Raw genomic sequence first — 57,141 nt, 5'->3', positions numbered from 1 at the left:
AGGATGATTCGGTACGACACGTTTACCGATGCCCGCGTCGCCGCCCGGCAGCCGAGCTACCTGCCCGGCGCCCTCGCCGTGACGACGACGACCCGGCCGTCGGGATCGGTCAACCTGTGCTCGCCCTCGGGCAGGTGCGGCTGGTACGGCACGGTCAACCCGAGCCGAAGCCGGCCGGTGCTCCGGTGCGGTTCGCCGGGATGGATCTCCAGCACGAGGCCGCCCTCCAGCTCGGCGGCGTAGTGCACGGGTCCAGGGCCGTGCTGCTCGCGCACCAGCTCCACGCCGAGCGACGCGTAGAAGTCGCGGCACTCGTCGACGCGTTCGCTGTAGATCACGAGGAGGCCCACCCTCACCGACACCATCTGCCCCATGATGCCGGGCACGCGGCGCGCCGGTCTGTACCTTCGAACACGCAAAAGGTGCGCGGCGACGCGGCCCTCACATGTGGACGCACTCCGACCTGCTGGCCGTCACGCTCCGTCATACGCAATCCTGCACAGATGCGTGCATTGCGGACTTCCGCGGCGATCCTGGTCGCCGCCCTCGTGCTCGTGGGCTGCTCCAACTCCGAGCACCCCTCGACGGCGCCCGCCACCGCGGCCGGCGTCCAGGTCCGTACGGCCGACGTCACCGCGCAGTTCTCCGCCTCCGACACCGCGGCGATCACCTACAAGCCCGATCTCGTCCCGGTCGGCGCGACGGCGACGGTGGCGTCGCGGTCGGGGGGCGGGTCCTCGACGGTCACGCTGACGGTGAACGGGCTGCTGCCCGACCATCACTACGGCGCGCACGCGCACGGCAAGCCCTGCGGCGCGGCACCCGCCGACTCCGGACCGCACTTCCAGAACCGGAAGGACCCGGTGTCCCCCAGCGTCGACCCGGCGTACGCCAACCCGCAGAACGAGGTCTGGCTCGACATCTCGACCGGCGGCTCGGGCGCGGCCTCGGCGACGTCGACGGTCGCGTGGGACTTCACCGACGCGGCGCACCCGGCCTCGGTGGTCATCCACGCCAACCACACCTCGACCGAGCCGGGGAAGGCAGGCACGGCGGGCGACCGGTTGGCCTGCGTCAACGTGAACTTCTGAGCGGAGGGACAATGGGCGGGTGAGTGTGCAGGACCTCGTCCGCCCGGACACCCGGGCACCGGCCCCCGCGCCGGTGCTGCCGCCGTTGCGCATCGGCCCGTACTCGGTCGACACCCCGGTCGTGCTGGCGCCGATGGCCGGGATCACCAACCCCGGCTTCCGGCGGCTGTGCCGTGAGCAGGGTGCCGGCTACTACGTGTGCGAGATGATCACCTCGCGCGGGCTGGTCGAGCGCAACCCGTTGACGCGCCGGATGATCGCCTTCGACGCCGACGAGCACCCGCGGTCGATGCAGCTCTACGGCGTCGACCCGGCGACGATCGGCGCGGCGGTGCGCATCGTCGCCGAGGAGGACCTGGCCGACCATCTGGACTTCAACTTCGGCTGCCCCGTCCCCAAGGTGACGCGCCGGGGCGGCGGCGCCGCACTGCCGTACAAGCGCAGGCTGTTCGAGCGGATCGTGCGCGCGGCCGTCGACAACGCGGGCGGCATTCCCGTGACGATCAAGATGCGGGTCGGGATCGACGACGAGCACCACACGTTCCTCGACGTCGCACGGATCGCGGCCGACTGCGGCGTCGCGGCGATCACCCTGCACGCGCGGACGGCCGCGCAGCGCTACTCGGGCACCGCCGACTGGTCGACGATCGCCCGGCTGCGCGACGCCATGCCCGCCGAGCTGCCCGTGCTCGGCAACGGCGACGTCTTCTCCGCCGCCGACGCGCTGGCGATGGTGGCGCGCACGGGCTGTGACGGCGTCGTCGTCGGGCGCGGGGTCCTGGGCAGACCGTGGCTCTTCGCCGACCTCGAGGCCGCGTTCGCCGGCCGGCCGCTGCCGACGCCGCCGCGCCTCGGACAGGTCGCCGCCACCCTGCGCAGGCACGCGGTGCTGCTCTGCGAGCACATGGGCGACCACAAGGGCATCCGCGACGTCCGCAAGCACATCGCCTGGTACCTCAAGGGATTCCCGGTCGGGCCGGAGGTCCGCAGGCGCCTCGGGATGGTCTCGAGCATCGACCAGCTCGACGAGCTGATCGCCCTGCTCGATCCCGACGAGGAGTTCCCGGCCGACGCCGATGGGCCCCGCGGGCGGCAGGGCTCTCCGGGCCGCGTCGTGCTCCCGGAACGCTGGCTCGACGACCCGGACGACCCGTCGGTGCCCTTCGGCGCCGAGTTGGAGCACTCCGGCGGGTGACCGCGTCGGACGACCGGCCGTGAGGCCGTCTCGCCCGGTCGTGTGGACTCGGGCGCGATCGGGGGGCAATGCATCAGGAACCTCAAGAGTCACACCCGTAACGACGAGACAATCGTTGACAGGGGGTGATCCGATGGGAGACGTGACGACCGCGGCAGCCATGTTGCGCGGCGGCCCGGACGTGTGGAACGACGCGGCCATCGGATCGCTCGCGCCCGCAGCCGCGGCCGTGCACGCCGCCCGGCACACCGCAGAGGCCGAGGCACTCGCCGCGCAGGGACTCTGGGAGCAGGCCTACACCCACCTGCGTGCCGCGGTCCGGCTGCACCACGTCGCGGGCAGTGCCACGACGGGCCCCGACGAGCTCGACCGGCTCCGCCGCGAGCACGCGGAGGCCCGCGAGCAGAGCCGGCGCGACAGCCTGACGGCGAGCTACAACCGGCGTTACCTCGACGAACGGCTCGCCGCCCTGCTCAGCGACCTCGCGGACCTCGGCGACGACACCGTCCGCACCGACGGCATCTGCGTCGCGCTCGCCGACATCGACCACTTCAAGCAGGTCAACGACACCTACGGCCACCTGCTGGGCGACCGGGTGCTGCAGCGGATGGTCGTCGAGCTCGACGCCGCGCTGCCCGAGGGCGCCTTCTGCGCGCGGTACGGCGGCGAGGAGTTCGCGCTCGTCCTGCCCGGCCGCGACCTCGCCGAGGCGGTGCGGCTGTGCGAGGCCGCGCGCGAGCGGATCGCGCGCCACCCGTGGCACGAGCTGCACCCCGACCTGACGGTGACGGTCAGCATCGGGGTCGCGCACTCCGACGGCCGTCCGACGGGCGTCGAGCGGCTGATCGGCGCGGCCGACGCCCACCTGTACACGGCCAAGCAGTCCGGTCGGAACGCCGTCGCCTACCGCGACGGGCGCACCGGCCGGGTGCGGCTCGCGGGCGGGGCGGGGCGTCGTCGTTCCATCCCGCAGCCGGTGCGCACGACCGGCTGACCGGCCGCACGATCACGATGTGATCACCACCCGGTAGGCGGTCGACGTCGGCCCGCTCCGTAGACTCCTGCGCACGCGGGGGCGGACGTTCGGCCGGGAAGGCCGGGTCCGCCCTCTCGCGTGTGTGTGGCCGAGGAGGTGCCGTGGCGAACGGGTCCGACCGTCCGCGGGACTCGTCGGCCCGGCGACGCCGTGGCCGCCCGGACGGCCGCCACTCCGCCGAACCGCCCGAGGAGTACTACGCCGGACGTCGCAGGGCCCACGACCGGGAGGCGGAGCCGGGGCCGCGCCACGGCGTTCCCGACGACCACCCGCCCGTCGAACCCGGCTCCGGCGACGGCCGGCCGGTCGAGCCGCCCGCACTGCCGACCGGGATCCTCCCCCGCCTCGTCCTCGAGCCCGAGGAGGAGGCGCCCACCGGCCTCGTCCCGCGGGTCCCCGCGCCCGCCCCGGCGCCCGGGCCCGACGCCGGGCCCCCGACCAGCGTGCTGCCACGCAGCACCCCCGAGCGCGACGACCCGGACGCACAGTCCGCCCGGTCCGGGCCGCGTCCACCGCAAGGGGGGCCCATGCCCGACGCCGGGCCGGTGCCACCCGCCCCGCCACGCCCGGCCGCGCCGCGCCCGCCCGTCCCTGACGACGGCGCGCCGCAGAACACCGCAGGCGGCGACGACCCCGCGGCCGGACCGGGCGGCGCCGACCGCCTCGAACCGCGCGTGGGGGCCACCCCGGCGCGGCCATCCGCCGCGCCCGTCCGCGCGGTGCCCGGCGGCGGCCCCGCCACCGAGCAGCTCGGCCGCGTCGGGACGCCGCGTGAGGTCGAACCATCGCCGCGGGACGCCGGGACGCCGCGGCGGCACTCGGAGGGCGACCCGGCCGCTGACGCCGGACGGCCGGAGAGCCCCGTCGTCGCGCACGCGTCGGGCGAGACCGTCGACGACCCCGTCGACCTCGCCTCCCCGGACGACGACCACGTCCGCCGCCGGCGCATCGACGAGGGCCTGACCCGCCTGACCGCGGCGCACGAGGACCCCGACGGGGACCCCCCGGAGCCCGTCGGGCCCGGAGCCACCCGGCCCCGCAGGCCTCGGCGGCCGCGTCCTCCCGGACCCGTACCCTCGGGCGGCCCCTTCGCCGCGGGGCTGAGCCGCAGGCAACGCGTCGTGCGCTGGGTGACGATCGCCGCGGTGCTCGTCGTCTTCCTCGCGCTGACCGTCGGCTGGACGTCGAAGCTGACGCTGGAGGGAGCCGTCCGGCAGGTCGCGGCGCTGGACCCGCAGTCGGGCGCGATCCTCGACGCGGCCGCCCAGAACGGGGCGCAGAACGTCCTCGTGCTCGGGGTCGACACGACCGGCGGTCCCGATCCCGGGTCGGACTCGATCGTCGTGGCGCACGTCCCGGCCGGTGGCGGCCCGCTGACCAGCGTGTCGTTCCCGCGCGACCTGGAGATCAACCGGCCGCCCTGCCAGCGGTGGGACCCGGGCACCGCGAGCTACCTCGATCAGACGGTGCCCGCCGAGGCACGCACGAAGATCGACACCGCCTTCCGGGTCGGTGGTCCGGCCTGCGCGGTGCGGACGGTGCAGCAGCTGTCGGGCCTGTCGATCACCGGGTTCGTGGCCGTCGACCTGCCGGGGCTCGGCGCGATGGCGACGGCGCTGGGCGGGGTGACCGTCTGCCTCGACCGGCCCGTCGTCGACAGCGTGCTGGGGACGGTGGCGCAATCGACCGGTCCGTCGACGGTCGACGGACCGACCGTCGACGGGCTCGTCCGCGCCCGGCACGTGCAGGGCGACCCGCCGTCGGACGAAGGGCTCGTCGACCGCCAGCAGCGGGTGCTGGCCGCGGCCCTCGACCGGGCGCTCTCGACGTCGCGGCTGCTGAACCCGTGGTCGTCGCACTCGTTCGGCGCGGTGCTGGCCCGCTCGACGACCGCCGACGGGATGGACGTCGACCAGATCCTCGCGACGGCGCGGGCACTGCGCGGCGACGCGTCCGATCCCGGGCAGTTCGTCACCGTCCCGACGACCGGCGAGATCAACACCCGCGGCAACTCCGTGCTGCGCGACCGCGACGCCACCGCGCTGTTCAAGGCGCTGCGCACCGGCGCTGCGATCCCGCCCGCGGCGCTCGCCCCGCCGAGCACGTCCGCGGTCCCCGCGCCGTCGGCGGTGACGGTCGATGTGCTGAACGCGTCGGAGCGCCCGGGCCTGGCCCAGGACGTCGCGTCGAAGCTGCGCGCGGTCATGTTCGGGATCGGCACCGTCGGCAACTCCCCGACCCCCGGCACGGCCACCGTCATCCGGTTCTCCCCGGACCGCGCGGCCGAGGCGCAGGTCGTGGCAGCGGCGGTGCCGTCGGCGCGTTCGGTCCCCGACGCGAGCGCGAGCGGGGTGCTGCAGCTCGTGCTGGGCGACTCGTTCGACGGGACGATCCGGGCGGTCGGGCAGCAGTCACCCGACGCGCCACCGCCCGGCCCGGCGCCGCCGAGCAACTGCACGTGAGCAGCGCGACGGCGTGACGTCGGCCTCAGGACCGCGACCGTTCACTCTGGATTCACTTCCAGGCGCGGCCACCGACTGCCGTTCGCCGTACGCTCCGTACCATGCGCGACCAGTACCAGGAGCAGCTCGACGGCCTCGCGAGCCGGCTGGCGGGCATGTGCGGCGAGGTGGCCGCGGCGCTCGACAAGGCCACGCGCGCCCTGCTCGACGCCGACCTCCGGCTCGCCGAGGAGGTCATCACCGAGGACGTCAACGTCGACACCATCCGGGCCGAGGCCGAGGAGCAGGCGTTCGCCCTGCTTGCCCTGCAGGCTCCCGTCGCCACCGACCTGCGGATCGTCGTCTCGGCGATCCACGGTGCCGGCGACATCGAGCGGATGGGCGACCTGGCACTGCACATCGCGCAGGCCGCGCGCCGCCGGCACCCGCAGCCCGTGCTGCCCGACGAGGTCGCGCCCTACTTCGCCGAGATGGGCCGCGTCGGCGTGCAGTTGGCGACGAAGGCCGCCGCCGTGATCCGCTCGCGTGACCTCGACGCCGCGGCCGAGCTCGAGACCGACGACGACGCGATGGACGACCTGCACCGGCACATGTTCACGGTGCTGATGGACCGGCACTGGAACCACGGTGTCGCCGCGGCCGTCGACGTCACGCTGCTCGCGCGGTTCTACGAGCGCTACGCCGACCACGCGGTCGCGGTCGCCCGCCGCATCGTCTACGTCGTGACCGGACAGATGCCGGGTCCGCTCACTGTTTGATCCACTGGCCTGCTGGGGACACCGGGGCATGTCGAGCAACGTGTACCGCGTGACCGAGATCGTCGGCAGCTCCACGACGAGTGTCGACGAAGCCATCAGGAACGGGGTGTCGCGCGCTGCCGAGACGCTGCGCAACCTCGACTGGTTCGAGGTGACCGAGATCCGCGGTCACCTCGCCGAGGGCGGTGTCGACCACTACCAGGTGGGGCTCAAGGTCGGCTTCCGGCTCGACGACTGACCGGCCCCGCCGCCGACGCCGCGGCGATTCCGGTCGTTCATTCGGTGTTCATCCGGTGCACGGTGTGCGGCGTTCTTCGGTTCCTAGCCTGGCCCGGTGCGTGATGCGCTGCGTCTGCAGCTGACCGACCTGACCGACCGGCTCGCGGAGACCGCCCACGACGTCGCACAGGCGATGGCGGACGCGACGACGTCGCTGGTCGACCGCAGGCTGCGACTGGCCGAACAGGTCATCGCGGGCGACGCGACGATCGACGCCCGCCGCGACGAGATCGAGCAGCGAGCCGTGGCCGTGCTGGCGCTGCACCAGCCGGTGACGACGGACCTGCGCCGCGCGGTCGCCGTCATCCACATCGCCGACGACATCGAGCGGATGGGTGACCTGGCACGGCACGTCGCCGAGGCGGCACGCCGCAGGCACCCCGCGCAGGCCGTGCCGGAGGAGTTCCGGCCCCTGCTCCGGCGCCTGGGGAGGACGGCGACGGACATGGCGCTCAAGGCCGCCGAGGTGCTGCGCACGGGCAACGTCCTGCTCGCCGCGGAGCTGGACGGCGACGACGACGAGATGGACCGGCTGCACGCCGAGGTGTTCACGGTCCTGATGGACCCGGGATGGCAGCACGGCGTCGAGGCCGCCGTGGACCTGACCCTGCTGGCCCGGTTCCTGGAGCGCTACGCCGACCACGCCGTCGCGATCGCGAAACGCATGATCCACGCGGTGGTCGGCGGCGGGCCCGATCCCCTCCCGATCTGACCCGCCGCCTCGCGGTCCCCGCGCCGACGGCGTCAGCCGAAGCGACCGGAGATGTAGTCCTCGGTGGCCTGCTGGGTGGGGTTGGAGAACATCTTCGGGGTGTCGTCGATCTCGACCAGCCGGCCCGGCTCGCCGGTGGCCCGCAGGTTGAAGAAGGCCGTCTGGTCGCTGACCCGCGCGGCCTGCTGCATGTTGTGCGTGACGATGACGATCGTGTACTCGGTCTTGAGCTCGGCGATCAGGTCCTCGATCGCGAGCGTCGAGATCGGGTCGAGCGCCGAGCAGGGCTCGTCCATGAGCAGCACGTCGGGCTGCACCGCGATCGCGCGGGCGATGCAGAGCCGCTGCTGCTGACCGCCGGAGAGGCCGCCGCCCGGCTTGGTGAGCCGGTCCTTGACCTCGTTCCACAGGTTCGCACCCCGCAGGGCACGCTCGGCGACCTCGTCGAGCTCCTTCCTGCTCTTGCGTCCCTGCAGCTTCAGCCCGGCGACCACGTTGTCCCGGATCGACATCGTCGGGAACGGGTTGGGCCGCTGGAAGACCATGCCGATCGTGCGGCGCACACCGACCGGGTCGACCGACGAGCCGTAGATGTTCTCGCCGTCGAGCAGGACCTCGCCCTCGACGCGCGCACCGGGGATGACCTCGTGCATCCGATTGAGCGTGCGCAGCACGGTCGACTTGCCGCAGCCCGACGGCCCGATGAACGCGGTCACGCTGCGCGGGGCGACGGACAGGGTGACGTTGTCCACGGCGTGGAACCTGCCGTAGAAGATGTTGACGTCCTTCAGGTCCAGGCGCTTGGCCACCGGGAGCTCTCTCTCACTTCGTCTTCGGGGCGGTGACCTTGGACAGGAAGGCCGCCAGCAGCTGGAAGAGGGTGATGATCAGGATCAGCGTGATCGCCGCGCCCCACAGCCGGTCGGCGCCGGCGTCGGTGGGGTTGGACCGCTCGACGGTCATCAGCAGCGGGAGCGACGCCATGTTGCCCTGGAAGATGTCGAAGTTGATGAACGGCGCGTACGCCACCAGGATCAGCACGGGCGCGGTCTCGCCCATGACGCGCGCGAGCGCCAGGACGATGCCGGTCAGCATGCCCGACAGCGCCGTCGGGATGACCACCTTGACGATCGTCTTCCACTTGGGGACGCCGAGCGCGTACGCCGCCTCCCGCAGGTCGTCCGGGACGATGCGCAGCATCTCCTCGGTCGACCTGACGACGACGGGCACCATCAGCAGCACCAGCGCGAGCGACACGGCGAACGCGCTGCGCGGCAGCCCGAAGATCGAGATCCACACCGCGTAGACGAACAGCGCCGCGACGATCGACGGGACGCCGGTGAGGATGTCGACCATGAACGTCGTGGCCCGGGCGAGCCTCGTGCCCGCGCCGTACTCGACGAGGTAGATCGCCACCATGATGCCGATCGGCGTCGCGAGCACGGCGCAGACCAGGCCCTGCAGCAGCGTCCCGACGATCGCGTGGTACGCGCCGCCGCCCTGCTGACGGGCCAGCAGGCCGTTGAGCGACTCGCTCCACCAGTGCCCGGTCAGTACGGGTGCCAGGCCCTTGCTGACGACGGTCCAGACCACCCACACCAGCGGCACCAGCGCGATGAGGAAGGCCAGCGTCATGAGGCCGGTGGCGAGCGCGTTGCGCGCTCTGCGACCGCCGCTGATGCCGACGAACGTCGGCTCGACGGCGGACTTGTCGAGATCGACCGAGGTACTCATGCCGCCGCCCCCGGAACAAGTGCGCCGGCGGGGCTCATGCCTTGGCTCCCGACCGGTTGATGACCCAGCGCGCGGCCGCGTTGACGAGGAACGTGAGCACGAACAGCACCAGGCCGGCCGCGATGAAGGCGCCCGCCGACAGGTTGTTGTTGAGCTCGGCGAACGACAGCGCGATCTTCGACGCGAAGGTCGCGCCGCCGTCGAACAGGCTGCCCGTGAAGATCCTGGGGGTGGCCGCGAGGATGATCGTCAGTGCGATCGTCTCGCCGAGCGCCCGGCCGAGGCCGAGCATCGACGCGCTGACGTAGCCGGCGCGGCCGAACGGCCACACCGTCATCCGAACGACCTCCCACTTCGTCGCACCCAGCGCCAGCGCCGCCTCGATGTGGGCGCGCGGCGTGCGGGCGAACACCTCGCGGCTGATCGCCGTGATGATCGGCAGGATCATCACCGCCAGCACGATGCCGGCGGTGAACACGGTGGCGCCCGCGATGCCGACGTTGCCCGGCGAGAACAGGAAGAACCAGCCGAGGTGGGTCTCCAGCCAGACCGCGAACGGCTGGATCGCCGGCGCGAGCACGAACAGGCCCCAGAGGCCGAAGATGATCGACGGCACCGCAGCGAGGAGGTCGACGAGGTAGCCGAACGGCCGCGCCACCCGGGCCGGCGCGTACTGGGTGAGGAACAGCGCGATGCCGAGGCCGAGCGGCATGGCGAGGACGAGAGCGAAGACCGACACCTCGACGGTGACGAGCAGCAGGTCGAGGATGCCGAAGCTGAGGTTGTTCGGGTCACCCGCCTCGAACTGCCTGCTGGTCAGGAAGTTCGCGTGGTTCTGCAGCAGCGGCGGGACGGCCTGGATCAGCAGGAACAGCCCGATCGCGCCGATCAGGGCGACGATGAACACACCCGAGCCCGTCGCGAGGAACCGGAAGATCCGGTCGCCGCGCTGGACGAATGTGGCGCCGATGGACCCCTGGTCGGGGGGCGGCGGTTCGGTGGCGGGGATGCCGGCCTCCGGGACTGCGGCGGAGACGGAACTGCCCCACCGGTCGGCGGGTTCGCCGATCCCGGTGGGGCCGCCCGTCACGGTCGGGTCGCTCACGATGTAGCAGCCTCCGTGATTCTGCCAGCGGTGTCCGACGTCAGGCGATTGCCTGGACGGCGGTCAGCAGCTTCTGCTGGAACTCCGCCGGGAGCGGGGCGTAGCCCGCGGCGGCGAGGTTGGCCTGGCCGTCGGTGGCCGCGACCGTGAGGAACGCCTTGACCGCGGTCGCGGTGGCGGCGTCGTAGCCCTTGGAGCAGACGATCTCGTAGGTCGCCAGGAACAGCGGGTAGGAGCCGGCGGGCGGGCCGGCGTAGGTCTTGGTCAGGTCGAGGACCAGGTCGTTGCCCTGGCCGGTGACGGTGACACCGGCGATCGCCTTGCCGACGGTCGCGTCGGTCAGCTCGACCGGCCCGGACCCGCTGTCGATCTTGGCCATGTCCAGCTTGTTGTCCTGCGCGAACGACAGCTCGACGTAGCCGATCGAGCCCTCGGTGCCGGCCAGCGCCTGCGCGACACCCGCCGAACCCTGCGCGCCCGAGCCGACGCCACCGTTGAACTTCTTGCCGTCGCCCTGGGTCCAGGCACCCTTCGAGGACGCCTTCAGGTACTTCTGGAAGTTGTCGGTGGTGCCCGAGTCGTCGGACCGGAAGACGACGTTGATCGGCTCGGCCGGCAGGGTCACGCCGCTGTTGAGCGCGGCGATGGCCGGGTCGTTCCACGTCTTGATCTGGCCGTTGAAGATCTTGGCGGCGACCTCGCCGGTCAGGGTCAGCGAGCTGACGCCGTTGACCTTGTAGCCGATGGCGACGGGCCCGAACACCATCGGCAGGTTCCAGGCCGGGTTGTTCTGGCAGCGCGCCGCGGCGGCCGTGGTCTCACCGTTCGTCGCGTTGAGCGCCGAGTCCGAGCCGCCGAAGTCGACGAGCCCGGCGTTGAACTGCTTCACGCCCGCGCCGGAGCCGGTGGGGTTGTAGGCGATCTTCGCGTTCGTGCACTTGGCCTGGTAGGCCTGGGCGAACACGTCCATCGCGTTCTTCTGCGCCGAGGAGCCCTCGGCGTTCAGGCTGGCCTTTCCGTTGCAGTCGACGGCGGGCGAGTTGGCCGACGACGAGCCGGCGGCGGCACCCGAGCCGCTGTTCGGGTCACTGCCGCACGCGGCCAGCAGGATCGCACCCGCCGCCGCCAGAGCGACCACGAGCCCGTGGCGCTGGAGCTTCACGAAAATCCTCCGCTTGAACTACGTCTGCACGGCTCGGGGTGGCCGTTCGCGGAGGACGGTAGGCAGGTCGGGTGGACAGCCACCCCCGATCAGATGAACGCGGAATGAACTCATCACCGGTAGTACGCGTCGCCGTCCCGCAGGTGGAACGTCGGGCAGCTCCGTGACCAGCGTCGATCATCACTCCGGACGGGTTGCGCCGGGGTGAACGATGATCAGCGGCGGTACATCACATGCTTGCGCCACAGGGTGAACCCGAGCTTCCGGTACACCGCGACGGCGGGCGCGTTGTCGCCCTCGACGTAGAGCATCACCGCATCGAGGCCCTTCTCGCGCAGGTGCTCCAGTCCCGCGATCGTCAACGCCCCGCCGAGGCCGCGGCCGTGCGCCGCGGGGTCGACACCGAGGACGTAGACCTCGCCGATCGCGGGTCCGGCCGGGCCCGCGGGATGGACCTTCGTCCAGTGGTAGCCGAGCAGCCGCCCGTCCTCGACCGCGAGCAGGAAGCCCGCCGGGTCGAACCACGCCTCCGCCTCGCGCTCGGCCACCTGCTCGTGGCCCCAGCCGCCCTGCTCGGGGTGCCAGTCGAACGCGGCGTTGTTCACCCGCAGGAACTCCGCCTCGTCGTGTGCGGGGTCGAACGCCCGCAGCGTCACCCCCTCGGGGAACGACGCCGGGGGCAGCGGCTCGGCCAGCTCGCGGCGCATCTGCCACAGCTCGCGCACCGCGTTCAGCCCGTGCGTCGCGGCGATCCGCTCGGCGCCGGGCTGCTCGCCGTGGGCCCAGACGTCGAACGTGCCGGTGGCGGCGGCGAGCGCGGCCTCGACCAGCGCGGTGCCGATGCCGCGCCTGCGGTACCCGGGATGCACGACGAGCTCGGCGGACGTGGCGTCGCCGCCGGAGGAGTCGAGCTGGGCGTAGCCGGAGATCGTGCCGTCGGCGCCCGTCGCGACGAGATGGGTGACCCCGGCACGCGCGTGCCGCAGGTTGACCATGACCTGCTCGGAGAGGGGCTCGATCCCGTCGGCCGCCGTCGCCGCGTCGGCGAGCGTGCGCACCGCCGCGACCTCGGCCTCGTCGAGCCGGTCCGATGTGGACAGCGTCGCGGCACCCGTCATGGTCCCGACCCTACGCGGCGGTACCGACGGACGCGCCGCACGAACGGCTCAGTCGCGCTCCGCCCCGACCTCGACGACCCGGTGGTCCTCCTCGTCGTCCTCGGACTGGTCGTCGACACCGGCGGGCACTCCCATCGCGCTGCGCGCGGGCCGGACGAACTTGTAGCCGACGTTGCGGACCGTGCCGATCATCTGCTCGTGCTCGCTGCCCAGCTTGGCGCGCAGCCGTCGCACATGGACGTCGACGGTGCGGGTGCCGCCGAAGAAGTCGTAGCCCCAGACCTCCTGCAGCAGCTGGGCCCGGGTGAACACCCGGCCCGCGTGCTGGGCGAGGTACTTGAGCAGCTCGAACTCCTTGTACGTCAGCTCGAGCAGCCGCCCGCGCAGCCGCGCCGAGTAGGTGGCCTCGTCGATCACCAGCTCGCCGAGGACCAGCGCCCCGCCGGCGCTCGCCGCGTCGCCACCCGGGCGGGAGCGCAGCAGCCGCAGCCGCGCGTCGACCTCCGCGGGCCCGGCGGCCGGGAGCAGGATCTCGTCGACGGCCCACTCGCCGGAGACGGCGACGAGCCCGCCCTCGGTGAGGATCGCGATGACGGGGACGTCGGTCCCGGTGCTGCCCAGCAGCCGGCACAGGCTGCGCGCGGCGACCAGGTCGGTCCGGGCGTCGACGAGCACCGCGTCGTGCGGGCCCGCGTCGAGCAGCGCGGCGACCTCGGGCGCGGCGGTGCGCACCCCGTGCGGCAGCAGCGTGAGCGCGGGCAGCACCGATCCCGGATCGGGATCGGCAGTCAGCAGCAGGAGCTCCACCACCGGCCTCCTCTCCGCCGGGGCGCGACCGGGCCGCCGGCATGTACGCGCGGCGCTCGCCCCACGGCGGCGGCAGCCGGTCCGCCCGACGACCACCTCCGCGCGACCAGGTCGGGACCACCACGCGGAACCCGGTAACCATAACGGGTCGGCCTTGCGGTGTGCGGAGATCGCGGCGCACCTCACGGGCCGTGGGCACCCTTGCCGACGTGCGTCCGGACCCGGCGACTACCGTCGTCGGGTCCTGTCGTCCGCGTCGGAGGTCGGAGTGAAGCGACTGTTGATCGCGCTGGTCGTGCTGGCCGGGGTGCTCCTGGCCGCCGACTACGGCGCAGCCGCGATCACGGAGTCGGCCGTCTCCCGGCAGATGCGGACGCAGCTGGGCCTCGCCGACGACCCCGACGTCCGGATCAACGGCTTCCCGTTCCTCACCCAGGCGATCTCGGGCACGTACCGCAGCGTCGACGTCGACGCCAAGCGCATCCCCATCGGGCCGCTACGCGAGGTGGAGATCATGGCACAGCTGCGCGACGTCGACGCCCCGCTGTCGATGCTGCTCGGCTCCGGCCCCAAGTCGCTCGTCGTGGGCGAGGCCGACGGCACCGCCCGCATCGACGCCGACGACCTCGAACGCCTGCTGCCCGGCGTCAGCAAGATGCGGATCGAGAACATCGACTACGGCACGCTGAAGGACCGGGTCGACGAGGGCGCCTCCTCGTCGCTGCTGGGCGTCGACACCGACTCCGCGGCCCGGGTCGTCGGCACGGTGACGCTGCCCGGGATCGGGTCCAAGGAGGTCGCCGTCATCTCCTCGTTCCTGCTCGACGGCCGCGACATCCAGGTCGTGCCGCAGGACGTGCGGGTCGACGACGGGCACGGCAAGCCACTCCCGCTGCCGGCCGCGGTCGTGTCCGCGGTGAAGAAGCGGTTCTCCTTCTCCCTCGACCCCGGCACGCTGCCCTTCGAGGTCACCCCGCGGCTGCTGCGCCCGCGCGACGGCACGATCGAGATCAGCGGCACCGTCGAGAACCTGACGATCGGCTCCGCCCCGGCACCCACCTCCGAGGGCTGATGCCGCCGAACGGCGGAATGGCCCGGCCCGCACGAGCGTTCTGAGGTCCTGTGAACACCGTCGGGATCGTGGTCGTCGTGGGCGTGCTCGTCGTGGCCACGGTGGTCGGGCTGGTGCTGCGGGCCCGGGCCGGGCGTGTGCGGCTCGCCACACCCGGGGCGTCCCCACCCGGGTCGGGGTGGGCGCTCGCGGCACACGAACCGGGTCTCGACGACCGCGTCCTGCTGCTGCAGGTGTCGTCGCCGGTCTGCACACCCTGCCGGCAGACGGCGGGGTTGCTCGGCGAGCTCGTCGACAGCACCCCTGGCCTCGTGCACGTCGAGGTCGACGTCGCCGACCGCCCCGAGGTGGCTGCCGAGCTCGGGATCATGCGCACGCCCACCGTCGTCGCGTTCGACAGGGCGGGCACCGAGCTGCTGCGCGTCTCCGGGGTGCCGCGGCGCCCCGAGCTGGTGCGCGCGCTGGCCCCGGCGCTGGCCGGATGACCCGCCACGACGGCGTCGTGACGCCCCGCGCTTGTCCGGCCCGCTCGACCGGGCGTTCCCGGTCAGCGGGATCCTCGGTTACGCTCGTGCCGTGAACTGGCCGCTGACCAAACGTCGCGCAGTCGATCTGTGCCGCGTCGGCAGCTGCCTGTGTCGCGTCTCCTGACGTCGGCCCGCTGACGCCTCCCCGCACGTCCGGGGGGCCCGCGTGTGCCGGCAACGACCGACGTCCGTCCGTCACCAGGAGTCACCCATGCCCGCACCGGTCGACCCTGCCGCGCCCGCGGCGGGATCCGGTTCCACCTCTGCCGAGCCCGGGCTCGACCCGCGCGGCGTCCGGTTCGCCGCGGCCGTCACGACCGTCGTCCTCGTGCTGGTCCTGCTCTCCGGCAGCGGCTGGCTCGCCGGCGCCCAGGCCGTCGTGTTCGCGCTGGGCGCCTTCGCGGGGATGCGGTTCGCGCCCTACTCGCTGCTGTACCGCGCCCTGCTCGCCCGCCGCCTCGGACCGCCCGCCGAACGTGAGGACGCCGCCCCCGTGCGGTTCTCCCAACTGGTGGGATTCGTGTTCGCGGCGGTCGCGACCGTCGGATACCTCACCGGGCTGACGACGCTCGGCATCGTGGCCACCGCGCTCGCGCTCGCGGCGGCCTTCCTCAACGCGGCCTTCGGCTTCTGCCTGGGCTGCGAGATGTACACCGTGATCGCACGTATCCGGGCCCGTCTCCGGGCCCGCAACCCGCACACCGCAGAAGGAGCAACCGCATGAGCCGCGAGGACGTCCTCGTCTCGACGGACTGGGCCGAGAAGAACCTCGGAGCGGAGGGCGTCGTCTTCGTCGAGGTCGACGAAGACACCACCGCCTACGACGGGGGCCACATCCCCGGCGCCGTGAAGTTCAGCTGGACCACCGAGCTCACCGACCCCGTCCGTCGTGACGTCCTGAGCAAGGAGGACTTCGAGGCGGTCCTCTCGGCCAAGGGCATCTCGAACGACGACCTCGTCGTCCTCTACGGCGGCAACAACAACTGGTTCGCGGCGTACGCGTACTGGGAGTTCAAGCTGTACGGCCACGAGAACGTCAAGCTGATCGACGGCGGCCGCAAGAAGTGGGAGCTCGACGGGCGCACCCTCACCACCGAGGTCCCCGAGCGCAAGGCGACCAGCTACACCGCCAAGGACGCCGACCTGTCGATCCGTGCCTTCCGCGACGAGGTCGTCGCCTCGATCGGCGTGAAGAACCTGGTCGACGTGCGCTCCCCCGACGAGTACTCCGGCAAGATCTTCGCGCCGGCGCACCTGCCGCAGGAGGTCTCGCAGCGTCGTGGCCACGTCAAGGGCGCCATCAACGTCCCGTGGAGCAAGGCGGCCAACGAGGACGGCACCTTCAGGTCCGACGAGGAGCTGACCGCCCTGTACGGCGAGGCCGGCCTCGACGGCAAGAAGGCCGTCATCGCCTACTGCCGCATCGGCGAGCGCAGCTCGCACACCTGGTTCGTCCTGCGTGAGCTGCTGGGCCACAAGGACGTGAAGAACTACGACGGCAGCTGGGTCGAGTACGGCTCGCTCGTCGGCGTGCCGATCGAGCTGGGGGCGAGCGCCTGATGTGCGGAGCACCCGACCAGGCCGTGTCGCTGCCCGTGGGCACCGATCTCGGTAAGCAGACCGTCCTCGCCGGACGCGTCGTGGCCGGCGGCGCCCCCGTCGGGGGCGCCTTCGTCCGGCTGCTCGACGGCACCGGCGAGTTCACCGCCGAGGTCGTCTCCTCGGCGTCGGGCGACTTCCGGTTCTTCGCCGCGCCCGGCACCTGGACCGTCCGCGCGCTGTCGCGCTCGGGCAACGGCGAGGCCGTCCTGAACGCCGAGGGCCCCGGCCTGCACCAGACCGAGGTCGCCGTCGCCTGACGGGCCGATCCCGGCTCCGATCGTCACGAACGCCGCCCCGACCTGCCGTCCGGGGCGGCGTTCGGCGTCCCGGACCGTCGGCGCGACTATGCTCCGCGCCCGTGCACTGGATGTTCACCGTACTGCTGATCGCGGTCTGCCTCGGGATCGCCGGCTTCACCGGCGTCCTGCTGCGCCGGCTGTTCACCTCCGCCCCTCACCAGGACGGGACGTCATGAGCACCCCCGGCGACGACGCGCGCGACCCGGACGGGCTCGGCACGACGATCCAGGGTCCCGCCAACGCCGCACCCGACTCCCCGCAGCGCAATCGTCCCCGCTGGGAGGACCTGCCGGTCCCCGACGACACCGCGAACCTGCGCGAGGGCCCCGACCTCAACGAGGCGTGCCTCGGCCTGCTCCCGCTGATCGGTGCGTGGCGCGGCACCGGCGAGGTCGTCTACCCGACGATCGAGGGCCCGTACCGCTTCGGCCAGCAGCTCGTGTTCTCCCACGACGGCCGCCCGTTCGTCGGCTACGAGGCCCGCGCGTGGCTGCTCGACGAGGACGGGAAGGTCATCCGGCCCGCCGCGCGGGAGACCGGCTTCTGGCGCCCGCAGCCCGACGGCACGCTCGAGGTGCTGATCGCGCACGCCACCGGGATCATCGAGATCTTCTACGGCAAGGCCCGCACGCTCACGTCGTGGGAGATCGAGACCGACGCCGTCGCGCGCACCGCCACGGCCAAGGAGGTCACCGGCTCGCACCGGCTCTACGGCCTCGTCGAGGGCGGGGACCTCGCCTACGTCGACGAGCGGGCCATGATGGGCCAGCCGTTGCAGCCGCACCTGTCGGCCCGGCTGCACCGCATCGCCGGCTGACCGTCCCCCTGCCGTCCGGCGGAGGGTCCCGTCCCGCTGCAGGACACGCGCCGGCGCGCAGAGCGGGCTGGACATGCCTCGGGGCAGTGCCGATGTGCGGGTCAGCGGTCCTCGCGGCGCCCGGCATCACGCACTGCGGCGTCGCGATCCGCGGCGCGGTGACGGGCGACCTCGGCGAGAGGAATGCCCGCAAGCTCGGCGATCTGGACGTCGGCGAGACCCGCCGCGGCGAGGCGGCGGACCAGGCCCGCCAGGGCGTCCTGCTCGTGCCGGACCGCGGCGCCGAGGCGGTCGAGTTGGCTGCGGACCCGATCGAGCTCGGTGGCGGCGCCGATCGCCTGGTCGGGCTGGTCGAGCAGGACGGCGAGCAACCGGTCGCGGACGTCGGCCGGTCGGGGCGCGGGCTCGGGCCGGTCCGGGCGGTCGGCCGAGGACCGGCTCGCGAGTGCACTCGCGACGGCATCGGCCAGCGACTTTCCGGCACCCGCCGACGGTGACCGCTCGGGGGCGGTCAGACCGACGACGGGATCGGCAGGTGCGTCAGTGTGAGCCTGCGGCGGGGTGGGCGGTCCGGCCGCGTCGACCGTGCCCGCCGGGGAGACGAGCGGGGCGACCGGCGGTGCCGGGGCGGCTGCGGTATTCGCCTCGTCACCGGGGATCTCGGACGGACCAGCGCCGAACTTGGCGACGGCGGGTCGACGCGCGGCTCCGGTGGATCCCGGTCCCGTTGCGGGAGAACGCGTCCCGGCCACCGGGCCGGTCTCGGACGCGGCAGCGCCGACATGCCCTGCGGCAGCGCCGCCGGAAGGAGCGGCAGCGCTGATGTCTGTCGCGGCGGCACCGGTCTCGGTTGCGGCGCCCGTATCGGTTGCGGCGGCGCCCGTATCGTTTGCGGCAGGGCCCGTATCGGTTGCGGCAGTTCGGAGTTCGGCTCCGGTGGGCCCCGTCTCCGTGTCCCGGGCTCGCGTCCCGGCCGCGGCAGGCCCGGCCTCCCCACTGGCTCCGGTGCCGGGGGTCCGGGTCCCTGACGAACTGTCGTCTCCGCCCGGGCTCGCGCCTTCGACCGGGCTGTCGTCCCTGGCCCGGCTGTCGACCCCGAGCCGGCTGTCGTTCCTGGGCGGGCTGTCGTTCCTGGGCGGACCGTCGTTCCTGGGCGGGCCGTCGTTTCCTAGCGGACGGAGCCCGGCGCCGGGGGCGCCGGCGCCGGGCTCGTCCCCCGCCGGCGGGGTGCCGCCGCCGAGGTCGTTCCCGGCGGCCGGGGTGCCGCCGCCGGAGGTCGCACCGCTCCCCCGCCGATCCGCCGCGGACTCGGCAGCGGGCAGGGTCAGGTCGACGCGCAGCCATGGTGCGGCGTAGTCCGCCGACGTCGCCTGCGCCGGCACCGCCCCACCCGGACCGGACGAAGGCACCCGCACCTGCGCCGACGTCCCCGCCTGCTGCCGGGCGGCGGCACGCATCAGCAGGACGTCGGACCGGATCGGCAACGGCGTCGTGTCGACATCGCGCACCGCGGCCAGGTCGCCCACCGTCCGCGGGCGCTGCTCCGGGCCCCCGTCGGCGGACGAGGCGGGCGCGGGCGGGGTGGGCAGGGACGACACGGTCGCGCCGACCGAGGTGACCGAGTCGGCTGCGGCCTCGCCCGGTGCCGCCCCGTCCGGTGCCGCGGCGTCGGCGGCCTCGGCCGGTGCTCCCGGCTCACGGCTGCCGGCCGGACCGTCCTCGCGCCCTCCGCCCGGTGCCGCACCGACCTCGACGGGTCGCGCGACCGGCTCCGGAGCGTTCCCGGCGTCGGGGATCGCGGCCGGTGCGCCGGTGGTCGCGGCGGCAGCGGTCGACGCGGCAGCCCGACGACGCCTCCGACGACGCAGCGCCACGATCACGAGCACAGCGGCGAGCACGACCACCAGGCCCGCGAGCACCAGCCAGCCGATCGGGACGCCGTGCAGCGCAGGCGCATCGGCCGAGAACGGCGACAGCATGGTCGCGCACGGTACGCCAGGTCACATCACCCTGCGCAACCGTTGTCACCCGGTGCGTGACTTCGAGACCGATCCGCCCGCGCGTGCACCGTCGTCGGTGTCCGCGCTGCGCCCAGCCTTCCCGGAGGTGCCGGCCGCGGTGGGGCCCGGCCCACCCTTCTTCGCCCTGGACGAGGTCTCTGACGTGCGCGACTCGTCCTTCGACGACGCCGACGCATCCGGTCCAGCTGCGTCGGTGTCTGCTGCCGGGGGCGGGGACGTCGCCGCCGGGGAACCCCCGCCCGCGCCGCGCGTGGACGATTCAGCCGATCCGGTGGTGCGCGCGGACCCGTCCGCGTCCTCACGGACCGTGGCAGGTGGCTTCGAGGGCACGTCGGTCGGCACGGGATTCCGGGTCGCCGACGCCTCCCCGGCCACGGGCGCCTTCGATGCCTCCGACGCGGGCCGGAACAGGTCGGCGGCCTCGGCGACGTCACCCTCGGGGCGCATCGACACCGTCGTGCCACCGCCGGACGACTGGGACCGGCGTTCCTGCGCGGTCCGGGCCGCCGCTCCCCCGGCGCTTTCCTTGGCGCCCTTGTCCTCAGCCGTGCCGGATCGCTGCCCGGCACCTGCCGTGTCGACCGGCCCGGCCGACGCGGGTCGCGTCGGCGACTTCTGCTGCGCGGCCACGGGTCGCGACGCGGCGGGGGGCTGCTGGGCAGCCGCCTCCTGCCGGACCGGTTCCGACCGATCGGGCTTCTGCTGGGTCGGTGTCTGCCGGGCGGGCTTCTGCTGCGCGGGGCGCTGCGGCATCTGTGCCGGCGTCGGGCCACCGCGGCCGGCAGCCGGGCCCGCGGTTCCCGCGCGCGACGACTCGGACGACCGTCCTCTGCGCTCGGCGGGCCCGGCAGTGGTTCCGGCCGCCGAGGACGAACGCGGCGCCGAACCCCGGTGGTCCGACGACGCGGAACCGGCTCCCTGCCCCGTCCCCGGCTGCTGCCCGGAGCCGGGACCCTGCGCCACAGGAGGCTTCTGCACCACACGAGGTTCCGGGGAGGACGCGCCGGACGGCATGGCCGCCTTCTGCGGCCGCGCGCCGGACGGCCCCGCAGGGTTCGACTGCCCACCGGACGGAACCGCAGGCTTCTGCGACCCACCCGAAGGACTCACGGGCCGCGACGACGGATTCTGCGACGCACCAGACGGACCGGTCTGCTTCTGCGGCACCGCGGACGGACCGACCTGCTTCTGCGGTCCACCGGACGGGCCCGCCGGCCTCGACGACCCACCCGACGGGCTCACCGGCTTCTGCGACGCACCAGATGGAGCGCCCGGCTTCTGCGGCACCCCCGACGGACCGGCCGGTTTCTGCGGCACCGCGGACCGAGCGGCCTGCTTCTGCGACACAGCGGGCGAGCCGGAACGTTGCGCCGCACCCGAACCAGCCGGAGCACGATCCACGCGCGCCGCCGCCTCGGACGCCTGGGCGGGAGCCGACGCCCCGGACGGGGCTGCCCCGGCACCGCCCTGCTGCGGCCCTGGACCGGACGGCGCCCGGTTCACCCTCGTCGCCGCCTCGGACGCCGAGCGGGGAGCCGATCCGCCGTTCGCAGGCGTCGATCCTCCGGACGGCACCCGGTTCGACCCGGTCGGCTCGGACGCCGACCCGCCCTTCGCAGGCACCGGCCCACCGGACGGCGCCGCACCTGGACCGGACCGGTGCGTCGATCCGGGACCGGACGGCGCCCGGTTCGAGCTCGCCGACCCCCCGGGCCGCTGCACGCCCGCACCGGCCCGGGTCCGGTCCGTCCCCGCTTCGGACGCCTCCGCCCCAGCCTGCCGCGCCGGCCCGGACGGCACCCGGTTCGCCCGCGTCGCCGCCTCGGACCCCGCCTCGGACGTCGCACCGGCAGCCGACCCGCCCTTCGCAGGTGCCGATCCGCCGGACACGCCGTGCGGGCTGCCCGCGATCGCCGCGCCTGCAGCCGCACCGGACCCGGCGGGAGGGGCCGGGATCGGTGGCGCGGCGGCGATCCTCGGTGACGACGCGGTCGCCGCCGGACGGTTCTCGGGCGAGCCGGAGCGCAGGTCGTCGAGCTCACCGCGCATCCGGGTCAGGTCGCGCATGACGGCGTCGCGACGGCGGAGGAGGTCGTCGAGCTCCCGGCGCGCCGCGTCAGCGGCCGTCCTGGCCCGGCCACGGATCTCCTCGGCCTCCTTCTCCGCGTGCTCGAGGATGCTCTTCATCCGGTCGGACATGCCGTCGATCGGGTCGACCTGGGGCTGCGGCGTGGCCGCGGGGTGTGGAGTCGCGGATCGGGCGCCCTGCGCCGCGTCGAGGTCGGCACGCATCCGGGCGAGGACGCGATGGAGCCGGCTGATGTGCTCGTCGACCTGGCGGCGGGAGTAGCCGCGGAACACGACGTCGAATTGCGCGGCACCGGGCGAGCGGTCCGCACCGTCAGCCGTCATCGCAAACCTCCCGAGGCCACCCGTCGAGATGCCGAGCCTACCGTCGCGGCCGCAGGCCGTTCACCCGGACGGAGCAGAGCGGTACACCCGAGGCAGGCCCCGGAGGTCGTGGTCGGCACGCGACGAGGCCGAGAGTGCCCCACCCACACGGCCGCCGCCACCGCGCGCAGCCCGGTCGGCGATCGCGGGCCGTCGCCGCGGGTGAGCGCCTACGATCGGGGTGTGGACACCTCGCTGCGGCAGACGCTGCACCGGCGCGGCCTGCGCATGACGCCACAGCGTCAGCTCGTCGTCGACGCCGTCCGCGCACTCGGGCACGCGACGCCCGAGCAGATCTGCACGCGCGTCCAGGAGACGGCCCCGGCCGTCAACATCACGACGATCTACCGCACGCTGGAGCTGCTCGAACGCATCGGCCTGGTCCGCCACACCCACCTCGGGCACGGGGCGCCGACGTACTCCGAGCAGGAGCACCAGCACGTGCACCTCGTGTGCCACCACTGCGGCTCGGTCGCGGAGGCACCCACCGACCTGATGGACCAGTTGGCCGCCCGGCTGCGCGACGAGTCCGGCTTCACCCTCGACGCGACGCACGTCGCCCTCTCGGGTCGGTGCGCGGACTGCGCCGAGGACGCCGACGCCGACCCCACGGACAGCACCGAACAGGAGACCGACCGGTGACCGACTCGACGGACACCGTCCCCGCGGACGCGCCGCACGACCCCGACGCACGGGTCCCCGCGCACCGCGGCGACCCCCTCGCCGAGCAGCGTGCGATGGCGCGCGGCGCGGCCGTCGTCGACCGGAGCCACCGCGGCGTGCTCGCGGTCCCCGGCGAGGACCGGCTCAGCTGGCTGCACCTGCTGCTCACCCAGCACGTCAGCGAGCTGCCCGGGGACACCGGCACCGAGGCACTCGTCCTCGACATCAACGGCCGGGTGCTGCACCACATGGTCGTCGCGCACGTCGGCGACACCGTGTGGCTCGACGTCGAGCCCGACGACGCGGCCGAGCTGCTCGGGTACCTCACCAAGATGGTCTTCTGGTCGAAGGTCGAACCCCGCGACGCGACGGACGAGCTGGCGGTGCTGAGCGTCGTCGGACCCGACACGCCGACGGTGCTGGCCGCCGCGGGGGTGCCGGTGCCCGACGGGGTGGGCGCGCTGGCGCTGGCCGGGGGTGGGTTCGTGCGCCGCATGCCGTGGCCGGGCAAGGACGCGGCCGACGTCGTCGTCCCGCGCGCCGAACGCGACGCCTGGTTCGCGAGGCTCACCGCCGCGGGTGCCCGCGCCGCCGGGACGATGGCCTTCGAGGCGCTGCGGGTCGAGGCGCTGCGGCCGCGGCTGCGTGTCGACACCGACGAGCGCACGATCCCGCACGAGGTCGGTTGGATCGGCTCGGCCGTGCACCTGACCAAGGGCTGCTACCGCGGGCAGGAGACCGTCGCGAGGGTGGCGAACCTGGGCAGGCCCCCGCGCCGGCTGGTGCTGCTGCACCTCGACGCCGGTGACGAGGAGCTGCCCCGTCCGGGCGACCCGGTCGTCAACGGAGGCAGGCCGGTCGGGCGGGTCGGCACGGTGACGCTGCACCACGAGCTCGGCGCGGTGGCGTTGGCACTGGTCAAGCGGTCGGTGCCGGTCGACGCGGAGCTCGTCGCGGGGGTCGACGAACGCGCCGCACCCGCCCGCATCGACCCCGACTCGATCGAGGCCGACGACGCGACGCCGCCGCCGGGCCGCGCGGCACAGTCGGGGCTGCGGACCTGACCCGCTGCCGCGGGTCTCGGCTCAGCCGTTCCGCCGGCGCCCCGCCACGGCGCCCCAGAACTCGCGCAGCCGCTCGTAGCAGGCCTGGGCGGTGTCGCCGTCGCCGTCGTGCAGGGCCTGGAGGGCGTCCTGGACGAGGCGGGCGGAGTCGTCGGCACGCAGGGTGTCGTCGTCGATGAACTCGACCAGGCCGCCGTAGTCCAGCTCGACGACCGACTCCCGGTCGAAGCGGCCGAGCCAGCCGGCGGTCTCGGCGAGCACCTCGGCGGGCCCTTCGTCGCCGATCCCGGAACGGACGATCTTCTCCGCGCGCTCGGCCCGCGCGATGGCGGTCCCGATCGGCACCTGCCAGTGCACCCGGCGCGGGGAGTCGAGCCGCAGTCGCCGTCGTGCGGGATCGACGAGGGCGAACCACGGCAGCGGCACCGTCCACGCCGATGTCACGACGTGCGCCGCGCCGTCCCCGATCTCGGTCAGCGCGGCCTCGGCACCGCGGCGGGCCGCGGCCTCGGCGACGGGCAGCGCCGCCGCCCGCAGCACCGGCAGCTCCTCGGCGAGGAACGCCAGCACCGCCGCCGCCGCCCGCGGCCGCGTGTCGAGCGGGCAGACGAGCCGGTCGCCCGCCTCCGACGTCGTGACCACCACGTCGAGCTCGCCGCCCGCCCCGTCGTCGCCGGGGAGCAGGCGTGAGCGCAGGGCCGCACGGAGACACTGGTCACGGTCGCGGCGCCCGGCATCGTGCGGTTCCACCGCACCGCGGCGCAGCGCCTCCCGTACGGGCACGCCGGTGGGGCCGTCGAACACCCGCAGGGGCTCGTACACCCGCAGGTACGACAGGAACGGCTCGGGCATGGGTCGGATGATTCCAGTAGCGGGGCCGCAGCGGACCATTCCCGGTCACACCATCGATGCCACGTCGCACGGTCGGCCGTGCGCAAGGTACGGTGGCAACAGGAACATTGATGAGATGAACGGGGCCGCCGAGACATCCGGCCGCCCCTTCCCTGTTGTAAGGGGGACCAGCCATGGGGCGCGGACGAGCCAAGGCCAAGCAGACGAAGGTGGCCCGCGAGCTCAAGTACAGCTCCCCCACCATGGATCTCGACGCATTGCAGCGCGAGATCGGTAGTGGGCCGGCTTCCGACGACGAGGAGTACGACGAGTACGACTCGTACGCGTCGTACCGTCCCTCCTCCGACGACGAGGACGACGGGGACTTCCGCCGGCGCTGACCGCCGGCTCCTCGACATCTCCGGCTGACCGATCCGGGCGTCCGACGGGCGCCCGGATCGGTCTGCCCGCACGACCATCCGCCACGCCGGCTCCGTATCGGCTCGCGCTCTGCACACCCACTTGTTATAGTTGGTCCATAACAAGTGGCGATACTCGAACGAGGTGACGGCATGGGACGGACGACCGGGGCGATCCTCACGGGCGCGCCCCACCTGGTGGCGGTGCTCCCCGCGGTGGTGACGACGCTCGTGGCGTGGGACCGGCTACCGGCCGAGATGGCGTCGCGGTTCGCGGCGGACGGCACGGTCGTCGACACGATGCCGCGCGCGGCGATGCTGGTGGCGGCCATCCTGCTCGGCGTCGTGATGAGCGCGGTGTTCGCGGCCATCGGTGGCAGGTCGCCCGCGGCGCCCGTCTCCTCGGTGGACACCATGCGGTTCTTCGGTCTCGTCTCGTGGGCGACGGCCGGCATCCTCGGGACCGTGCTGCTCAGCGCCGTGCTCGCCAACGTCGACGCGCCGGACGCCGCGGCCGCCGAGCTGCCGATGAGCCGGCTGCTGGTCGCACTGGGCGTCGCCGCGGTGGCGGGCGCCGTGGGGTACCTCGTCACGCCGCGCAGCCCCGTCGCACCGCCGCAGCCGGCCGCCGAGGCGATCGCCGTGGCCCCCGGCGAGCTGGTCAGCTGGTCGGGGCGGGTCGAGTCACGGGCGTCGCTGGCGCTGGGGGCGGTCCTCGTCGTCGCCGGGCTGGCCGCGGCGTGGCCGGCCGGTCCGCTCGTGGGGGCGCTGCTGGTGGCGGTCGGCCTGGCGGTGCTACTGCTCGGCTCGTCCGCGCTGGTGACGGTCGACCGGCGCGGTCTCGTCGTCTCGCTCGGGGTGCTCGGCTGGCCGCGGCTGAGGATCCCGGCCGACGACATCGCCTCCGTCACCACCGGCGTCGTCTCTCCCGCCCAGTTCGGTGGCTGGGGTTACCGGATCGTCCCCGGCGGCTCCGGGGTGGTGCTGCGGCGGGGACCCGCCTTGATCGTCACGCGCCGCTCGGGGCGACGGTTCACCGTGACCGTCGACGACGCCCGGACCGCCGCGGGCCTGCTCGTCGGCCTGGGCCACCGGGTGAGCTGACGTGTTGTTCCGGGTCGATCCCGCGCGGCCGGTCCCGCTGGCCGACCAGATCGCCGCCTGCGTGCGTCGGGGCATCGCCGACGGCACGGTCCGGCCGGGCGAGCGACTGCCGCCCGCGCGGGAGCTGGCCTCGTCGCTCGACGTCAGCATCCACACCGTGCTCGCGGGGTACCAGCACCTGCGCGACGAGGGCATGATCGAGCTGCGACGCGGGCGCGGGGCGACGGTCCGGGAGGGGCTGCGCGCCGACCGGGCCGCCGTGCTCGACCTGGTGCACGACCTCGTCGCCGCAGCCCGCCGCATCGACCTCGACGACGAGGAGCTGGTCGAGCTCGTCCGGCACGCCGCGTCGGGGCCGTAGCCGTCGCGCTCGTCGGTAACAGCCGCCCCGTGCGACGCGATCGACCGGGCAGAACCGCCTGCGAGGGTGGACCGGGCGGCACGTCGCCGGAGCGGCGTCTCGATCTTCGAGGTAGTGTCAGCCTGACGAGAACGAAGCGGACGTCAGGAACGGATCACGATGCGTGGCAACCTGTTCGCCGTCGGCGTGGACCTGGTGGTCCTCACCGTGCGCGGCGACGAGCTGTGTGTGCTGCTGGTACGCCGGAGCGAGCAGCCGTTCGAGGGCAGCTGGGGGCTTCCCGGCGGGTTCGTCGCCCCCGACGAGGACCTCGCCGACACCGCCGCCCGCGAGCTGTCGGCCCAGATCGGGTCGGGGGCCGCCGGGCGCGTCACCGGCCATCTCGAGCAGCTCGCGGGCTACGCGGCGCCCGACCGGGACCCTCGCGGGCGGGTGCTCTCCGTCGCCTTTCTGGCGCTGCTGCCCGACCTCCCCGACCCCGACCAGCCCGGTGTGACGAGCGGCTGGCACCCCGTGGCCGACGTGGCCGACCTGGCGTTCGACCACACCCGCATCCTCTCCGACGGTGTCGAGCGGGCCCGCGAGACGCTCGAGTACACGACGCTCGCGGCCGCCTTCTGTCCGCCGGAGTTCACGATCACCGACCTGCGCCGGGTCTACGAGGCCGTCTGGCGCACCGAGATCGACCCGCGGAACTTCTCCCGCAAGGTCACCTCGACGCCCGGCTTCCTCATCCCGACGAACCGCCACGTCACCGGCGGCCCCGGCCGTCCCGCGCAGCTGTTCCGCCGCGGCCCGGCGACCCGGCTGCACCCGGCGATGCTGCGCGAACCCGCCGTCCGGGCGGCGGGCTGACCCGCAGGCGACACAAGCGCCGAGGGCGACCGTGAGGTTGCACCCGGAGTCCCGAGCGCAACCTCACGGTCGCGATTCGCGCGGACGACGACGGTGAGGTTGCGCGCGGAGGACGGGATGCAACCTGACCGTCGCGGTGCTTCTGCAGGAACCCCTCGGCCCGAACGCGACCCTGAGGTTGCGCTGAGCAACCCGCGCGCAACCCTGCTGTCGCCCCGCAGCCCGAACGCGACGCTCAGGTTGCGCTCGGCGTCACCCGCGCAACCCTGCGGTCGTCGGTACGGTCGAGGACTCAGAAGCGGGGGTGCTCCCCCAGCAGCTGCACCCGCGAGCCGACGCCCTTGGGCTCCTCCCCGGTGCCACGGCGCACCTCACCCAGCACCCACGCCGGGACGTGCCGAGCGGTCAGGACCGCGAGGGCGCGGTCGACGTCGTCGGGCGGCAGCACGGCGACCATGCCGACACCCATGTTGAACGTCTTCTCCATCTCGGCACGCTCGACGCGGCCGCGCGCGGCGATGAGCTTGAAGACGGGCGCGGGCGTCCAGCTGCCGCGCTCGGCGACGGCGACCAGCCCGTCGGGCAGCACCCGCTCCAGGTTGCGGGCGAGCCCACCGCCGGTGATGTGCGCGAACGTCCGCACGCCGGTCTCGGCGGCGAGCGCGAGGCAGTCGCGGGCGTAGATGCGGGTGGGGATCAGCAGCTCCTCGCCCAGCGTCGTCCCGAACTCCTCGACGTGGCCCTCCAGCGGCATCCGCGCGATGTCGAGCAGCACGTGCCGGGCCAGTGAGTAGCCGTTGGAGTGCAGACCCGAGGCACCCATGGCGACCAGGACGTCGCCGGGGCGGACGCGCTCGGGGCGCAGCATCGCCTCGGCGTCGACGATGCCGACGCCGGTGGCCGACAGGTCGTAGCCGCCGGCCTCCATCAGCCCGGGGTGCTCGGCGGTCTCACCGCCCAGCAGCGCGCAGCCGGCCTGCTTGCACCCCTCGGCGATGCCCTTGACGATCGTCGCGACCTGCTCGGGCACCAGCTTGCCGACGGCGATGTAGTCCTGCAGGAACAGCGGCTCCGCGCCACAGACGACGAGGTCGTCGACGACCATCGCGACCAGGTCGAGGCCGATCGTGTCGTGCTTGTCCATCGCCTGGGCGACCGCGACCTTGGTGCCGACGCCGTCGGTCGACGCGGCGAGCACGGGCTCGGCGTAGCGGCCCAGCTTCGGCGCGAACAGCCCCGCGAACCCACCGATGCCGCCGAGGACCTCCGGCCGGGAGGCCAGCTCGGCGTGCGGGCGCAGCGCCTCGACGGCCTGCTCGCCCGCCTCGATGTCGACGCCCGCCGACGCGTAGCTGGCCCGCGGCGACTCCTCGCGGTCCTGCACGTTGTCCTCGGGCACGGTCGGGGTGGGCGGCATGGGGGTGACAACTCCTGTCGGGGCCGGGGCGCGGCCTCGTGGTCGTGGCCGGTGGGTCGGGCCTGCGGGCAGGCCACGACCGCCGGAGCGGCCTGGTCGGTCGGGGTCGCCGGAGGCGACCTCGTCGTGCACGGCCACGCGCGGTGGCCGGGGTCTGCGTCGTGCGGGACCCGGGCCGCCGGCGGACCGTGTCGGCCACCCGTCGCATCTCGGGCGCGGCGCCGTCGCCAGGACCGGACCGCGGCCGGGATCGCACGACCGGATCATCATGGCCGGTCGACGCCCGGGAGGTCGAGCCCCGGGCGACGGGGTCACCATCCCGCGGCCGCCCCCGGATCGCGGGGACGGGCGGTCAGGGCCTGCGCAGGGCCTCCGCCGCACCGTAGCCGACGGTGAGCGGCGCGGCATCGTCCGACGGCGTCGTCGCGGCCGACAGCCCGGCGGTGACGTCGTCGTCGGCGAGCTGCTCGAGCAGGTGCTTGCCCAGGCGCGCCTCGTCGGGCAGCGCGATCGGGTAGTCGCCGTCGAAACAGGCGCAGCAGAGCCGGGAGCGGGGCTGCTCGGTGGCCGCGACCATGTTGTCGACGGACACGTAGCCGAGGGTGTCGGCGCCGATCGAGCGGCGCACGCCCTCGACGTCGAGGCCGCTCGCGAGCAGCTCGGCGCGGGTCGCGAAGTCGATCCCGTAGAAGCAGGGCCAGCGCACCGGCGGCGACGCGATGCGGACGTGGACCTCGAGGGCACCGGCCTCGCGCAGCATCCGGACCAGCGCGCGCTGGGTGTTGCCGCGCACGATCGAGTCGTCGACGACGACGAGCCGCTTGCCGCGGATGACGTCGCGCAGCGGGTTGAGCTTGAGCCGGATGCCCAGCTGGCGGATGGTCTGCGACGGCTGGATGAAGGTCCGGCCGACGTAGGAGTTCTTGACCAGGCCCTGCCCGTAGGCGATGCCGGAGCCCTGGGCGTAGCCGATCGCGGCCGGGGTGCCCGACTCCGGGACCGGGATGACCAGGTCGGCCTCGACGGGGCTCTCCTGGGCGAGCCTGCGGCCGATCTCGACGCGGGTGGCGTGCACCGACCGGCCGGAGATCGTCGTGTCCGGGCGCGCGATGTAGACGTACTCGAAGACGCAGCCCTTGGGCTCGGGGACGCCGAACCGGCTGCTGCGCATCCCGTCGGCGTCGATGGCGATGAGCTCGCCCGGCTCGACCTCGCGCACCATCGACGCGCCGACGATGTCGAGCGCCGCGGTCTCGCTCGCGACGACCCAGCCGCGCTCGAGGCGGCCCAGCACGAGCGGGCGGACGCCGTGCGGGTCGCGTGCGGCGTAGAGCGTGCGCTCGTCGGCGAAGACGAGGGAGAACGCACCGCGCACCCGCGGCAGCACGCGCAGCGCCGCCTCCTCGAGCCCGGTGTCGGCCGCGTCGGCCGCCATCAGCTCGCAGAGGAGGTCGGAGTCGGTGGTCGCGCGGACCGCGTTCGTGTCGATCCCGCGGGTACTCACCTCGTCGCGCAGCTCGGCGGTGTTGACGAGGTTGCCGTTGTGGGCGAGTGCGACGCCGCTGCCGGTGGCCGTGGTCCGGAACGTCGGCTGGGCGTTCTCCCAGGTGCTCGACCCGGTCGTCGAGTAGCGGTTGTGCCCGACCGCGAGGTGCCCGCGCAGTGACGAGAGCGTCTGCTCGTCGAACACCTGGCTGACCAGGCCGAGGTCCTTGAAGACGACCATCCGGTGCCCGTCGGACACCGCGATGCCCGCAGACTCCTGGCCGCGGTGCTGGAGGGCGAACAGGCCGTAGTAGGCGAGCTTCGACACCTCCTCGCCGGGCGCCCACACGCCGAAGACACCACATTCGTCGTGGGGGACGTCGTCGCCCTCAGGGTCGGGCTGGTGGGAGTCGGGGTGGGGGGCAGGGTGCTCGTTCCGAACGGAACTCAACGCACACACTCTCCTCGGCTGACGGCAGGCAACACCGTTAACCGATCGTACGCCGGGAGAGGTCGGGAACCCATGCCGCGGGACCCGCGTCACCGAACCAGCGACCCTGTCCGAGGTCGCAGCCCAGCCGCTCCAGCCGCTCGGCCTGCACGCGCGTCTCCACCCACTCGGCGGTGACCTCCAGGCCGAGCGCGTGGGCCAGCTCGACGAGCGCGCGCACGATGCTCTCGTCCATGGGATCGGGGTCGGGGTGGCGCAGCCCGTCGATGAACGAGCCGTCGATCTTGAGCGCGTGCACCGGGAGCCTGCGCAGCCAGGCGAGGCTGGACCAGCCGGTGCCGAAGTCGTCGAGGGCGAGCCGGACGCCCTCGCTGCGCAGCGCGCCGAGGACGTCGAGCGCCACGGCCTCGTCGCCCAGCACCGCCTGCTCGGTGATCTCCAGCTGCAGCTTCTCGGCCGGGAGCCCGGACTCCGCGAGCATCTTCCGCACCCCGGCGAGCCAGCCCGGGGCGACCAGCTGCACCGGGGAGACGTTGACGCTGACGTAGGGCGACTGCTCGCCGAGCTCGGCGTACCAGGCCGCCGCCTGCCGGCAGGCCTCGCCGAGCACCCAGTCCCCGAGCGCGACGATGGCGCCGCTGCGCTCGGCCAGCTCGATGAACCGGCCCGGCCCGAGCAGCCCCTCGACGGGGTGCTGCCAGCGCACGAGCGCCTCGGTGCCGCACAGCCTGCCGCTCGCGAGGCGGACCAGCGGCTGGAACGCGAGCCGGAACTCGCCGCGTTCCACGGCCTCGGGCAGGCCCGCGAGCAGCGTGAACCGGGCGGCCTCGCCCGCGTCGCGCTCGGGGTCGTAGGCGACGCGCCGGCCACCGCCCTGGGCCCGCGCCCACGACAGCGCGACGTCGGCGGCGCGCATGAGCTCCTCGGGCACCGTCGTGGCCGTCGGCGCCTCGCTGACACCGATGCTCGCCGTGACCGTCAGCGAGCGCTCGCCGAGCTGGAACGGGGGGCCGAACGCGTCGAGGAGCCGGTCGGCGAGGACCTTCACGTCGTCGGGCCCGGCGGTGTCGACGACGAGGACCGCGAAGTCGTCCCCGCCCGTCCGGGTGACGAGATGGTCGCCCGCGGCCATCTGCAGCCGCCCGGCGACGGCCGAGAGCAGGCGGTCGCCGACCGCGTGCCCGAGGCTGTCGTTGACCGCCCGGAAGCCGTCGACGTCGACCGCGCACAGTCCGACGCGCCGCGCCGCGCCCGGGCTGAATGCCTGCCGCAGCTGCTGCTCGGCGAACGCCCGGTTGGGCAGCCGGGTGAGCCGGTCCTGGGTCGCGGCCAGCTCGAGCCGCGAGCGCAGCCGATGCCGTTCGGACACGTCCTGGACGACGGCGAGGATCCGGTCGGGCTCGCCGCGGTCGTTGCGCACGAGGGTGGTGCTGAGCCGGGCCCAGACCACGAGCCGGTCGGGCCGGACGAGCCGCACGTCGATCTCGGCGCTGTCGGGACCGGAGTCCGACGCGACCCGGTGGTAGGCCTCGACGAACGTCTCGACGTCGTCGGGGTGCACGAAGTCGGCCGCGGCGTGCGGCAGCTCCGGGCGGACGTCGGCGCCGAGCAGCCGGTAGAGCGCGGGGTTGACGTCGATGACGTCGCCGGAGAGGCTGCCGACCGCGATGCCGACGCGGCCGCGCAGGTAGAGCGCCCGGTAGTGCAGGTCGCCGTCGGTCAGGACCCGTTGCAGGTCCTCGGGCGGCCACCGGGTCGCGGTCAGCAGGTCCTGGCGTTCGCTCTCGGCGCGCTCCCGGGCCGCGGCCAGGTAGCCGGCGACGAGCTGGTCGAGTGCGACGAGCAGCCGGCGGACGCCGTCCGGCCCGGCGGTGCCGATCATGGCCTGGGCGTCGCTGCGCAGCAGCCCCAGCGTCGGCGGGAGCAGCTCCTCGGGATAGGGTCCGCCGGCGCCGAGCGGCCGGGTCCCGGGGCCGCAGTGGTAGAACGACGCGCCGATCCGCCGGGCGGCGGGCGGCCAGAAGGGGTCGGCGCGCAGGACCGCGGACAGCCGCCGCAACAGCGTCCGCAGCTGGGCGAGCGTGGGGCGGCCGAGGGCGGGCAGCAGGTCGGCCCAGCGTTCGGCGAGGCTGGCGACGGGGTCACCGCTCTGTCCCCCGATGGCGACCGGTTCGACCGGGCGCAGGCCGCGTGGTTCCGGGAACGAGCGGTCGTGCGGGCCGGGCAGCCGTGCCACCACCATGCCCGTCACCTCCGTCGCCCAGCGCGGGACGACCGCGAGATCGCGTACTCCGCGCGCGCAATCTTCGGCCCCCGATGGGCTTTTGACCACCGGTGGGTGTCGCGGATCATCCGTCCAGGTGACCTGAGCGTCACTCCGCGTCAGCGCAGTGGGAGCAGTGCCGCCACCTCGGGTGCCCGCGATCCGGAGGCCGAGACTGCACCCGTGTGAACCGCATCACGCCAGGTCAGGGTACCCCGCGCGAGCGCGAGCCATGTCCGTGCGTCGGTCTCGATCACGTTGGGCGGGTTCCCGCGGGTGTGCCGCGGACCGGCCACGCACTGGACGGCCCCGAACGGCGGCACCCGCACCTCGACGGTGCGGCCGGGCGCGCGCTCGGCGAGGCTCGCCAATGTGGCCTTGACGGCCGCCTTGAGCGTCGCGCGGTCGGGTGCGTCGCCGCCGTCCAGCCAGAGGTCGACCGCGTCAGGCACCGAACAGCCCCGGCAGCGTCCCCTCCCACGCCTCGCGCAGCTCGTCGGCGCCCAGCGGCGCGAGCGTGCCGATCCGCAGGCCGGAGCCGCCGGTCGTGCCGATCCGCCGCGCCGGTACGCCGGCCTCGGCCGCCCGGGCCAGCAGGGCGTCACCGTCGGCGACCGTGACGAGCACGCGGCCTGCCGACTCGGAGAACAGTGCGACGAAGGGGTCCAGCTCGTCGGGCAGGTCGATCTCGGCGCCGTGGCCGCCGACGAGGACCGCCTCGACCAGCGCCTGCGCCAGCCCGCCGTCGGAGAGGTCGTGCGAGCCGGTGAGCACCCCGTCGGTGGCCGCGGCCGCGAGCAGGGCGGCGAGCCGCTGCTCGGCCGCGAGGTCGACGACGGGCGGCCGGCCGCCCAGGTGGCCGTGCACGACGTGCGCCCACTCGCTGCCGGCCAGCTCGTCGCGGGTCTCGCCGAGCAGGACGACCGCGTCGCCGTCGCCCGTGAAGCCGCTGCGGACGCGGCGGGCCACGTCGTCGAGCACCCCGAGCACGCCGATCACCGGCGTCGGGAGGATGGCGCGGTCGCCGGTCTGGTTGTAGAAGCTGACGTTGCCGCCGGTCACGGGGATGCCCAGCTGGGCGCAGCCGTCGGCCAGGCCGCGCACGGCCTGCGAGAACTGCCACATGACGTGGGGGTCCTCGGGCGAGCCGAAGTTCAGGCAGTTGGTGACCGCCGCCGGGACCGCGCCCGACACGGCGACGTTGCGGTAGGCCTCGGCGAGCGCGAGCTGGGCACCGGTGTAGGGGTCGAGCGCAGCGAAGCGGGCGTTGCAGTCGGTGGAGACGGCGATGCCGCGGCCGGTCTCCTCGTCGACGCGCACGACGCCGGTGTCGGCCGGCTGGGCCGACGCGGTGTTGCCGCGGACATAGCGGTCGTACTGCTCGGTGACCCAGGCCCGGCTGCACAGGTTCGGACTCGCGGCCATCCGCAGGATCTCCGCCCGCAGCTCGGTCGGCGCGGCGGGCCGGGGCAGCCGCTCGGGGCCGTCGGCCAGCAGCGCGTCCTGCGTGGCGGACCGCTCGACGGGGCGCTCGTACACCGGGCCGTCGTGGGCGACGGTCCGCGGCGGCACGTCGACGACGGTCTCGCCGCGGTGGGTGATCCGCAGCCGGTCGCCCTCGGTGACCTCGCCGATGACGGTCGCGAGGGTGTCCCACTTGGCGCAGACGGCCATGAACGCCGCGACGTCCTCCGGCCGCACGACCGCGCACATGCGCTCCTGCGACTCGCTGGAGAGGATCTCCGCGGCCGTCATGCCCTCGGCGCGCAGCGGCACCGCGTCGAGGTCGACGGCCATGCCGCCGTCGCCCGCGCTCGCCAGTTCGCTCGTCGCGCACGACAAGCCCGCGCCGCCGAGGTCCTGGATGCCGACGACGAGCCCCGCGTGGAACAGCTCCAGGCAGCACTCGATCAGGACCTTCTCGGTGAACGGGTCGCCCACCTGGACGCTCGGGAGCTTCTTGCGGCCGCCGCCGTCGTCGCCCGCGAACGTCTCGCTGGCCAGCACCGAGACGCCGCCGATGCCGTCGAGACCCGTGCGGGCGCCGAACAGGATGATCTTGTTACCGGTGCCCGACGCGAAGGCGAGGTGCAGGTCCTCCACCCGCATCGAGCCGACACACAGCGCGTTGACCAGCGGGTTCCCCGCGTAGCTCGCGTCGAACACCACCTCACCGCCGACGTTGGGCAGGCCGAGGCAGTTGCCGTAGCCACCGACGCCGGCCACGACGCCGGGCAGCACGCGCGCCGTGTCGGGCGCGTCGGCCGGGCCGAAGCGGAGCGGGTCGGCCACCGCGATCGGGCGGGCGCCCATCGCCATGATGTCGCGGACGATCCCGCCCACGCCGGTGGCCGCGCCCTGGTAGGGCTCCACGTACGACGGGTGGTTGTGCGACTCCACCTTGAACGTCACGGCCCAGCCGTCGCCGATCTCGACGACGCCCGCGTTCTCGCCGATGCCCGCGAGCATCTTGGCGCGCATCTCGTCGGTGGTGGTCTCGCCGAAGTAGCGCAGGTGCACCTTCGACGACTTGTACGAGCAGTGCTCGCTCCACATCACCGAGTACATCGCCAGCTCCGCGTCGGTCGGGCGGCGGCCGAGGATGTCCCGGATGCGGGCGTACTCGTCGTCCTTGAGGCCGAGCTCGCGATAGGGCTGCGGCTGCCCGGGGGTCGCCGCGGCGCGCTCGACGGAGTCGACGGTGTCCAGCTGGGGAACGGTCCCGGTCACGCCACCAGGGTAGTCAACGTGCGCGCGCGACCTGGGGCGACCGAGACGGGCCTCACCGGAGGGCCGGCTGCCGCGCGCCCAGGCCGGTCCAGCGGAAGCCGGCGAGACCGACGACCGCCGGGTCGAGGAGGTTGCGCGTGTCGACGACGACGGCCTGCCCGACCACGTCGGCGAGCCCTCCTCGCCGATGTCGGCCTCGGCCCTGCGCAGCCGTGTGACCTTGAGCGCGTCGACGTCCGCGCACACGAGCACCGCCGTCAGTGCCGCCGCGACGCCCATCGGCCACCGGGCACGAGGACCCGCCACCGCGCCTCCTCGTCCTGGTCCGGCCGCGGCAGTCCAGGCGCGCACGCGGCGTGGGACGGGGACGACGAGCGTGCCCGACCGGGTGATCCTCAGTCGCGAGCGCCGGGCAGCTGGACGACGCTGACGAAGAAGTGGTCGATCTGCTTGATCGCGTCGATGAACCGGTCGAAGTCCACCGGCTTGGTGACGTAGGCGTTGGCGTGCAACTGGTAGCTGCGCAGCACGTCCTCCTCGGCCTGCGACGTCGTCAGCACGATCACCGGGATCGCCGACAGGCCGGGGTCGGCCTTGACCTCGGCCAGGACCTCGCGGCCGTCGCGCCGGGGCAGGTTGAGATCCAGCAGGATCAGGTCGGGGCGCGGGGCGTCGGCGTACTGCCCCTCGTTGCGCAGGTACGACAGGGCTTCCGCACCGTCGGTGACGACGTCGAGCCGGTTGTGCAGGTACTCGTCGAACGCCTCCCTGGTCATCAGCACGTCGCCGGGGTCGTCCTCGACGAGCAGCACGTTGATGACCCGGATGTCGTCTGTCATGCGGTTCCCTCCCGGCCGGCGCTGCCCGGCACGGTGTCGTCGGTTCCGGCCGCGCTCTCGGATCCGCTGCGGCGCGGCGGGACGAGTGTGAACCGGATGGTGGTGCCCGGTTCGGGCCGGGCGCCGGTGTCTACCCAGATGCGCCCGCCGTGGAACTCGACGATCTTCTTCGCGAGTGCCAGGCCGATCCCCGTCCCGGTGTAGACGTCCCGTCCGTGGAGCCGTTGGAAGATCACGAAGACCTTGTCCGCGTACTCGGGCTCGATGCCGATCCCGTTGTCGGACACCGCGATCTCCCAGCCCTCGGCGGCTTCGCCCGCCGGTGCGGCACTGATCCGCACGACGGGCGGCTCGTCGGATCTGCGGAACTTCATCGCGTTGCCGATCAGGTTGGCGAACAGCTGCACCAGCAGCTGGCGGTCGCCCGGGACCGTCGGCAGCTCGCCCTCGACGACGATCTCGCCCCCGGCCTCGGCGCGGGGTGTCTCCTGCTGGTCCGCTGCCGCCGCGACGACGTCGGCCAGGTTCAGCGTCGTGAAGCCGGCCGTCGTGCGGCCGACGCGGGAGAACGCCAGCAGGTCGTTGATCAGGCGCTGCATCCGCTGGGCGCCGTCGACGGCGAACTCGATGTACTGGTCGCCGCGCTCGTCGAGCTTGTCGCCGTAGCGGCGCTGCAGCAGCTGGCAGAAGCTCGCGACCTTGCGCAACGGCTCCTGCAGGTCGTGGCTCGCGACGTAGGCGAACTGCTCGAGGTCGCGGTTGGAGCGTTCGAGGTCGCGGGTCTGCTCGTCGAGCCGCTGGGCGCTCTCCCTGGCGCGGTCGAGCTGGCGGACGATGTGCGCCCGCATCGCCTCGACGTCGTCGCCGAGCATGACGATCTCCCGTGGCCCGCTGCTCTCGACGCGGTTGCTGACGTCGCCCGAGACGACACCGCGGACCTGGGCCGCGAGCCGCGAGATCGGCCGCAGCACCGCCCGGCGCAGCACGATCCCCGTGGCGATCAGGAACAACACGGCGACGGCCGCGACGACGATCCCGACCGCGCTCACGAACCGCGCGGCCGTGTCCAGCCGCTCCCTGGCCGCGAGGCGCTGCTGCTCGAGGTCGGCCTGCAGGGCGTCCGTCGCCCCGCGGACGGGATCGAAGAGGCTGCGTCCGCCGTCGGCGACGACGGTGTTGCCCGGCCCGCCGGCACGGACCGCCGCGATGGTCGGCTCCGCGTACCCGCTCCGCCACGCGGCGGCCGCGTTCTCGACCACGTCGACGTGCGCGCCGAGGCCGGGAACCACCGGATCGAGCGACCGCATCATCGACACGGCGTTGCGCTCGGCCGCCGTCCCGGACGTGTACGGCGCCAACGACTCGTCACGGCCGCTGAGCTGGAAGCCGCGCACGCCCGTCTCCTGGTCGACGAGTGCGGTCTCCAACGACTGCCCGGCCCGTACGGCCGGGCCGATCTCGTCGAGCAGGTCGGCGCGGGCGTCGTTGAGCCGCACCAGCGAGATCGTGCCGATGATCGCCGCGATGACCGCGAGCACCAGCGCGACCAGCGCCACGGCGCCGAAGATGCGTGCGAGCGGCCATCGCCTGTGCTCGGCGACCCGGGCGTCCCGGTCCACCCGCATCGTGACCCGCGGCGCCCGGAGGCGCGTCCGCCGCCTGCGGAGGGCGCCGGGGTCCGGGGCCGGGGCGGTGCCGCCGCGGGGCAGGGCGGAGCCGGCATCGACAGGGTCGGTCGCCGGATCGGTCGTCGCGCCTGACGCCGGGTCGGTCCTCGGGTCCGTCACGACAGGCGCTCCCCGGACAGCAGCAGGATCGCGACGTCGTCGGCGAGTGGACCGCCGTTGAAGCCCTCGGCCAGCTCGACGAGCCTGCCGGGCAGCTCGTCGAGCGGGGTCGCGGCGTGGGTCTCGAGCAGCCGCAGCAGCCCCTCCTCCCACAACGGCTCGTCGGGGACGGGACCACGGCCCTCGATGAGGCCGTCGGTGTAGAGCAGCAGCGACCAGCCCGCGTCGAGCGACATCTCGGCCGCCTGCCACGTCGCGGCCGAGTCGATACCCAGCGGCAGCCCGACGGGCGGCGGGCCGGTCCGCGGCGGCGGCCCGAGCAGGACGGGCGGCGGGTGCCCTGCCAACCGGACCAGCGCCCCGCCGGCACCGTCGGAGCTGTCCGAGCCGTTCGGGGCGATCGCGACCGTGCAGACGGTGGTGAACAGCCGGGCGTCGTGCCGCTCGCTGACCAGCACCTCCTGCAGGTTCGGCAGCACCTGCGACTCGTCGACCCCCGCCAGCACCAGCGCGCGCCACGACACCCGCAGCAGCGCACCGAGCGCCGCCTCGTCGGGACCGTGGCCGCAGACGTCGCCGACGATCGCGTGCACCCGGCCGCGCGGGTCGCGCACCGCGTCGAAGAAGTCGCCGCCGATGACCGAACGCGTCCGGCCCGACCGGTAGAACGTCCTGGCCGCGACGCCGGAGCCCGCGAGCAGCGGCGTCGGCATCAGGCCGCGCTCCAGACGGACCGACTCGGCCGCGGCCAGCTGCTCCTCGCGCAGGCGCACCAGGCCGGCCTCGGCGCGCCTGCGTTCGATGGCGTACCGGATCGCGCGGATCAGCACCGCGCCGTCGGCCTTGCCCTTGACCAGGTAGTCCTGCGCCCCGATCCCGACGGCCGCGATGCCGAGGTGCTCGTCGTCGAGACCGGTGAGGACGCACACCGCGGCGCTCGGGTCGGCCCGCAACAGCTGCCGCAGGCTGTCGAGACCACCGGTGGTGCCCGGGGTGTTGAGGTCGAGCAGGATGCAGTCGGCGGCCGCCCACAGCTCGCGTTCCAGCACCTCGGCCAACGACCCGGCGATCGTGAGGTCCACCTCGGGATCGACCTCGAACAACAGCTCCTGCACCAGGAACGCGTCGCCCGGGTCGTCCTCGACGAGCAGCACCCGGCGGGCCGTCTCGGCGGGAAGGACGCGCGTCACGTGATCGTGCTCCTCCTCCGGCGGTGGTCGCGCATGGTGCGGTCGCGACAGCCTAGAGCCGAAGGTCCCGCTCGGCTCGACCCGGGACGCCGGTCAGGCCGCCGCGGCCGCCCCGATGACCGACGTGAAGAGCCCCAACCCGTCGGTCGTGGGCCCGGTGAGGGTGTCGATGGCGTGCTCGGGGTGCGGCATCAGCCCGACGACCCTCCCGTCGGCCGACGCGACCCCGGCGATGTCGGCCATCGCGCCGTTGGGCGCGCCGCCGACGTAGCGGAACACCACCCGGCCCTCGGCCTCCAGCTCGGCGAGCGTCGCGGCATCGGCGACGTAGCGCCCCTCGCCCGACTTCAGCGGGACGACGATCTCCTGGCCCGCGGTGAACCCACCGGTCCACGCCGTCGACGTCGACTCGACGCGCAGCGCCTGGTCGCGGCAGACGAAGTGCAGCCCGGCGTTGCGCACCAACGCCCCCGGCAGCAGGCCCGCCTCGCAGAGGATCTGGAAACCGTTGCAGATGCCGAGCACCGGCATCCCGCGCCCGGCCGCGTCGACGACCTCCCGCATGATCGGCGCCTGGCTCGCGATCGCGCCCGCGCGCAGATAGTCGCCGTAGGAGAAGCCGCCCGGGACCACGACGGCGTCGACGCCGCGCAGGTCGTGGTCGCCGTGCCAGAGCTCCACGGCCTCGGCGCCCGCCCGCCGGGCCGCACGGGCCGCGTCGACGTCGTCGAGCGTGCCGGGGAAGGTGACCACACCGATGCGCATACCCGCGCCGCTCATACCCGGGTCACCGTCCAGTCCTCGATCACCGGGTTGGCCAGCAGGTCGCCCGCGATCCGGTGCAGCGTCTCGTCGTCGAGGCCGTCGTCGACCTCCAGTTCGAAGTGCTTGCCCTGGCGCACGTCGGCGACCCCGGAAATGCCGATCCGGGCCAACGCACGCGTCACCGCCTGGCCCTGCGGGTCCAGGATCTCGGGCTTGGGCATCACGTCAACGACCACTCGCGCCACGCCCCAAGCGTACGGTGACGAATTGGGCCGATCATCGCCACCTGCGGTGATATCGCGGGGCGGAGCTGTGACGCTGCCGACGCCCAGGCCCCGTATCGGGTCCGTCCGCTGGCGCAGCGTGCCGCGGCGGGAGCAGAGTGTCGCCGTGCAGATCACCCACTTCGGCCACGCGTGCGTGCTCGTCGACACCGGAGCGGCACGGCTGCTCATCGACCCGGGGACCTTCTCCTCGGGTTTCGAGAGGCTCGGCGGCCTCGACGCGATCCTCGTGACCCACCAGCACGCCGACCACCTCGACGAGGACCGGCTGGCACCACTGCTGGCGGCCAACCCGGAAGCCCGGCTGATCGTCGACGTCGGCACCGTGACGACACTGCACGACTACACGCACGAGGTCGTCGCGCCGGGTGAGTCGTTCACCGTCGCGGGCGCGTCGATCGACGTCGTCGGCGGGGACCACGCGGTCATCCACCCCGACATCCCGATCGTGCCCAACAACGGCTACCTGATCGACGGAACGGTCCTGCACCCCGGCGACTCCTTCACCGAGCCGCCCGGCGAGCTCGACGTCCTGCTGCTCCCGACCGGCGCGCCCTGGCTCAAACTCGCCGATGCGGTCGACTACCTGCGTGCCGTCGCCCCCCGCACCGCCGTGCCGATCCACGAGGCCGTCCTCGCCCGCCCGGCCATGCACTACGGGCTGTTCGAGGCCCTCGGCCCGGCCGGCACGACGCTCCAGGTCCTCGAGCGCGAGGCCGCGACCAAGGTCTGACGGTCCGCCCGGCTCTGCTCGCCGCTAGACCGGGCTCGCCTGCTGCTCGTGGGCGCCCTGGTGGGCCCAGCCGCTCGTGGCCCTGCCCTGGCTGAACCCCGCCTCCGGGTGAGCCCGCCGGCTGACCTCGCCGCGGCTCGCGTGCCCGCGGCTGGGACCGACCCCGCGGGGCCAGCTGGACGCGTCGCGGGGCCAGCGAGACCTGGGTGATCGCCGAACCAGGGACATGAGCGCCACCAGGAGCGCCCATGTCCCGCAACCGACGATCACGACCAGCCGCAGCCCTCCTGCCTGGCACCCCCACGCCGTGATCGCCAGACCAGGGACCTGACCGCCACCAGACGCGCGCATGTCCCGCAACCGGCGATCACGACCAGCAGCCAGCTCTGCCAGCGAAACCCCGCCCGCGGCTGGGCGTGTCCGCGGCTCCACCGAGCCCCGCGGCCGAGCTCGACGCGGGTGATCGCCGAACCAGGGACATGAGCGCCACCTGGAGACCCCATGTCCCGCAACCGACGATCACCACCCGCGCCCCCCGGCACCTCAGCCCCACCCGGTGATCGTCGCAACCGGGACACGCGCGCAGTCTGCGTCCCCGTGTCCCTACAACGGTGATCACCCGGTGGGCGGCTCGACCCCGGATCGCCGGCCCAGGCGCAGGAGTCGATCAGGCCGCGCCCGCGTGCAGACCCTCCGCGTAGGTGATCGACCGGGCGCCGGCGGCCAGGACCGCGTCCACCGCCGTCAACGCGGCGGCGACCCGCTCGGGCCGGCGCAGATCCTTGGCGCGCAGCCCGATCCGGACGAGCCCGCCGCGCCGGGCGACCCGGCCGGCCTCCGCGACCAGCAACCGACAGCGCCAGCTCTCGGCGGCGCGCCGGTCGGCCCGTCGCTCGCCCGACGCGCGGAACCCCAGGACCGGCGAGCCGGTCGTCGTTCCCCGCTGCAGGGCACGGACGGCGGTGTCGTCGGCGCAGAGGGCGAAAGCGTTGTTGCGCAACGCCGCGATCGTCCCGGACGAGGCGAGCCAGCGGGGCGGCGCGAAGAGGTCGCTGTCGAGCCCGACCGCGTGGGCGGCCCGGCGGGCGGCGATCACGCGGAGCCCGGCCTCGTGCCGCGGGAGCAGCGCGAACTCGGCGCGCCGGCCCAACCGTACGGGCGAGGCCTGCCACGCGCCGATCGGATCGGGCGTGTGGTCGAAGCCGTGCAACAGGATCGCGTCGCCCGCCCCCCGACGGGCGCCCAACCAGGCGACGACGCCGGGATCGGGCGCGTCGCGACGCAGCCGCGGCCGGAACAGGTGCGACAGCGGGACCCCGCGCAGGTCGAGGGCAGCGGCCAGCGCGGCAGCACGGTCGAGCGAGCGGGGGTCGGCGGTGAGCCCGGACAGCGACACGACGAGGCGGGTCATGCCCCCATGGCGCCACACGGCGGGTGAACCCCGCACCCCGCCGCCGACGAACGGTTCAGGAACCCCAGGTGCTGCCGGTGATGCGCTCGTAGACCTCGACGTAGCGCGCCCGCGTCGCGGCGACGACGTCGACGGGGACCTCGGGGCCGGGCGGCGTGCGGTCCCAGTCGAGCGTGGCCGACCAGTCCCGCACGTACTGCTTGTCGAACGAGAACTGGGGGCGGCCGGGCTGCCACTGGTCGGCCGGCCAGAACCGGGAGGAGTCGCTTGTGAGGACCTCGTCGCCGAGGACGATCTCGCCGGCGGGGTCGAGCCCGAACTCCAGCTTGGTGTCGGCGACGAGGATCCCGGACTCCGCGGCGATCGAGGCGCCCCGGGAGTAGACGGCGAGCGTCAGCGCGCGCAGGCGTTCGGCCGTCGGGGCGCCGACGGTGGCGACGACCTCGTCGAACGTCATGAACTCGTCGTGCTCGCCGACGGGTGCCTTCGTGGTCGGGGTGAAGATCGGCTCGGGCAGCTTCGAGCCCTCGACGAGCCCCGGCGGCAGCTCGATGCCCGAGACGGTGCCCTGCTTCTCGTACTCCTTGAGCCCCAGCCCGGTGAGATAGCCGCGGGCGATGCACTCCACGGGCAGCATCTGCAGCGGTCGGCACCGGATCGCGCGGCCGGCGAACTCCGGCGGGACGTCGGTCGCGGAGATGACGTGGTTGGGCACGAGGTCGGCGAGCCGGTCGAACCACCACAGCGACAGCGCGGTGAGCAGCGCGCCCTTGTCGGGGATGGTCGTCGGCAGGACGACGTCGTAGATCGAGAGCCGGTCGGAGGCGACGAGGAGCAGGTCGTCGCCGCCCGCCTCGTTCTCCACGGAGTAGACGTCGCGGACCTTGCCCGAGTGCAGCAGCTTCACAGGATCGCTCCGGGGGTGTAGGCGGCCGCCTCGGGGTGCGCGGCGGTGATCTCGTCGACGCGGGCGACGACGGCGGCCACCTGGGCGCCCGCGGCGCCGGTGAACGACAGGGGGTCGGCGAGCAGCCCGTCGAGGGTCCCGGCGGGCAGGGCGAGGCGTTCGTCGTTCTGCAGGCGGGCGATCAGGTCGTTCTCGGTCTGGCCCTTCTCCCGCATGGCCAGCGCGACGCCGACGGCGTGCTCCTTGATGACCTCGTGCGCGGTCTCGCGGCCCACGCCGGCGCGGACGGCGGCCATGAGCACCTTGGTCGTCGCGAGGAAGGGCAGGTACCGGTCGAGCTCGCGGGCGATGACGGCCGGGTAGGCGCCGAACTCGTCGAGGACGGTCAGCGCGGTCTCGTAGAGGCCGTCGAGGGCGAAGAAGGCGTCGGGCAGCGCGACGCGGCGCACGACGGAGCAGAAGACGTCACCCTCGTTCCACTGCGCGCCGGCGAGCTCGGCGGCCATCGCGGCGTTGCCGCGCAGCACGACCATCAGCCCGTTGATGCGCTCCGCGGAGCGGGTGTTCATCTTGTGCGGCATGGCGCTCGACCCGACCTGGCCGGGCTTGAAGCCCTCGGTGGCGAGCTCGGCGCCGGCCATCAGCCGGATCGTCGTCGCCAGGCTCGACGGGCCGGCCGCGAGCTGCACGAGCGCGGAGACGACCTCGTGGTCGAGCGAGCGCGGGTAGACCTGGCCCACGCTGGTCAACGTGCGGGCGAACCCCAGATGCGACGCGACCCGGCCCTCGAGCTCTGCGAGACGCGCGGAGTCGCCGTCGAGCAGGTCCAGCATGTCCTGCGCCGTCCCGACCGGGCCCTTGATGCCGCGCAACGGGTAGTGGCCCCGCAGGTCGGTGAGCCGGTCGTAGGCGGCGAGCAGCTCGTCGGCCGCCGAGGCGAAGCGCTTGCCCATCGTCGTGGCCTGGGCGGCGACGTTGTGGCTGCGCCCGGCCATGACCAGCTCGGCGTACTCGGCGGCGCGCCGGGCCAGCCGGGCGAGGATCGCGACGGTCCGGTCGGCGACCAGGTCGAGCGACAGCCGGATCTGCAGCTGCTCGACGTTCTCGGTGAGGTCGCGGCTGGTGAGCCCCTTGTGCACGTGCTCGTGGCCGGCGAGCGCGTTGAACTCCTCGATGCGCGCCTTGACGTCGTGGCGGGTGACGCGCTCGCGTGCGGCGATCGAGTCGAGGTCGACCTGCTCGACGACCCGTTCGTAGTCGGTGATCGCCTGCTCGGGGACGTCGACGCCGAGGTCGCGCTGGGCGCGCAGCACCGCGATCCAGAGCCGGCGCTCCAGCACGATCTTGTACTCGGGCGACCAGAGCCTGACCAGCTCCGGGCTCGCGTAGCGGGAGGCCAGCACGTTGGGGATCACGTGCACGAATCCTATGCGTTCACCTCCTGAGTGGCGTTACCGGCCACGGCCGCCACTCACCGGTCAGAGCTGCGCGGCCAGTACGGACGCCACACTCGCGAGCTGCGCCTCGAACGGGATCGCGCCCGAGTCGGCGTCCGCGGTCGAGGTGACGGCCACGTACCCGCCCGACGCCGTCGGCGCCCCGGCCCGGGCCCAGCCGACGGGCAGACCGTCCTCCACCGGTTCCCCGGCGGGGGTGGACACGACGGCGAGCACGCCGTGCGCGGGCCCGTCGTCGACCTCCAGGTGCACCTCGCGGCCGCCGCCCGGCTTGCAGACCATCGGCACCGCGGCCTCCTTGGCGCCCGCGACCTGCGGCAACGCCGCGTCGAGCAGCGTGCGCAGCCCGGGGTCCTGCATCGGGACGCAGCCGGCGTCGGCCGCGGGCGGCGGGACGGCAGGGGCCGCGGCCTCCCCGAAACCCGGCGCGCCGCCGCCGGCGGCGGACGACGTCGCCGTCTCCTGCCCGCCCCCGCCTCCGGTCGCGGCGATCCCGACCGTCACCCCACCCAGCACCAGGACGGCCGCGGCGGCACCTCCGACGATCGCGTTGCGCCGCCGCGTGCCGGCCCGCCGGGACGCCCGGACGACGTCGTCGACGCCGAACGCGGCCGGCGGGGCCTCGACGGGCCCGGCGGCGCGCAGCATGCCGGTCAGCTCGTCGTCGGACAGCTCACCCATCTCCGCCTCCTCCTCAGCTCGCCGGTCGCAGGTCGTCGATCCCGTTGCCGAGCGCGGCGCGCAACGCCGCCAGCCCGTGCGCGGTCTGGCTCTTGACCGTCCCCTCCGAGCAGCCGAGTGCGGCTGCCGCGGCCGCGACGTCGAGGTCGTCGAAGAACCGCAGGACGAGGACGGCGCGCTGCCGCGGCGGCACCGCGCGCAGCGCCGTCACGAGCGCCGCCCGGGTCGCGACGGCGTCCCCCGCGTCCTGCTCGCGTGCGGCCGGCTCCGGGACCTCGGGAGCGGACCGCTCGCGTCGCCAGGGCCGGCGCGTCTCGTCGACGACGGTGCGCATCAGCGTCCGCCGGACCCACGCGTCGAGGACCCGCTCGTCGTCGCGGCCGCGGATGCGCCGCCAGTGCCGGTGCAGCGCGACGAAGGTCGCCTGGGCGTGGTCGTCGGCGCGGTGCCAGTCCCCGCACATGAGGAACGCGGTGCGGCGCACGGCGTCGCGGCGCGCGCCGAAGTACTCCGCGAACTCGCGCTCGTCGGACGCGTCCACGCGGCTCCCTTCTGCCGGCTCGTGCGGTCCTTGCCTGGTTCGTCCGCTCGCGACATGTTCGAGACGGTCGACCCGGTGCACACCGTTGCAGGCCCCGTCGAACATCACCCGAAAAGAGCAACTCCGTGACCATCTCGTGATACGGATACGACCGCAGCGTCGCCGGATGCTTGAATCCGAATCGTGCGACCCACCTCCCGTGCCCGCCGCGCGAAGCCGGAGTCCGGTCCGATCGACCTCCGCTCCGACACCGTCACGCAGCCGACGAAGCAGATGCGCGCCGCCATGGCCGCCGCCGAGGTCGGCGACGACGTGCTGGACCGCGACCCGACGATGCGTGCACTGGAGGAACGGGTCGCGGGCATGCTCGGCGCCGCCGACGCGCTGTGGACGCCGTCCGGCTCGATGGGCAACCTGATCGCGCTGATGGCGCACCTGCGCCGCGGCGACGCGTTCCTCGCCCCGGCGGGCGCGCACGTCCTCGAGGCCGAGCTCGGGACGGCGGCCTGGCTGGCAGGCGGTATGCCGCGCCCGCTGGAGCACGACGGCGGACCCGGCAAGATCACCCCCGACGCGGTGCGCCGCGCCGCGGGCGGGCCCGGGCCCTACTACACGATGCGCACCAGCCTGCTGTGCCTGGAGAACACCCACAACGCCGCGGGCGGCACCGTGACCGCACCGGAGGAGCATGCCGCCGTCGCGGCCGCCGCGCGGGCCGCGGGCCTGGCCGTCCACCTCGACGGGGCCCGGCTCTGGCACGCCGCGGTCGCGCTCGGCGTCCCGCCCGCCGCGCTGACGGTCGGCGCCGACACGGTGCAGGTGTGCCTGAGCAAGGGCCTGGGCGCGCCGGTGGGGTCGCTGGTCGCGGGCTCGGCCGAGTTCACCGAGGAGGCCCGCCGGCTCCGCAAGATGCTCGGCGGCGGGGTGCGCCAGGGCGGTGTCCTCGCGGCGGCGGGGCTCGTCGCGCTCGATCGCGTCGACCGGCTCGCCGACGATCACGAGCGGGCGGCCACCCTCGCCGCCGGCCTGCGCGAACGCGGCTGGCAGGTGCAGGACCCGGAGACGAACATCGTGCTGGTCGGCGTCGCCGACCTCGCGGGGACCCTCGCGCGGTTCGAGGAGTCCGGGGTACTCGTCGCGCCGATGGCCGGCAAGGTCCGGTTGATGACCCACGCCGACCTCACCGACGACGACATCGCCGCCGCGCTCGAGCGGATCGGGCCCGTCGAACGCGGGCGCGGACCGGCGGCGGGGCACGCACCCGCCGGGCCGCCCGCGGGGCACCGGACCCTCAGGCGGACGGCCGGGTCGGCCGGTCGCGCTCCAGCTCGGCGAGCCGACCGCTGACGGCGCGCAGCTCGGCGAGGACCTCGGTCAGCTGCGCCGACGTCGCGCGCAGCTCGTCCTCGGTGATCCGTGCGGCCTCCGCCGCGGTGCTGCGGATGTTGGCCAGGAACCAGCTCGCGATCGACGCCGTCACCACACCGAGCAGGGCGATGCCCGCGATCATCAGCGTCGCCGCGACGACGCGGCCCTCGAACGTCACCGGATAGCGGTCGCCGTAGCCGACCGTCGAGATCGTGGTGATCGTCCACCACAGCGCCTCGCCGAACGTCGTGATCGTCGCGCCGGGGGCGTCGCGTTCGGCGTCGAGGACGCCGAGCGCGGACACGAACCCGACGAGCGTCACCGTCCCGACGACGTAGACGGCGACCCGGCCGCGGAAGTCGTCACGCAACTGCCGGTTGAGCACCCCGATCACCGTGACGACCCGCAGCGCGCGCAGCGGGCGCAACACCGGCAGGAGCAGGATCAGCAGGTCGAGCACGTGCGTGCCGACGTAGCGCCGGCGCCGCCGGGCCAGCGCGATCCGCACGAGGTAGTCGACGCCCAGCAGCACCCACACCACGGTGAGCACGACGTCGAGCGCCTCGTGCGCGCCCGGCGAGAGCGAACGCTGCAGCACCTGCCACGTGTAGACCGCGAGGAACACCACGGCCAGCCCGGTCAACGGCCAGTCGACCCTGCGGTCCCAGGCGGCGATGCGCGGCTCGTCCATGGTTTCCGGACGATAGCTGCACGTCAGAGCTGTGCGGCCGGCACTCCGGCGGCGACCGTCAGAGCCAGGCCTGCAGACGCCGCAGGGCCTCCGTGATGTCGTCGGTACCGCCCGCGAACGAGAACCGGATGTAGCGCCCGCCGTCGACGGGGTCGAAGTCGACGCCCGGCGCGACCGCCACCCCGGTCTCGGCGAGCAGCCGGTAGGTCAGCGCCATGGAGTCCTCGGCCAGGTGCGACACGTCCGCGTAGACGTAGAACGCGCCGTCGGCCGGGGCGAGCCTGTCGATGCCGAGCCCGCGCAGCCCGTCGAGCAGCAGGGCGCGGTTGTGCGCGTACCGCTCCACGTGCGCGTCGACCTCGACATAAGACTCGGGCGCGAACGCCGCCAGCGCGGCGTGCTGCGGCAGCGCGGGCGGGCACACCGTGAAGTTGCCCGTCAGCCGGTCCACCGCCCGGCGCAGCCGCGGCGGCACCACGAGCCAGCCCAGCCGCCAGCCCGTCATCGAGAAGTACTTCGAGAACGAGTTGACGACGATCGCCTCCCGGGAGGTCGACCACGCGCACGTCGTCGCGGGCGAGCCCGGGTAGCCGATTCCGTGGTAGATCTCGTCGCTGACGAACTGGACACCGTTGCCCTCGCACCACGCGGCCAGCGCGGCGAGCTCGGCGGGGTCGAGGACCGTGCCCGTCGGGTTGGCCGGGCTCGCGACGATCAGCCCGGCGACCGGCTCGTCGAGTTCCTCGAGCATGGCCACCGTGGGCTGGAACCGCGTCTGCGGTCCGCACGGCAGCTCGACGACCTCGCAGCCCAGCGCCGTCAGGATGTTGCGGTAGCAGGGGTAGCCGGGCCGGGCGAGCGCGACCCGGTCGCCCGCGTCGAAGGCCGCGAGGAACGCGAGCAGGAACCCGCCCGACGAGCCGGTGGTGACGACGACGTCGTCGGCGTCGATGTCGAGGGAGTACGTCCGCGCGTAGTGCCCGGCGATCGCCTCGCGCAGCGGCTCGATGCCCAGCGCGACGGTGTAGCCCAGCACCTCGGTCTCCAGGGCCGCCGCGGCGGCCGCCCGGACGGCCTTCGGCGCCGGTGTCGACGGCTGACCCGCCGACAGGTTGACGAGGTCGCCGTGGCTGCGGGCCCGCTCCGCCGCGGCCTGCCAGACGTCCATGACGTGGAAGGGCGGGATCTGGGAGCGAAGGGCCTCCGGGCGCGGTCCGGTCACGCCCCGAGCCTAGGAGACGCCGCGCCGGGTACGCGCAGGCGAACCGGCTGATATCGGCCACACCCGGTGGGCCGTCGCGGCGGGCCCGACGTCAGGCGATCTCCCTGGCGATCTCCGGGGCGAGCAGCTCGGCGGCGCGCGCGGCGGTGATGACGTCGACAGGGTCGGGCTTCTCGATCCGCCGCGACGCGCCGTCCTCGTAGACGTGCTCGCCGATGAGCCGGCCGCGCTCGTCGTAGGGCCAGACGAACGCCAGGGTGCGGGTGAGCAGGTAGACGTCGTCGGGGTCCTCGCCGGCCTGCACGGAGCCGAAGACGCTCTCGCCGAGCATCGCGCCGGGCACGAACTGGCGGAACTCGACCTCGCCCGAGAAGCCGTGGTCGTGGACGGCGATCGCCTGCCGGTTGACCCACATGACCAGCGCGTTCGCGGCGACGAGCGAGGCGTTCGAGGGCATTTCGGCCGCGCCGCCGCCCGGCTCTACGTCAGCGCGCCCGCGTTGAGCCAGCAGGTCCGCAAGCTCGAACGCGCCGTCGGCGCCGAGCTGGTCGACCGCTCCACCCATCCGGTGCGCCCCACCGAGGCAGGTGCCCGGTTCCTGGCCGAGGCGCGGGAGGCGCTCGCGGCCGCGGACCGCGCGGTGGCCGCGGTCGACCGGTACCGCCGCGAGCTGGCGACGACCCTGCGGATCGGGTTCATGACCGCGTCGGCCGGCCCGCAGGTCCGCGGCCTGATCGACGAGCTGCGTCGTGAGGAGCCCGAGGCGGTCGTGCGGCTCGTCGAGCTGCCGTGGGACCGACAGGCCGCATCGGTCCGTGACGGGACCGTCGACGCCGCCCTCGTGCGGCCGCCGGTCACCGACCGCGCCGGGCTGCGCTTCGACCTGGTGCGTCACGAGCCGCGGGTCGTCGCGCTGCCGGTGCGCCACCCGCTCGCGGGCCGCGGCGCCGTCGCGCTGGCGGAACTCGACGGGGAACCGCACGTCACCGGGGACGAGCTGGATCCGGTGTGGGTGCGCTGGTGGGCGTGCGACCCTCGGCCCAGCGGCGTGCCCGTGCGCTACGGACCGTCGGTGCGCACGATGGGCGAGCAGCTGGAGGTCGTCGCCGCCGGTCAGGCGATCGCGATCACCGGCGGGTTCGTGGCCGACAGCCACCGTCACCCCGGGGTGGTGTTCGTCCCGGTGTCCGACGTCGAGCCCTGCCCGCTCTCGCTGTGCACGCGTACTGCCGACCGGTCCGCGCTGGTCGCGGCCCTGCGCCACGCGTTGCGGGCGATCCGCCCCCGCCGCGACGATCCGGCCGCAACCTCACGGTCCTGATCCGCGCCCGCGACGACCCTGAGGTTGCGCGCGACCAACCCGGCCGCAACCTCACAGCTGCGAATGCGCCTCCCGACGACCGTCAGGTTGCGCGCGGAGGACGGTCAGGCGCGGGCCGGGATCGCGACCTCGCCGCGGGCCGCCTTGGCCGCGATGTCGGTGCGGTGGTGCGAGCCCGGGAGGTTGACCCCCGCGAGCCGGCGGTAGGCGTCGGCACGGGCGGCGTCGAGGTCGGGACCGGTCCCGACGATCGAGAGCACCCGCCCACCGGCGGAGACGACGGCGCCGTCGTCGCGGCGGCGGGTGCCGGCGTGCAGCACACCCTCGGCCTCGGCACCGGTGATGACGTCGCCCACCCGCGGCGGGCCGGGGTAGCCGTCCGCGGCCACCACGACGGTGACGGCCGAGCCCTCGGCCCACTCCAGCGGCGGGACGTCGGCCAGCGACCCCGTCGCGACCGCGCGCAGCACCCCGGCGAGCGGGGTGCGCAGCAGGGCGAGCACGACCTGGGTCTCCGGGTCGCCGAACCGGCAGTTGAACTCGATCACCGACGGCCCGTTCGAGGTCATGGCGAGCCCGGCGTAGAGCAGCCCGGAGAACGGGACCCCGCGGCGCACCATCTCGTCGGCGACCGGCTGTACCACCCGCGCCACGACGTCGGCGACCGTCGCCTCGTCGACCCACGGCAACGGGGCGTAGGCGCCCATGCCGCCGGTGTTGGGGCCGGAATCGTCGTCGCCGACGCGCTTGAAGTCCTGCGCCGGGACCAGCGGCACGACGGTCGAGCCGTCGACCAGGCAGAAGAGCGACGCCTCGGGCCCGTCGAGGAAGGACTCGAGCAGGACGGGGTGCCCGCCGTCGAGCAGCGTCGAGGCGTGCGCGCGGGCGACCTCCCGCTCGGAGGTGACGACGACACCCTTGCCGGCGGCCAGCCCGTCGTCCTTGACGACGTAGGGCGGGGTGAAGCGGTCGAGCGTCGCGTCGAGCAACGCCGGGCTGTCGACGATCTCGCAGCTCGCGGTGGCCACCCCCGCGGCGGTCATCACGTCCTTGGCGAAGCTCTTGGAGCCCTCGATCCGCGCGGCGGCGGCGCTCGGGCCGAAGCAGTCGAACCCCGCGGCGCGCACGGCGTCGGCGACGCCCGCGACCAGCGGAACCTCCGGCCCGATGACGACGAGATCGGCCGACCAGTCGCGGGCGAGTGCGACGACGGCCTCGGGGTCGACCGCGTCGACGCCGTGCTGCTCGGCGACGGCGGCGGTGCCCGCGTTGCCGGGCGCGCACGCCAGTGCCGTGACCGCGGGGTCGGACGCCAGGTTCAGGACGATGGCGTGCTCTCGGGCTCCGGAGCCGATCACCAGGACTCGCACGGTCGGCCAGCGTAGATGCCCGGCACGGGGGGCCGGTCACCGCATGGGCCGTTCACTCGCGCGACCACCGCGGGCCGCACACTGTCGGCCGGACGGTCGCCGTCCCCGGCAAGGCTGGACCGACACTCCCCGAACCCGGAGGACAGGCTGTGATCGTCCCTGGCGCCGCCCCCGCGCGGCCCCTCGTCATCGGCCACCGCGGCGCGTCGGGATACCGGCCCGAACACACGCTCGCGGCCTACGAGCTGGCCGTCCGGCTCGGTGCCGACGCGATCGAACCCGATGTGGTCTGCAGCGCCGACGGCGTCCTCGTCCTGCGCCACGAACCCGAGATCAGCGCGACGACCGACGTCGCCTCGCACCCCGAGTTCGCCGACCGCCGCACCACCAGGACGATCGACGGCGTCGAGCACGAGGGCTGGTTCGTCGACGACTTCACTCTCGCCGAGCTGCGCACGCTGCGCGCCCTCGAGCGCATCCCGGCCGTACGTCAGGAGAACACCCTCTACGACGGCCGTCACCGGGTGGCGACGTTCGACGAGCTGCTCGACCTGCGCGCCCGGCTGTCGGCGGAGACCGGCCGCCAGATCGGGCTGTTCCCGGAGATCAAGCACTCCACCTGGTTCGCCGGGCGCGGCCTGCCGATCGAGCCGGCACTGGTCGACGCGCTGGACCGGGCCGCGCTGAACCGCCCGGGGTCGCCGGTGTGTGTGCAGTCGTTCGAGACCTCCAACCTCGCCGCCCTGCGCAGCGCCCTGCGGGTCGGCCTCGTCCAACTGCTCGACGACCACGGCGCCCCCGCAGACCTCGTCGCCGCGGGCGACCCGCGCACCTACGCCGACCTCGCCACACCCGCGGGCTTCGCCGGGATCGCCCGCTACGCCGACGCCGTCGGTCCGGCGAAGGCGCTCACGGACGCGCTGCTCGTCGACGAGGCGCACGACTTCGGACTCGCGGTCCTGGTCTTCACGCTCCGGAACGAGAACTGCTTCCTGCCCGCCGACCTCCGCCGCGCCAGACCCGACGGCGTGGTGCGCGACAACGACTTCGGCGACGCGTTCGCCGAGTACGAGCGGTACTTCCGGCTCGGTGCCGACGGGGTGTTCAGCGACCATCCGGACACGGCGGTCGCTGCCCGGGCCGCCCTGGCTCCCCTGCCGTCTCCCTGAGGTGCTCGCGCAGGAGCTCCCGGACCGCCGCGGGACGCTCCTCGTGCGGGAAGTGGCCGACGCCGTCGAGCACGTGGGTGCGCAGCGCCGGACCGGCCCAGCGCGCGGATCCGCGCGCGGTCGAGGTGAGCAGGCAGGGGTCGTCGGCCCCGTGGACCTGCAGCACGGGGACGTCGGCGGGCCGGGCCACCGCGGCGGCGAAACGGCGGCCGTCGGCCCGCAGCTGGGAGCGCCACGCCCAGCGGTAGTACTCCATCGAGCAGTGCGCGACCGTCGTGATCCGGATCGCGGACCTGTTGTGCGCCACGGCCTGCGCGAAGTCGTCGGTGGCCGCCCACCCGGCGCCGGCCCACGCGCGCATCAGCCGTTCGACCCGCGCGCCGTCGTCGGCACGCAGGGATCGTTCGGGCAACCGCGGCAGCTGGAACCCCAGCGCGTAGGAGGCCGTCGCCCGGCCCTGGCCCGCCGGATCGCGCCAGACGGCACGGCGCAGCGCGAGCGGGTGCGGTGCGCCGACGGCGACGAGCCCGCGCACCTGCCGCGGGTGCAGGGCCGTGAGCGTCCAGCCGATCAGCCCGCCCCACCCGTGGCCGACGACGGTGGCGCGCTCCTCGCCGAGCGCCCGGATCAGTCCGGCGACGTCTCCTGCGAGCGTCCAGAGGTCGTAGCCGCGCGGCGGCTTGTCGGAGTCGCCGTATCCGCGCAGGTCGACGGCGACGACGCGGTACCCGGCCGCGGCGAGGTCCGGCAGCTGGTGGCGCCACGTCCACCAGGTCTCCGGGAAGCCGTGCAGCAACACGACGAGCGGGCCGGTGCCGCTCTCGGCGACGTGCAGCCTGATGCCGTTGGCCGAGACGTCACGGTGGGTCCACGGCCCCGGGACCCGGACGACCGACGGGTCCGGTCCCCGCCGTCTGGCCACCCGTCAGGTCAGCTCGGGGGTGTTCTCGCCCGGTCGCCCGCGGCTGCCGAGGACCTGCGCAGTGTCCTTGAGGCTCGAGATCGTCCGCTCCGGCTTGCGGATCCTACGCACGCGCAGGTAGCCCAGCAGGGCGAAGAGGCCCGCGACGAGGATCATCAGGCCGAAGACGATGGCGAAGGCGGCCGCCCGGTTGAGCCAGATGGCGAGCAGCTCGGCGAGGGCGAAGAAGAAGAAGAACAGGCTGAACAGCACGATCGTCAGCGCGACGATGAAGAAGATGCTGCCCTGCACCCCCTTCTTGACCTCGGAGGTCACCTCCGCCTTGGCCAGCTCCACCTCGGAGCGGACCAGCGACGACAGGTGCGTCGTGACGTCCTTGACGAGGCCGCCGACCGACTGGTCCTCCGGCCGGACCGGGTCGGCGGACAGCGGGATCGAGGGCAGCACAGGCGGAACGTCCGTGCCGCCGGTGTTGGTCGGGCTGGCCACCGCGGGTCCCCTTCTTCTGTCCTGCTGGGTCAGTGTCGTGCTCGATCGATGTCGTGCGCGATCGATGTTGTGCTCGTCGTGCCGTGCTCGTGACCGATCGTCGGCGACGGCCATCGGGGCTCGGGGGCCCGGTGACCGGTCGTGATCGGGAACCCATCGTGCCACGCGCGCATGGGCGGTGCCCGTTCAGGCGCGCCCGTCATCCGGTCGTGACGAGACGGAGACGTGGCGCCTAGCTGACACCTAGCCGGGAGGACGGGCTCGCTTGTGGACGCGGCCCCGCCGCGCGAGCATCGCGGCGGCGATCAACGCGGCGGCAGTGCTGGCGAGCAGCACCGCCGCCTTCGCGGCCTCGGCCGTCGCCGGCAGGTCGGCGAGCGAGAGCTCGGCGATCAGCAGGCTGACGGTGAAGCCCACCCCGCCGAGCATCGAGACGGCGAGCATGTCGCGGCGCCCGAGGCCGCGCGGCGCCGCGGCCGGCACCAGGCGGGTGACCAGCGTCGACACCCCGAAGATGCCGACGACCTTCCCGACGAGCAGGCCGGCCATCACCGAGAGCGGCACCGGATCGGTGACGACGGTGCGCAGCGCCTGCGCGCCCAGCGGGACCCCCGCGGCGAACAGCGCGAACAGGGGGACGCAGACGCCCGCCGACCACGGCTGCAACCGGTGCTCGAGCCGGATCGCCGGGGCGTGCTCCTCGCCGGGGTCGGGCCGCACCCGGGTCAGCAGGCCGAGCGCGACGCCGGCGATCGTGGCGTGCACCCCGGCCTCGTGCAGCGCCGCCCACATGACCAGCGCGAGGGGCACGTAGAGCCACCAGGCGCGCACCCTCCTGCGCTGCAGGAACCAGTAGGCCGCGGCGGCCGCCGCGGCGACGAGCAGGGCGACCGCGTCGATGCCGGCCGAGAACACGATCGCGATGACGAGGATCGCGCCCAGGTCGTCGGCGACCGCGAGGCCCAGCAGGAAGATGCGCGCCGTGGAGGGCCACGACGATCCGGCGAGCGCCAGCACCCCCAGCGCGAACGCGATGTCCGTCGCCACGGGGATGGCCCACGCCTGTTCCATCCCCGGCGCCCCGCGGCCGACGAGCAGCGCCACTCCCGCGGGCACGACCATCCCGCCGAGCGCGGCGGCGACCGGGAGCAGGGCCCGCCGCGTCGACGACAGCTCCCCCACGACCAGCTCGCGCTTGAGCTCCAGCCCGACGACGAAGAAGAAGACCGCGAGCAGGCCGTCGGTCGCCCACTGCGCGACGGTGAGGTCGAGGTGCAGGGCCGGGATGCCGATCCGGGCGTCGCGCACCGCGGTGTACGTGTCACGCCACGGCGAGTTCGCCCAGATCAGGGCGACGGCCGTGGCCGCGAGCAGGATGATCCCGCCGACGGTCTCGGTGCGCAGGTAGCGGGCGAGCTCGGAGACGGGCTCGCCGAGGCTGGCCTTCAGGCGGCGGACGATCACGGCGGTTCCGGCTCCGATCGGGTGGTTTGCGAGGTCGCGAACGACACGCCGACCAGACTTCCCGGCACACCGGGCACCACGATACCTACTCGTCGGGCCTGCCGCGGAGCTTCTTGATCGCACCGCGCCTCGTCTTGGCGTCGAGCCTGCGCCGCCTCGCCCCGGCCGACGGCTTGGTGGGGCGCCGCGTCGGCGGGTCGGGGTCCGACGCCTCGCGCAGCAGCGCCGCGAGCCGTTCCCTGGCGGCCTCGCGGTTGCGCAGCTGGCTGCGCCGTTCCGACGCGACGACCGTCACCACCCCGTCGACGAGCCGGTGCCCGAGCCGGCGCAGCGCGCGGTCGCGCAGATGCTCGGGAACGCCGGGTGCGGCGGCGAGGTCGTAGGACAGCTCGACGCGCGAGTCCGTCGTGTTCACGCCCTGCCCGCCCGGTCCGGAGGCGCGGGAGAAGCGCCAGTGCAACTCGCGGCCGGGCACGACCCAGCCCCGGCGCACCACGAGATCGTCGTCGGACACCCGGCCAGCATGCCCTGCCGCCGGCGGCGGTCAGTCCGGGAAGGCCGTCCACCGGGCGGCGGCCCAGCCCGCGGCGAGCAGCGCCAGCGCCGCGAGCCCGACGAGGAACACGCTGATCTCGACGT

57 protein-coding genes (1 of these 57 only partly in view) are annotated in these 57,141 nt (G+C 74.0%); 24 read left to right on the top strand and 33 right to left on the bottom strand.

The window, feature by feature from the left end; genetic code table 11:
* Window positions 1-56 precede the first annotated feature (56 nt).
* Window positions 57-365 (bottom strand): VOC family protein, encoded by a 309-nt coding sequence (locus PSED_RS02425; RefSeq protein ID WP_199796494.1) that lies wholly within the window; start codon window positions 363-365, stop codon window positions 57-59.
* 138 nt (window positions 366-503) lie between these two features.
* On the opposite strand from PSED_RS02425, the gene PSED_RS02420 reads away from it, so the two are divergent.
* From PSED_RS02420 to phoU (PSED_RS02390), 7 genes are all read left to right on the top strand, one after another.
* On the top strand, window positions 504-1,091 hold the full coding sequence (locus PSED_RS02420; protein ID WP_013672680.1) for a superoxide dismutase family protein: 588 nt from the start codon (window positions 504-506) through the stop codon (window positions 1,089-1,091).
* Between the two features lie 19 nt (window positions 1,092-1,110).
* Window positions 1,111-2,286: a tRNA dihydrouridine synthase DusB gene (gene dusB / locus PSED_RS02415; protein ID WP_013672679.1), complete on the top strand. Its 1,176-nt coding sequence runs from the start codon at window positions 1,111-1,113 to the stop codon at window positions 2,284-2,286.
* 133 nt (window positions 2,287-2,419) lie between these two features.
* Window positions 2,420-3,280, top strand: coding sequence for a GGDEF domain-containing protein (locus tag PSED_RS02410; RefSeq protein ID WP_013672678.1), 861 nt, complete (start codon window positions 2,420-2,422; stop codon window positions 3,278-3,280).
* A gap of 143 nt (window positions 3,281-3,423) precedes the next feature.
* Window positions 3,424-5,784, top strand: coding sequence for an LCP family protein (locus PSED_RS02405; protein ID WP_013672677.1), 2,361 nt, complete (start codon window positions 3,424-3,426; stop codon window positions 5,782-5,784).
* A 101-nt stretch (window positions 5,785-5,885) separates the two neighbouring features.
* Window positions 5,886-6,542: a phosphate signaling complex protein PhoU gene (gene phoU, locus PSED_RS02400; RefSeq protein ID WP_013672676.1), complete on the top strand. Its 657-nt coding sequence runs from the start codon at window positions 5,886-5,888 to the stop codon at window positions 6,540-6,542.
* A gap of 28 nt (window positions 6,543-6,570) precedes the next feature.
* A complete protein-coding gene (locus tag PSED_RS02395) occupies window positions 6,571-6,780 on the top strand; it encodes a dodecin (protein ID WP_013672675.1) in 210 nt (69 codons plus the stop codon).
* A gap of 96 nt (window positions 6,781-6,876) precedes the next feature.
* Entirely contained in the window at window positions 6,877-7,533 is a 657-nt protein-coding gene (phoU, locus tag PSED_RS02390; RefSeq protein ID WP_013672674.1) for a phosphate signaling complex protein PhoU, read from the top strand.
* 32 nt (window positions 7,534-7,565) lie between these two features.
* Here the strand turns inward: phoU (PSED_RS02390) and pstB are convergent, their stop codons facing one another.
* The 6 genes from pstB to PSED_RS02360 form a co-directional block, all read right to left on the bottom strand.
* Window positions 7,566-8,342 (bottom strand): phosphate ABC transporter ATP-binding protein PstB, encoded by a 777-nt coding sequence (gene pstB / locus PSED_RS02385; protein ID WP_013672673.1) that lies wholly within the window; start codon window positions 8,340-8,342, stop codon window positions 7,566-7,568.
* A 13-nt stretch (window positions 8,343-8,355) separates the two neighbouring features.
* On the bottom strand, window positions 8,356-9,267 hold the full coding sequence (gene pstA, locus PSED_RS02380; protein ID WP_013672672.1) for a phosphate ABC transporter permease PstA: 912 nt from the start codon (window positions 9,265-9,267) through the stop codon (window positions 8,356-8,358).
* A 34-nt stretch (window positions 9,268-9,301) separates the two neighbouring features.
* Window positions 9,302-10,237: a phosphate ABC transporter permease subunit PstC gene (pstC, locus tag PSED_RS02375; protein WP_041760332.1), complete on the bottom strand. Its 936-nt coding sequence runs from the start codon at window positions 10,235-10,237 to the stop codon at window positions 9,302-9,304.
* A gap of 175 nt (window positions 10,238-10,412) precedes the next feature.
* Entirely contained in the window at window positions 10,413-11,534 is a 1,122-nt protein-coding gene (gene pstS / locus PSED_RS02370) for a phosphate ABC transporter substrate-binding protein PstS (protein WP_013672670.1), read from the bottom strand.
* Between the two features lie 215 nt (window positions 11,535-11,749).
* On the bottom strand, window positions 11,750-12,652 hold the full coding sequence (mshD, locus tag PSED_RS02365; protein ID WP_013672669.1) for a mycothiol synthase: 903 nt from the start codon (window positions 12,650-12,652) through the stop codon (window positions 11,750-11,752).
* A 48-nt stretch (window positions 12,653-12,700) separates the two neighbouring features.
* Entirely contained in the window at window positions 12,701-13,459 is a 759-nt protein-coding gene (locus tag PSED_RS02360) for a winged helix-turn-helix transcriptional regulator (RefSeq protein WP_013672668.1), read from the bottom strand.
* 268 nt (window positions 13,460-13,727) lie between these two features.
* Here PSED_RS02360 and PSED_RS02355 point away from each other — a divergent pair, with 268 nt between their 5' ends.
* The 7 genes from PSED_RS02355 to PSED_RS02330 all read left to right on the top strand — a co-directional run bounded on the left by PSED_RS02355 (window position 13,728) and on the right by PSED_RS02330 (window position 17,776).
* Entirely contained in the window at window positions 13,728-14,531 is an 804-nt protein-coding gene (locus PSED_RS02355; RefSeq protein WP_013672667.1) for an LmeA family phospholipid-binding protein, read from the top strand.
* Between the two features lie 50 nt (window positions 14,532-14,581).
* Complete coding sequence (locus PSED_RS02350; protein ID WP_013672666.1) at window positions 14,582-15,016, top strand: thioredoxin family protein; 435 nt, start codon at window positions 14,582-14,584, stop codon at window positions 15,014-15,016.
* 91 nt (window positions 15,017-15,107) lie between these two features.
* Window positions 15,108-15,182 (top strand): Ms5788A family Cys-rich leader peptide, encoded by a 75-nt coding sequence (locus PSED_RS35585; RefSeq protein WP_374754887.1) that lies wholly within the window; start codon window positions 15,108-15,110, stop codon window positions 15,180-15,182.
* An 87-nt stretch (window positions 15,183-15,269) separates the two neighbouring features.
* On the top strand, window positions 15,270-15,782 hold the full coding sequence (locus PSED_RS02345) for a DUF4395 domain-containing protein (RefSeq protein ID WP_013672665.1): 513 nt from the start codon (window positions 15,270-15,272) through the stop codon (window positions 15,780-15,782).
* The gene (locus PSED_RS02340) at window positions 15,779-16,618 is read left to right on the top strand and encodes a sulfurtransferase (protein ID WP_013672664.1); all 840 of its coding nucleotides are present in this window, start codon (window positions 15,779-15,781) and stop codon (window positions 16,616-16,618) included. The genes PSED_RS02345 and PSED_RS02340 overlap by 4 nt, the downstream gene beginning before the upstream one ends.
* Complete coding sequence (locus PSED_RS02335; RefSeq protein ID WP_013672663.1) at window positions 16,618-16,917, top strand: DUF1416 domain-containing protein; 300 nt, start codon at window positions 16,618-16,620, stop codon at window positions 16,915-16,917. Before PSED_RS02340 ends, PSED_RS02335 begins: the two co-directional genes overlap by 1 nt.
* A 214-nt stretch (window positions 16,918-17,131) precedes the next feature.
* Entirely contained in the window at window positions 17,132-17,776 is a 645-nt protein-coding gene (locus PSED_RS02330; protein ID WP_013672661.1) for a heme-binding beta-barrel domain-containing protein, read from the top strand.
* A gap of 101 nt (window positions 17,777-17,877) precedes the next feature.
* On the opposite strand, the gene PSED_RS02325 is transcribed toward PSED_RS02330, so the two are convergent.
* Complete coding sequence (locus PSED_RS02325; protein ID WP_013672660.1) at window positions 17,878-19,755, bottom strand: hypothetical protein; 1,878 nt, start codon at window positions 19,753-19,755, stop codon at window positions 17,878-17,880.
* Between the two features lie 2,676 nt (window positions 19,756-22,431).
* On the opposite strand from PSED_RS02325, the gene PSED_RS02320 reads away from it, so the two are divergent.
* Together PSED_RS02320 and ygfZ are read left to right on the top strand one after the other, a co-directional pair.
* Window positions 22,432-22,890, top strand: coding sequence for a Fur family transcriptional regulator (locus PSED_RS02320; protein WP_041759204.1), 459 nt, complete (start codon window positions 22,432-22,434; stop codon window positions 22,888-22,890).
* Entirely contained in the window at window positions 22,887-23,975 is a 1,089-nt protein-coding gene (gene ygfZ, locus PSED_RS02315) for a CAF17-like 4Fe-4S cluster assembly/insertion protein YgfZ (RefSeq protein WP_013672657.1), read from the top strand. The genes PSED_RS02320 and ygfZ overlap by 4 nt, the downstream gene beginning before the upstream one ends.
* Window positions 23,976-23,996: 21 nt before the next feature.
* On the opposite strand, the gene PSED_RS02310 is transcribed toward ygfZ, so the two are convergent.
* Window positions 23,997-24,827 (bottom strand): DUF8083 family protein, encoded by an 831-nt coding sequence (locus tag PSED_RS02310; RefSeq protein ID WP_013672656.1) that lies wholly within the window; start codon window positions 24,825-24,827, stop codon window positions 23,997-23,999.
* Between the two features lie 173 nt (window positions 24,828-25,000).
* Between PSED_RS02310 and PSED_RS02305 the strand changes: the two genes are divergently transcribed.
* From PSED_RS02305 to PSED_RS02290, 4 genes are all read left to right on the top strand, one after another.
* Window positions 25,001-25,207, top strand: coding sequence for a DUF3073 domain-containing protein (locus PSED_RS02305; RefSeq protein ID WP_013672655.1), 207 nt, complete (start codon window positions 25,001-25,003; stop codon window positions 25,205-25,207).
* Between the two features lie 171 nt (window positions 25,208-25,378).
* Complete coding sequence (locus PSED_RS02300; protein WP_013672654.1) at window positions 25,379-26,329, top strand: DUF1648 domain-containing protein; 951 nt, start codon at window positions 25,379-25,381, stop codon at window positions 26,327-26,329.
* 1 nt (window position 26,330) lies between these two features.
* The gene (locus PSED_RS02295) at window positions 26,331-26,690 is read left to right on the top strand and encodes a GntR family transcriptional regulator (protein ID WP_013672653.1); all 360 of its coding nucleotides are present in this window, start codon (window positions 26,331-26,333) and stop codon (window positions 26,688-26,690) included.
* Window positions 26,691-26,849: 159 nt separating this feature from the next.
* Entirely contained in the window at window positions 26,850-27,545 is a 696-nt protein-coding gene (locus PSED_RS02290; RefSeq protein WP_013672652.1) for an NUDIX hydrolase, read from the top strand.
* A gap of 292 nt (window positions 27,546-27,837) precedes the next feature.
* Here PSED_RS02290 and purM read toward each other — a convergent pair whose 3' ends face one another.
* The 10 genes from purM to purS all read right to left on the bottom strand — a co-directional run bounded on the left by purM (window position 27,838) and on the right by purS (window position 40,717).
* Complete coding sequence (gene purM, locus PSED_RS02285) at window positions 27,838-28,962, bottom strand: phosphoribosylformylglycinamidine cyclo-ligase (protein WP_013672651.1); 1,125 nt, start codon at window positions 28,960-28,962, stop codon at window positions 27,838-27,840.
* 352 nt (window positions 28,963-29,314) lie between these two features.
* Window positions 29,315-30,898: an amidophosphoribosyltransferase gene (purF, locus tag PSED_RS02280; protein WP_013672650.1), complete on the bottom strand. Its 1,584-nt coding sequence runs from the start codon at window positions 30,896-30,898 to the stop codon at window positions 29,315-29,317.
* Window positions 30,899-30,935: 37 nt separating this feature from the next.
* Complete coding sequence (locus tag PSED_RS02275; protein ID WP_013672649.1) at window positions 30,936-33,140, bottom strand: putative bifunctional diguanylate cyclase/phosphodiesterase; 2,205 nt, start codon at window positions 33,138-33,140, stop codon at window positions 30,936-30,938.
* A gap of 140 nt (window positions 33,141-33,280) precedes the next feature.
* Window positions 33,281-33,613, bottom strand: coding sequence for a sterol carrier family protein (locus tag PSED_RS02270; RefSeq protein ID WP_013672648.1), 333 nt, complete (start codon window positions 33,611-33,613; stop codon window positions 33,281-33,283).
* Window positions 33,606-35,891: a phosphoribosylformylglycinamidine synthase subunit PurL gene (gene purL / locus PSED_RS02265; RefSeq protein WP_013672647.1), complete on the bottom strand. Its 2,286-nt coding sequence runs from the start codon at window positions 35,889-35,891 to the stop codon at window positions 33,606-33,608. The genes PSED_RS02270 and purL overlap by 8 nt, the downstream gene beginning before the upstream one ends.
* Window positions 35,892-36,286: 395 nt before the next feature.
* On the bottom strand, window positions 36,287-36,730 hold the full coding sequence (locus PSED_RS02260; RefSeq protein WP_013672646.1) for a response regulator: 444 nt from the start codon (window positions 36,728-36,730) through the stop codon (window positions 36,287-36,289).
* Window positions 36,727-38,517 (bottom strand): sensor histidine kinase, encoded by a 1,791-nt coding sequence (locus tag PSED_RS02255; protein ID WP_013672645.1) that lies wholly within the window; start codon window positions 38,515-38,517, stop codon window positions 36,727-36,729. The genes PSED_RS02260 and PSED_RS02255 overlap by 4 nt, the downstream gene beginning before the upstream one ends.
* Window positions 38,514-39,707 (bottom strand): PP2C family protein-serine/threonine phosphatase, encoded by a 1,194-nt coding sequence (locus PSED_RS02250; RefSeq protein WP_013672644.1) that lies wholly within the window; start codon window positions 39,705-39,707, stop codon window positions 38,514-38,516. Before PSED_RS02250 ends, PSED_RS02255 begins: the two co-directional genes overlap by 4 nt.
* Before the next feature lie 93 nt (window positions 39,708-39,800).
* Entirely contained in the window at window positions 39,801-40,487 is a 687-nt protein-coding gene (purQ, locus tag PSED_RS02245) for a phosphoribosylformylglycinamidine synthase subunit PurQ (RefSeq protein ID WP_013672643.1), read from the bottom strand.
* Window positions 40,484-40,717 carry a phosphoribosylformylglycinamidine synthase subunit PurS gene (gene purS, locus PSED_RS02240; protein ID WP_013672642.1) on the bottom strand — a complete coding sequence of 78 codons (234 nt, stop codon included), beginning with the start codon at window positions 40,715-40,717 and terminating at the stop codon, window positions 40,484-40,486. Before purS ends, purQ begins: the two co-directional genes overlap by 4 nt.
* Window positions 40,718-40,862: 145 nt before the next feature.
* Between purS and PSED_RS02235 the strand changes: the two genes are divergently transcribed.
* Window positions 40,863-41,489 (top strand): MBL fold metallo-hydrolase, encoded by a 627-nt coding sequence (locus PSED_RS02235; RefSeq protein WP_041760324.1) that lies wholly within the window; start codon window positions 40,863-40,865, stop codon window positions 41,487-41,489.
* A gap of 667 nt (window positions 41,490-42,156) precedes the next feature.
* On the opposite strand, the gene PSED_RS02230 is transcribed toward PSED_RS02235, so the two are convergent.
* From PSED_RS02230 to PSED_RS02210, 5 genes are all read right to left on the bottom strand, one after another.
* On the bottom strand, window positions 42,157-42,900 hold the full coding sequence (locus PSED_RS02230; protein WP_013672640.1) for a DUF2334 domain-containing protein: 744 nt from the start codon (window positions 42,898-42,900) through the stop codon (window positions 42,157-42,159).
* Between the two features lie 55 nt (window positions 42,901-42,955).
* Complete coding sequence (locus PSED_RS02225; protein ID WP_013672639.1) at window positions 42,956-43,807, bottom strand: phosphoribosylaminoimidazolesuccinocarboxamide synthase; 852 nt, start codon at window positions 43,805-43,807, stop codon at window positions 42,956-42,958.
* On the bottom strand, window positions 43,804-45,222 hold the full coding sequence (gene purB / locus PSED_RS02220) for an adenylosuccinate lyase (RefSeq protein ID WP_013672638.1): 1,419 nt from the start codon (window positions 45,220-45,222) through the stop codon (window positions 43,804-43,806). Before purB ends, PSED_RS02225 begins: the two co-directional genes overlap by 4 nt.
* 63 nt (window positions 45,223-45,285) lie before the next feature.
* Window positions 45,286-45,945, bottom strand: a complete 660-nt coding sequence (locus PSED_RS02215; RefSeq protein ID WP_013672637.1) for a hypothetical protein — start codon at window positions 45,943-45,945, stop codon at window positions 45,286-45,288.
* Window positions 45,946-45,958: 13 nt separating this feature from the next.
* Complete coding sequence (locus tag PSED_RS02210) at window positions 45,959-46,486, bottom strand: SigE family RNA polymerase sigma factor (protein ID WP_013672636.1); 528 nt, start codon at window positions 46,484-46,486, stop codon at window positions 45,959-45,961.
* A gap of 183 nt (window positions 46,487-46,669) precedes the next feature.
* On the opposite strand from PSED_RS02210, the gene PSED_RS02205 reads away from it, so the two are divergent.
* The gene (locus PSED_RS02205; protein WP_013672635.1) at window positions 46,670-47,833 is read left to right on the top strand and encodes a threonine aldolase family protein; all 1,164 of its coding nucleotides are present in this window, start codon (window positions 46,670-46,672) and stop codon (window positions 47,831-47,833) included.
* Here the strand turns inward: PSED_RS02205 and PSED_RS02200 are convergent.
* From PSED_RS02200 to PSED_RS02190, 3 genes are all read right to left on the bottom strand, one after another.
* Window positions 47,778-48,545, bottom strand: coding sequence for a potassium channel family protein (locus tag PSED_RS02200; protein WP_013672634.1), 768 nt, complete (start codon window positions 48,543-48,545; stop codon window positions 47,778-47,780). The genes PSED_RS02205 and PSED_RS02200 overlap by 56 nt on opposite strands.
* Before the next feature lie 58 nt (window positions 48,546-48,603).
* A complete protein-coding gene (locus PSED_RS02195) occupies window positions 48,604-49,713 on the bottom strand; it encodes a pyridoxal phosphate-dependent aminotransferase (protein WP_049803281.1) in 1,110 nt (369 codons plus the stop codon).
* A 145-nt stretch (window positions 49,714-49,858) separates the two neighbouring features.
* Window positions 49,859-50,224 (bottom strand): hypothetical protein, encoded by a 366-nt coding sequence (locus PSED_RS02190; RefSeq protein WP_202946492.1) that lies wholly within the window; start codon window positions 50,222-50,224, stop codon window positions 49,859-49,861.
* A 42-nt stretch (window positions 50,225-50,266) separates the two neighbouring features.
* On the opposite strand from PSED_RS02190, the gene PSED_RS02185 reads away from it, so the two are divergent.
* Entirely contained in the window at window positions 50,267-51,088 is an 822-nt protein-coding gene (locus PSED_RS02185; RefSeq protein ID WP_013672632.1) for a LysR family transcriptional regulator, read from the top strand.
* A 104-nt stretch (window positions 51,089-51,192) separates the two neighbouring features.
* Here PSED_RS02185 and purD read toward each other — a convergent pair whose 3' ends face one another.
* Window positions 51,193-52,458: a phosphoribosylamine--glycine ligase gene (gene purD / locus PSED_RS02180; RefSeq protein ID WP_041759199.1), complete on the bottom strand. Its 1,266-nt coding sequence runs from the start codon at window positions 52,456-52,458 to the stop codon at window positions 51,193-51,195.
* A gap of 149 nt (window positions 52,459-52,607) precedes the next feature.
* Here purD and PSED_RS02175 point away from each other — a divergent pair, with 149 nt between their 5' ends.
* Window positions 52,608-53,627 carry a glycerophosphodiester phosphodiesterase family protein gene (locus PSED_RS02175; protein WP_013672630.1) on the top strand — a complete coding sequence of 340 codons (1,020 nt, stop codon included), beginning with the start codon at window positions 52,608-52,610 and terminating at the stop codon, window positions 53,625-53,627.
* Here PSED_RS02175 and PSED_RS02170 read toward each other — a convergent pair.
* The 5 genes from PSED_RS02170 to PSED_RS02150 all read right to left on the bottom strand — a co-directional run.
* Window positions 53,563-54,549, bottom strand: coding sequence for an alpha/beta fold hydrolase (locus PSED_RS02170; RefSeq protein ID WP_013672629.1), 987 nt, complete (start codon window positions 54,547-54,549; stop codon window positions 53,563-53,565). The genes PSED_RS02175 and PSED_RS02170 overlap by 65 nt on opposite strands.
* Window positions 54,550-54,552: 3 nt before the next feature.
* Entirely contained in the window at window positions 54,553-55,038 is a 486-nt protein-coding gene (locus PSED_RS02165) for a phage holin family protein (protein ID WP_013672628.1), read from the bottom strand.
* 243 nt (window positions 55,039-55,281) lie between these two features.
* Complete coding sequence (gene nhaA / locus PSED_RS02160; protein WP_013672627.1) at window positions 55,282-56,502, bottom strand: Na+/H+ antiporter NhaA; 1,221 nt, start codon at window positions 56,500-56,502, stop codon at window positions 55,282-55,284.
* An 85-nt stretch (window positions 56,503-56,587) separates the two neighbouring features.
* Window positions 56,588-57,016, bottom strand: coding sequence for an alternative ribosome rescue aminoacyl-tRNA hydrolase ArfB (gene arfB, locus PSED_RS02155; protein WP_013672626.1), 429 nt, complete (start codon window positions 57,014-57,016; stop codon window positions 56,588-56,590).
* 30 nt (window positions 57,017-57,046) lie between these two features.
* A protein-coding gene (locus PSED_RS02150) for a vWA domain-containing protein (RefSeq protein WP_013672625.1) crosses the window boundary here: on the bottom strand, window positions 57,047-57,141 show its 3' end. It continues 994 nt past the right edge of the window; only the last 95 of its 1,089 coding nucleotides appear in the window; its start codon lies beyond the right edge, outside the window — the gene reads right to left on this strand; it ends in the stop codon at window positions 57,047-57,049.

This window comes from Pseudonocardia benzenivorans CB1190 (assembly GCF_000196675.2).
GTDB lineage: Bacteria > Actinomycetota > Actinomycetes > Mycobacteriales > Pseudonocardiaceae > Pseudonocardia > Pseudonocardia benzenivorans.
Note: the sequence above shows the minus strand (reverse complement) of the source record. Positions and strands in the feature narration are given on the sequence as shown.

Excerpts from the sequence above, each read along its gene's own strand:
- PSED_RS02325 (WP_013672660.1), bottom strand. The coding sequence starts at position 19,755 with ATGCTGTCGCCGTTCTCGGCCGATGCGCCTGCGCTGCACGGCGTCCCG.
- PSED_RS02340 (WP_013672664.1), top strand. The coding sequence starts at position 15,779 with ATGAGCCGCGAGGACGTCCTCGTCTCGACGGACTGGGCCGAGAAGAAC.
- PSED_RS02200 (WP_013672634.1), bottom strand. The coding sequence starts at position 48,545 with ATGGACGAGCCGCGCATCGCCGCCTGGGACCGCAGGGTCGACTGGCCG.
- PSED_RS02310 (WP_013672656.1), bottom strand. The coding sequence starts at position 24,827 with ATGCCCGAGCCGTTCCTGTCGTACCTGCGGGTGTACGAGCCCCTGCGG.
- PSED_RS02275 (WP_013672649.1), bottom strand. The coding sequence starts at position 33,140 with ATGGTGGTGGCACGGCTGCCCGGCCCGCACGACCGCTCGTTCCCGGAA.
- phoU (WP_013672676.1), top strand. The coding sequence starts at position 5,886 with ATGCGCGACCAGTACCAGGAGCAGCTCGACGGCCTCGCGAGCCGGCTG.
- PSED_RS02420 (WP_013672680.1), top strand. The coding sequence starts at position 504 with ATGCGTGCATTGCGGACTTCCGCGGCGATCCTGGTCGCCGCCCTCGTG.
- PSED_RS02195 (WP_049803281.1), bottom strand. The coding sequence starts at position 49,713 with ATGGACGTCTGGCAGGCCGCGGCGGAGCGGGCCCGCAGCCACGGCGAC.
- purQ (WP_013672643.1), bottom strand. The coding sequence starts at position 40,487 with ATGAGCGGCGCGGGTATGCGCATCGGTGTGGTCACCTTCCCCGGCACG.
- PSED_RS02190 (WP_202946492.1), bottom strand. The coding sequence starts at position 50,224 with ATGCCCTCGAACGCCTCGCTCGTCGCCGCGAACGCGCTGGTCATGTGG.
- PSED_RS02305 (WP_013672655.1), top strand. The coding sequence starts at position 25,001 with ATGGGGCGCGGACGAGCCAAGGCCAAGCAGACGAAGGTGGCCCGCGAG.
- PSED_RS02345 (WP_013672665.1), top strand. The coding sequence starts at position 15,270 with ATGCCCGCACCGGTCGACCCTGCCGCGCCCGCGGCGGGATCCGGTTCC.
- purM (WP_013672651.1), bottom strand. The coding sequence starts at position 28,962 with ATGCCGCCCACCCCGACCGTGCCCGAGGACAACGTGCAGGACCGCGAG.
- PSED_RS02410 (WP_013672678.1), top strand. The coding sequence starts at position 2,420 with ATGGGAGACGTGACGACCGCGGCAGCCATGTTGCGCGGCGGCCCGGAC.
- PSED_RS02335 (WP_013672663.1), top strand. The coding sequence starts at position 16,618 with ATGTGCGGAGCACCCGACCAGGCCGTGTCGCTGCCCGTGGGCACCGAT.
- PSED_RS02260 (WP_013672646.1), bottom strand. The coding sequence starts at position 36,730 with ATGACAGACGACATCCGGGTCATCAACGTGCTGCTCGTCGAGGACGAC.
- PSED_RS02230 (WP_013672640.1), bottom strand. The coding sequence starts at position 42,900 with ATGACCCGCCTCGTCGTGTCGCTGTCCGGGCTCACCGCCGACCCCCGC.
- PSED_RS02425 (WP_199796494.1), bottom strand. The coding sequence starts at position 365 with ATGGTGTCGGTGAGGGTGGGCCTCCTCGTGATCTACAGCGAACGCGTC.
- PSED_RS02215 (WP_013672637.1), bottom strand. The coding sequence starts at position 45,945 with ATGGGTGAGCTGTCCGACGACGAGCTGACCGGCATGCTGCGCGCCGCC.
- PSED_RS02290 (WP_013672652.1), top strand. The coding sequence starts at position 26,850 with ATGCGTGGCAACCTGTTCGCCGTCGGCGTGGACCTGGTGGTCCTCACC.
- PSED_RS02395 (WP_013672675.1), top strand. The coding sequence starts at position 6,571 with ATGTCGAGCAACGTGTACCGCGTGACCGAGATCGTCGGCAGCTCCACG.
- mshD (WP_013672669.1), bottom strand. The coding sequence starts at position 12,652 with ATGACGGGTGCCGCGACGCTGTCCACATCGGACCGGCTCGACGAGGCC.
- PSED_RS02300 (WP_013672654.1), top strand. The coding sequence starts at position 25,379 with ATGGGACGGACGACCGGGGCGATCCTCACGGGCGCGCCCCACCTGGTG.
- PSED_RS02330 (WP_013672661.1), top strand. The coding sequence starts at position 17,132 with ATGAGCACCCCCGGCGACGACGCGCGCGACCCGGACGGGCTCGGCACG.
- pstA (WP_013672672.1), bottom strand. The coding sequence starts at position 9,267 with ATGAGTACCTCGGTCGATCTCGACAAGTCCGCCGTCGAGCCGACGTTC.